The organism is Streptomyces sp. NPDC005195, from assembly GCF_040608315.1.
In the GTDB taxonomy this organism is placed as follows: domain Bacteria; phylum Actinomycetota; class Actinomycetes; order Streptomycetales; family Streptomycetaceae; genus Streptomyces; species Streptomyces kaempferi.
Map to the genome: position 1 here is coordinate 170,668 of NZ_JBEXHZ010000008.1, position 57,671 is coordinate 228,338.

46 protein-coding genes and 1 pseudogene (1 of these 47 running past the window's edge) are annotated in these 57,671 nt (G+C 70.5%); 31 read left to right on the forward strand and 16 right to left on the reverse strand.

The window, feature by feature from the left end; translation table 11 throughout:
- From ABZV34_RS12475 to ABZV34_RS12500, 6 genes are all read right to left on the reverse strand, one after another.
- Nucleotides 1-440, reverse strand: partial view of a PAC2 family protein gene (locus tag ABZV34_RS12475; protein WP_356274046.1) — the 5' end (the start) only. It extends 586 nt beyond the left edge of the window; only the first 440 of its 1,026 coding nucleotides appear in the window; it begins with the start codon at nucleotides 438-440; its stop codon lies beyond the left edge, outside the window.
- 399 nt (nucleotides 441-839) lie between these two features.
- Nucleotides 840-1,511: a FadR/GntR family transcriptional regulator gene (locus ABZV34_RS12480; protein ID WP_356274049.1), complete on the reverse strand. Its 672-nt coding sequence runs from the start codon at nucleotides 1,509-1,511 to the stop codon at nucleotides 840-842.
- 348 nt (nucleotides 1,512-1,859) lie between these two features.
- A complete protein-coding gene (locus ABZV34_RS12485) occupies nucleotides 1,860-3,476 on the reverse strand; it encodes a glycerol-3-phosphate dehydrogenase/oxidase (RefSeq protein ID WP_356274052.1) in 1,617 nt (538 codons plus the stop codon).
- A gap of 19 nt (nucleotides 3,477-3,495) precedes the next feature.
- Nucleotides 3,496-5,034: a glycerol kinase GlpK gene (glpK, locus tag ABZV34_RS12490; protein ID WP_356274055.1), complete on the reverse strand. Its 1,539-nt coding sequence runs from the start codon at nucleotides 5,032-5,034 to the stop codon at nucleotides 3,496-3,498.
- 160 nt (nucleotides 5,035-5,194) lie between these two features.
- A complete protein-coding gene (locus ABZV34_RS12495; RefSeq protein WP_356274058.1) occupies nucleotides 5,195-5,983 on the reverse strand; it encodes an MIP/aquaporin family protein in 789 nt (262 codons plus the stop codon).
- A 616-nt stretch (nucleotides 5,984-6,599) separates the two neighbouring features.
- Complete coding sequence (locus ABZV34_RS12500) at nucleotides 6,600-7,364, reverse strand: IclR family transcriptional regulator (protein ID WP_168527299.1); 765 nt, start codon at nucleotides 7,362-7,364, stop codon at nucleotides 6,600-6,602.
- A gap of 271 nt (nucleotides 7,365-7,635) precedes the next feature.
- Between ABZV34_RS12500 and metH the strand changes: the two genes are divergently transcribed.
- From metH to ABZV34_RS12520, 4 genes are all read left to right on the forward strand, one after another.
- Nucleotides 7,636-11,166: a methionine synthase gene (gene metH / locus ABZV34_RS12505; protein WP_356274061.1), complete on the forward strand. Its 3,531-nt coding sequence runs from the start codon at nucleotides 7,636-7,638 to the stop codon at nucleotides 11,164-11,166.
- Nucleotides 11,167-11,495: 329 nt separating this feature from the next.
- A complete protein-coding gene (locus ABZV34_RS12510) occupies nucleotides 11,496-12,197 on the forward strand; it encodes an HAD family phosphatase (protein WP_356274064.1) in 702 nt (233 codons plus the stop codon).
- A gap of 444 nt (nucleotides 12,198-12,641) precedes the next feature.
- A complete protein-coding gene (locus tag ABZV34_RS12515) occupies nucleotides 12,642-14,249 on the forward strand; it encodes an ABC transporter substrate-binding protein (protein ID WP_356274067.1) in 1,608 nt (535 codons plus the stop codon).
- Between the two features lie 83 nt (nucleotides 14,250-14,332).
- Nucleotides 14,333-15,916, forward strand: a complete 1,584-nt coding sequence (locus ABZV34_RS12520) for an ABC transporter substrate-binding protein (RefSeq protein WP_356274070.1) — start codon at nucleotides 14,333-14,335, stop codon at nucleotides 15,914-15,916.
- 96 nt (nucleotides 15,917-16,012) lie between these two features.
- Here the strand turns inward: ABZV34_RS12520 and ABZV34_RS12525 are convergent, their stop codons facing one another.
- Together ABZV34_RS12525 and ABZV34_RS12530 are read right to left on the reverse strand one after the other, a co-directional pair.
- Entirely contained in the window at nucleotides 16,013-16,684 is a 672-nt protein-coding gene (locus ABZV34_RS12525) for a response regulator transcription factor (RefSeq protein WP_010988071.1), read from the reverse strand.
- 14 nt (nucleotides 16,685-16,698) lie between these two features.
- Nucleotides 16,699-17,604, reverse strand: a complete 906-nt coding sequence (locus tag ABZV34_RS12530) for a PD-(D/E)XK nuclease family protein (protein WP_356274073.1) — start codon at nucleotides 17,602-17,604, stop codon at nucleotides 16,699-16,701.
- 175 nt (nucleotides 17,605-17,779) lie between these two features.
- On the opposite strand from ABZV34_RS12530, the gene ABZV34_RS12535 reads away from it, so the two are divergent.
- From ABZV34_RS12535 to ABZV34_RS12545, 3 genes are all read left to right on the forward strand, one after another.
- The gene (locus ABZV34_RS12535) at nucleotides 17,780-19,498 is read left to right on the forward strand and encodes a site-2 protease family protein (RefSeq protein WP_356274076.1); all 1,719 of its coding nucleotides are present in this window, start codon (nucleotides 17,780-17,782) and stop codon (nucleotides 19,496-19,498) included.
- A gap of 134 nt (nucleotides 19,499-19,632) precedes the next feature.
- Complete coding sequence (locus ABZV34_RS12540; protein WP_356274079.1) at nucleotides 19,633-20,535, forward strand: tRNA (adenine-N1)-methyltransferase; 903 nt, start codon at nucleotides 19,633-19,635, stop codon at nucleotides 20,533-20,535.
- A 230-nt stretch (nucleotides 20,536-20,765) separates the two neighbouring features.
- Nucleotides 20,766-21,341 (forward strand): hypothetical protein, encoded by a 576-nt coding sequence (locus ABZV34_RS12545; RefSeq protein ID WP_356274082.1) that lies wholly within the window; start codon nucleotides 20,766-20,768, stop codon nucleotides 21,339-21,341.
- Between the two features lie 48 nt (nucleotides 21,342-21,389).
- Here the strand turns inward: ABZV34_RS12545 and ABZV34_RS12550 are convergent, their stop codons facing one another.
- Entirely contained in the window at nucleotides 21,390-21,695 is a 306-nt protein-coding gene (locus ABZV34_RS12550) for a ferredoxin (RefSeq protein WP_356274085.1), read from the reverse strand.
- Between the two features lie 253 nt (nucleotides 21,696-21,948).
- Between ABZV34_RS12550 and arc the strand changes: the two genes are divergently transcribed.
- From arc to prcA, 6 genes and pseudogenes are all read left to right on the forward strand, one after another.
- Nucleotides 21,949-23,715 carry a proteasome ATPase gene (gene arc / locus ABZV34_RS12555; protein ID WP_356274088.1) on the forward strand — a complete coding sequence of 589 codons (1,767 nt, stop codon included), beginning with the start codon at nucleotides 21,949-21,951 and terminating at the stop codon, nucleotides 23,713-23,715.
- A 234-nt stretch (nucleotides 23,716-23,949) separates the two neighbouring features.
- A complete protein-coding gene (gene dop / locus ABZV34_RS12560; RefSeq protein WP_356274091.1) occupies nucleotides 23,950-25,461 on the forward strand; it encodes a depupylase/deamidase Dop in 1,512 nt (503 codons plus the stop codon).
- 166 nt (nucleotides 25,462-25,627) lie between these two features.
- Nucleotides 25,628-25,846, forward strand: coding sequence for a ubiquitin-like protein Pup (locus ABZV34_RS12565; RefSeq protein WP_127181041.1), 219 nt, complete (start codon nucleotides 25,628-25,630; stop codon nucleotides 25,844-25,846).
- 50 nt (nucleotides 25,847-25,896) lie between these two features.
- Nucleotides 25,897-26,367: pseudogene (locus ABZV34_RS12570) on the forward strand (endonuclease VII domain-containing protein).
- The gene (gene prcB, locus ABZV34_RS12575; protein WP_356274094.1) at nucleotides 26,319-27,164 is read left to right on the forward strand and encodes a proteasome subunit beta; all 846 of its coding nucleotides are present in this window, start codon (nucleotides 26,319-26,321) and stop codon (nucleotides 27,162-27,164) included. The pseudogene ABZV34_RS12570 and the gene prcB overlap by 49 nt, the downstream one beginning before the upstream one ends.
- Nucleotides 27,165-27,221: 57 nt before the next feature.
- Nucleotides 27,222-27,968, forward strand: coding sequence for a proteasome subunit alpha (prcA, locus tag ABZV34_RS12580; protein ID WP_148007692.1), 747 nt, complete (start codon nucleotides 27,222-27,224; stop codon nucleotides 27,966-27,968).
- Between the two features lie 224 nt (nucleotides 27,969-28,192).
- Here the strand turns inward: prcA and ABZV34_RS12585 are convergent, their stop codons facing one another.
- Entirely contained in the window at nucleotides 28,193-29,203 is a 1,011-nt protein-coding gene (locus ABZV34_RS12585; RefSeq protein ID WP_356274097.1) for a LacI family DNA-binding transcriptional regulator, read from the reverse strand.
- Between the two features lie 121 nt (nucleotides 29,204-29,324).
- On the opposite strand from ABZV34_RS12585, the gene ABZV34_RS12590 reads away from it, so the two are divergent.
- The 12 genes from ABZV34_RS12590 to ABZV34_RS12645 all read left to right on the forward strand — a co-directional run bounded on the left by ABZV34_RS12590 (nucleotide 29,325) and on the right by ABZV34_RS12645 (nucleotide 41,793).
- Entirely contained in the window at nucleotides 29,325-30,584 is a 1,260-nt protein-coding gene (locus tag ABZV34_RS12590) for an MFS transporter (RefSeq protein WP_356274100.1), read from the forward strand.
- Between the two features lie 9 nt (nucleotides 30,585-30,593).
- Nucleotides 30,594-31,955: a Pup--protein ligase gene (pafA, locus tag ABZV34_RS12595; protein ID WP_030606492.1), complete on the forward strand. Its 1,362-nt coding sequence runs from the start codon at nucleotides 30,594-30,596 to the stop codon at nucleotides 31,953-31,955.
- Nucleotides 31,956-32,083: 128 nt separating this feature from the next.
- Entirely contained in the window at nucleotides 32,084-33,085 is a 1,002-nt protein-coding gene (locus ABZV34_RS12600; RefSeq protein WP_356274102.1) for an FKBP-type peptidyl-prolyl cis-trans isomerase, read from the forward strand.
- Nucleotides 33,086-33,164: 79 nt separating this feature from the next.
- Complete coding sequence (locus ABZV34_RS12605; RefSeq protein ID WP_356274105.1) at nucleotides 33,165-33,536, forward strand: FKBP-type peptidyl-prolyl cis-trans isomerase; 372 nt, start codon at nucleotides 33,165-33,167, stop codon at nucleotides 33,534-33,536.
- 303 nt (nucleotides 33,537-33,839) lie between these two features.
- On the forward strand, nucleotides 33,840-34,817 hold the full coding sequence (locus tag ABZV34_RS12610; protein ID WP_356274108.1) for a WYL domain-containing protein: 978 nt from the start codon (nucleotides 33,840-33,842) through the stop codon (nucleotides 34,815-34,817).
- 16 nt (nucleotides 34,818-34,833) lie between these two features.
- Complete coding sequence (locus tag ABZV34_RS12615) at nucleotides 34,834-35,856, forward strand: WYL domain-containing protein (protein ID WP_356274111.1); 1,023 nt, start codon at nucleotides 34,834-34,836, stop codon at nucleotides 35,854-35,856.
- A 113-nt stretch (nucleotides 35,857-35,969) separates the two neighbouring features.
- Complete coding sequence (locus tag ABZV34_RS12620; RefSeq protein WP_356274195.1) at nucleotides 35,970-36,230, forward strand: hypothetical protein; 261 nt, start codon at nucleotides 35,970-35,972, stop codon at nucleotides 36,228-36,230.
- A gap of 9 nt (nucleotides 36,231-36,239) precedes the next feature.
- Nucleotides 36,240-36,434 carry a hypothetical protein gene (locus ABZV34_RS12625; RefSeq protein ID WP_356274114.1) on the forward strand — a complete coding sequence of 65 codons (195 nt, stop codon included), beginning with the start codon at nucleotides 36,240-36,242 and terminating at the stop codon, nucleotides 36,432-36,434.
- Between the two features lie 258 nt (nucleotides 36,435-36,692).
- A complete protein-coding gene (gene tatA, locus ABZV34_RS12630; protein WP_168527282.1) occupies nucleotides 36,693-36,977 on the forward strand; it encodes a Sec-independent protein translocase subunit TatA in 285 nt (94 codons plus the stop codon).
- A gap of 47 nt (nucleotides 36,978-37,024) precedes the next feature.
- Complete coding sequence (gene tatC, locus ABZV34_RS12635; RefSeq protein WP_356274117.1) at nucleotides 37,025-37,969, forward strand: twin-arginine translocase subunit TatC; 945 nt, start codon at nucleotides 37,025-37,027, stop codon at nucleotides 37,967-37,969.
- 31 nt (nucleotides 37,970-38,000) lie between these two features.
- Nucleotides 38,001-38,891: a diacylglycerol kinase gene (locus ABZV34_RS12640; protein ID WP_356274120.1), complete on the forward strand. Its 891-nt coding sequence runs from the start codon at nucleotides 38,001-38,003 to the stop codon at nucleotides 38,889-38,891.
- Nucleotides 38,892-38,931: 40 nt separating this feature from the next.
- A complete protein-coding gene (locus ABZV34_RS12645; protein WP_356274123.1) occupies nucleotides 38,932-41,793 on the forward strand; it encodes a DEAD/DEAH box helicase in 2,862 nt (953 codons plus the stop codon).
- A 185-nt stretch (nucleotides 41,794-41,978) separates the two neighbouring features.
- Here ABZV34_RS12645 and atzF read toward each other — a convergent pair whose 3' ends face one another.
- The 4 genes from atzF to ABZV34_RS12665 all read right to left on the reverse strand — a co-directional run bounded on the left by atzF (nucleotide 41,979) and on the right by ABZV34_RS12665 (nucleotide 48,714).
- Nucleotides 41,979-43,634, reverse strand: coding sequence for an allophanate hydrolase (atzF, locus tag ABZV34_RS12650; protein WP_356274126.1), 1,656 nt, complete (start codon nucleotides 43,632-43,634; stop codon nucleotides 41,979-41,981).
- A 129-nt stretch (nucleotides 43,635-43,763) separates the two neighbouring features.
- The gene (locus tag ABZV34_RS12655; RefSeq protein WP_356274129.1) at nucleotides 43,764-47,279 is read right to left on the reverse strand and encodes a 5-oxoprolinase/urea amidolyase family protein; all 3,516 of its coding nucleotides are present in this window, start codon (nucleotides 47,277-47,279) and stop codon (nucleotides 43,764-43,766) included.
- Nucleotides 47,276-47,893, reverse strand: a complete 618-nt coding sequence (locus ABZV34_RS12660; RefSeq protein WP_356274131.1) for an urea amidolyase associated protein UAAP2 — start codon at nucleotides 47,891-47,893, stop codon at nucleotides 47,276-47,278. Before ABZV34_RS12660 ends, ABZV34_RS12655 begins: the two co-directional genes overlap by 4 nt.
- A complete protein-coding gene (locus ABZV34_RS12665) occupies nucleotides 47,890-48,714 on the reverse strand; it encodes an urea amidolyase associated protein UAAP1 (protein ID WP_356274134.1) in 825 nt (274 codons plus the stop codon). Before ABZV34_RS12665 ends, ABZV34_RS12660 begins: the two co-directional genes overlap by 4 nt.
- A 215-nt stretch (nucleotides 48,715-48,929) precedes the next feature.
- Here ABZV34_RS12665 and ABZV34_RS12670 point away from each other — a divergent pair, with 215 nt between their 5' ends.
- The 6 genes from ABZV34_RS12670 to ABZV34_RS12695 all read left to right on the forward strand — a co-directional run bounded on the left by ABZV34_RS12670 (nucleotide 48,930) and on the right by ABZV34_RS12695 (nucleotide 54,485).
- Entirely contained in the window at nucleotides 48,930-49,556 is a 627-nt protein-coding gene (locus ABZV34_RS12670; protein WP_356274137.1) for a TetR/AcrR family transcriptional regulator, read from the forward strand.
- 294 nt (nucleotides 49,557-49,850) lie between these two features.
- On the forward strand, nucleotides 49,851-51,437 hold the full coding sequence (locus tag ABZV34_RS12675) for an ATP-binding protein (RefSeq protein WP_356274140.1): 1,587 nt from the start codon (nucleotides 49,851-49,853) through the stop codon (nucleotides 51,435-51,437).
- Entirely contained in the window at nucleotides 51,434-51,841 is a 408-nt protein-coding gene (locus ABZV34_RS12680) for a roadblock/LC7 domain-containing protein (protein WP_148007708.1), read from the forward strand. The genes ABZV34_RS12675 and ABZV34_RS12680 overlap by 4 nt, the downstream gene beginning before the upstream one ends.
- The gene (locus tag ABZV34_RS12685) at nucleotides 51,838-52,293 is read left to right on the forward strand and encodes a DUF742 domain-containing protein (RefSeq protein WP_356274143.1); all 456 of its coding nucleotides are present in this window, start codon (nucleotides 51,838-51,840) and stop codon (nucleotides 52,291-52,293) included. The genes ABZV34_RS12680 and ABZV34_RS12685 overlap by 4 nt, the downstream gene beginning before the upstream one ends.
- On the forward strand, nucleotides 52,274-52,894 hold the full coding sequence (locus tag ABZV34_RS12690) for an ATP/GTP-binding protein (protein ID WP_266697876.1): 621 nt from the start codon (nucleotides 52,274-52,276) through the stop codon (nucleotides 52,892-52,894). The genes ABZV34_RS12685 and ABZV34_RS12690 overlap by 20 nt, the downstream gene beginning before the upstream one ends.
- Nucleotides 52,895-52,982: 88 nt before the next feature.
- The gene (locus ABZV34_RS12695) at nucleotides 52,983-54,485 is read left to right on the forward strand and encodes a cytochrome P450 (protein ID WP_356274146.1); all 1,503 of its coding nucleotides are present in this window, start codon (nucleotides 52,983-52,985) and stop codon (nucleotides 54,483-54,485) included.
- A gap of 27 nt (nucleotides 54,486-54,512) precedes the next feature.
- Here ABZV34_RS12695 and ABZV34_RS12700 read toward each other — a convergent pair whose 3' ends face one another.
- Complete coding sequence (locus tag ABZV34_RS12700; protein WP_356274149.1) at nucleotides 54,513-55,454, reverse strand: RluA family pseudouridine synthase; 942 nt, start codon at nucleotides 55,452-55,454, stop codon at nucleotides 54,513-54,515.
- An 83-nt stretch (nucleotides 55,455-55,537) separates the two neighbouring features.
- Complete coding sequence (locus ABZV34_RS12705; RefSeq protein WP_356274152.1) at nucleotides 55,538-57,091, reverse strand: amino acid permease; 1,554 nt, start codon at nucleotides 57,089-57,091, stop codon at nucleotides 55,538-55,540.
- Nucleotides 57,092-57,671: the final 580 nt, after the last annotated feature.

Here is a 57,671-nt window from a genome sequence, read left to right on the forward strand (position 1 = left end):
TCCGAGGTGACCCCGCTGACCGGCACCGGACGGGTGTGCGGGGTGTCGCCGAGCAGCGCGCCCAGGATCACCACCAGCTCCACACCCAGCTCGTGCGCGAAGCCGAGCAGCTCGTTGCAGAACGAGCGCCACCGCATCGACGGCTCGATGCCCCTGACCAGCACGAGATCGCGCGGCTTCTCGCCGCCGACCCGGACCACCGACAGACGCGTGGTCGGCCAGGTGATCTTGCGTACGCCGCCGTCCAGCCACACGGTGGGGCGGTTCACCTGGAAGTCGTAGTAGTCCTCGGCGTCGAGTGCCGCGAAGACCTCGCCCTTCCACTCCCTGTCCAGGTGCGCGACCGCGGTGGAGGCGGCGTCGCCGGCATCGTTCCAGCCTTCGAACGCGGCCACCATGACTGGGTCGATCAGCTCGGGAACCCCCTCCAGCTCGATCACCCAGCGCCTCCTTCCGACGTGCTCTCGCGTACGTCCCAACCTTACGGCGTGCCGAGGGTGCCTCCGCAGCCCCCTTGCACAGGGGAGTGAACGGATCACTGCCCCGTTCCTCCCCCTGGAACACCCTCCAGTCATCCGAGCTGTCCTCGGCCAACTTCGCGGGCGACCTGGGGCGTCGCTCCGGGGACGGGTGATACGTCCGATGACCGGGGGAGAGGTGTGGACGACGCCCGGACGCTGCCCGCCGGCTGCCGGAACCGTACGCCCCGGACCTGCGGGAAGGGACGCCCGGGGCCTGCGGGAAGGCGGCGCCGGGGGCCCACGGCCTGCGGGAAGGGACCGGCGGGACTACGCCTGCACCGTCGGCCGGTCCGGCGGCGGACTCCGTGCGGCGGCCGGTCAGAGCGTGCTGCGCAGCCACTGCTCCACGCTCGCGATGTGCACCGTCGCCCAGGAGCGCGCCGCCTCCGCGTCACGGTCGCGCAGCGCGGTCAGGATGGCCCGGTGCTCGTGGAGGGTGCGGCTGACCGCGTCCTCCTGGGTCAGACCGCGCCAGACCCTCGCCCGGGTGGTGGGCCCGGAGAGGCCGTCCAGCAGGGAACACAGGACCGAGTTCCCGGAGGACTGCACGATTCCCCGGTGGAACTCCAGGTCGCAGGCGACGAGTTCCTCCACCGAGGGCGCGGTGCCGAGCGCGTCCAGCTGGGAGGTCAGCGCGTCCAGCCGCTGCTCGCTGATCCTGGACGCGGCCATCGCGGTCGCCGCGGGCTCCAGGATGCGGCGCACCGCGAGGAATTCCAGCACCGTGTCGTCACGGTGGAAGTCGACGACGAAACTCAGCGCCTCCAGGAGGAGCTGGGGATCCAGACTGGTCACGTACGTGCCGTCGCCCTGGCGCACGTCCAGGATGCGGATCAGGGAGAGCGCGCGCACCGCCTCCCGCAGGGAGTTGCGGGAGAGCCCGAGATCCGCGGCGAGCTCGCTCTCCTTGGGAAGCCGGTCGCCGGGGCGCAGCGTGCCGGAGACGATCATGCCCTTGATCTTCTCGATCGCCTCATCGGTGACTGCCATGACGGACCCCCCTGTCGTTCCGGATGTCTCTCAGACCTCCGATGTCTCAGGCCATTATGTGGGGTCAGCGGGTTGTCCGGACACGGAATCCCTGGCCGGATCGGGCGCGCGCCCCCGGATCGTCGGCCCCGAGGGCATCGGCGTGACCCCCTGTGCCGGTGAACGAGGCGGGGGCGCACGAGGGCTGACGGAGGTTCACCCGTGACGAGGCGCACAGAGGCGTGGCGTGGGCACGCCGTGCCTGTGGCGTGCGGAAGGGGCGGCTCCCCCCGTGGGAGCCGCCCCTTCCGTACGGGTCGAACCATTTCTCGAGCCGCTGCCGCGGTGTGCGGGACCGCCGCGTCCGGTCTACTTCTTGTCGAGCAGGTCCTGCACCTTGGCGCGGACCTCGTCCGTGGCGAGACCGCGGATCGTCAGCGTCGTACGGCGGCGCAGCACGTCGTCCGCCGTCTCGGCCCACTCGTGGTCCCGGGCCCACACGACCTGCGCCCAGATCTCGGGGGCGTCCGGGTGGACGCGCTCGCCGAGCGCCGCGTCCTCGTTCGCCAGGCGCGCGATGTCGAAGGCCAGCGAGCCGTAGTGCGTCGCGAGGTGCCTGGCGGTGTCGGCGCCCATGCGCGGGCCGGGTGCCGGGCCGTCGACGAGCAGCCGGTGGGCGACCGCGCGCGGGTTGGCGACACCGGGCAGCGGCAGCTTCTTCGGCAGTGCGGAGACCGGCTCGAAGTCCTCGCCCAGCGGGTGACCAGGCAGAGACTCCAGCTTCTTCATCACCGTACGGCCGATGTGCCGGAACGTGGTCCACTTGCCGCCCGCGACCGAGAGCATGCCGCCACGGCCCTCGGTGACGACCGTCTCGCGCTTCGCCTTCGAGGTGTCGCCGGGACCGCCGGGCAGCACCCGCAGACCGGCGAACGAGTACGTGATCAGATCGCGGGAGAGCTGCTGGTCGCGGATGGAGAACGCGGCCTCGTCGAGGATCTGGGCTATGTCCTTCTCGTTGACCGCGACCTCGCCCGGGTCCCCCTCGTACTCCTCGTCGGTGGTACCGAGCAGCAGCATGTCCTCCCAGGGGAGGGCGAAGGTGATGCGGTACTTGTCGATCGGGGTCGCGAGCGCGGCCTTCCAGGGGGAGGTGCGCTTGAGGACCAGGTGCGCGCCCTTGGACAGACGGATGGACGGCGCGGCGTTCGCGTCCTCCATCCGGCGCAGGTGGTCGACCCAGGGGCCGGTGGCGTTGAGGACGAGGCGCGCGTCGACACCGAACTCGGCACCGTCCGTGCGGTCCTTCAGCTCCGCTCCCGTGACCCGGCCCCGGGTGAAGCGCAGACCGGTCACCTCGGCGTGGTTGAGGACGACCGCGCCCGACTCGACGGCCGCGCGGACGGTCATCAGGGCCATCCGCGAGTCGTTCATCTGGTCGTCGCCGTACACCGCGACGGCCTTCAGGTTGTCGATGCGCAGCTCCGGCACGTCCTGTGCCGCCTTCGAGGGGCTCAGCAGATGCCCCACGCCGTCGCCGAACCCGGAGAGCGCCGAGTACGCGAACACACCGGCTCCGAGCTTCGCCGCGCCGTGCGGCCCGCCCTTGTACACGGGGAGGTAGAACGTGAGCGGGTTCGCCAGGTGGGGGGCCACCTGGCGGGAGACCGCACGGCGCTCGAAGTGGTTCTCCGCCACCAGCTTCACCGCGCCGGTCTGCAGGTAGCGCAGACCGCCGTGGAGAAGCTTGGAGGAGGCGGAGGAGGTGGCGCCGGCGAAGTCGCCGGCGTCGACCAGAGCCACCCGCAGACCGGACTGCGCGGCGTGCCAGGCGGTGGAGATGCCCAGGATGCCGCCGCCGATCACGAGAAGGTCGTACGTCGCCTTGGAGAGTTGCTCCCGGGTCTCGGCGCGGCTCGGGTGGGAGCCGGACGCCGGGTGCGTACCGAGGGCAGGCACGGACTGCAGGGTGGACTGGCTGGTCATTGCGGGTTCTTACTCCTCGTCAGTTCTCGTCTTCGATCCAGCCCATGGTCCGCTCGACGGCCTTGAGCCAGCTCTTGTACTCACGGTCGCGGATGTCCGCGTCCATGTTGGGGGTCCACTCCGCGGCCCGGCGCCAGTTGGCGCGCAGGTCCTCGGTGTTGGTCCAGAAGCCGACGGCGAGGCCGGCGGCGTAGGCGGCGCCGAGGCAGGTGGTCTCGGCGACCATCGGGCGCACCACGGGGGCGTCCAGGAAGTTGGCGAGGGTCTGCATCAGCAGGTTGTTGGACGTCATGCCGCCGTCGACCTTGAGCGCCGTGAGCTCGACGCCGGAGTCCTTCGTCATGGCGTCGGTGATCTCGCGGGTCTGCCAGGCGGTGGCCTCCAGGACGGCGCGCGCGATGTGCGCCTTGGTGACGTACCGGGTCAGGCCGGCGATCACACCGCGGGCGTCGGAACGCCAGTACGGGGCGAACAGGCCGGAGAAGGCCGGTACGAAGTAGGCGCCGCCGTTGTCCTCGACCGACGACGCGAGCGTCTCGATCTCGGCGGCGGACTTGATCAGGCCCATCTGGTCGCGCATCCACTGCACCAGCGAACCGGTGACGGCGATGGAGCCCTCGAGGGCGTATACCGGAGCCTGGTCGCCGATGCGGTAGCCGACGGTGGTCAGCAGCCCCGAGTACGAGTTGATGATCTTGTCGCCGGTGTTCATCAGCATGAACGTGCCGGTGCCGTACGTGGACTTGGCCTCGCCCTCGGAGAAGCAGGTCTGGCCGAACAGGGCCGCCTGCTGGTCGCCGAGCGCGGAGGCGACCGGGATGCCGCCGAGCAGCTCGCCGAGCGGGCCTCCGGTGACCTCGCCGTAGACCTCGGCGGAGGAGCGGATCTCGGGGAGCATCGCCAGCGGGACGCCGATGGACTCGGCGATCTTCTCGTCCCACTCCAGGGTGTGCAGGTTCATCAGCATGGTGCGGGAGGCGTTGGTGACGTCGGTCACGTGGCGGCCGCCGTCGACACCACCCGTCAGGTTCCAGATGACCCAGGTGTCCATCGTGCCGAAGAGGATGTCTCCGGCCTCGGCGCGCTCGCGCAGGCCCTCGACGTTGTCGAGCAGCCAGCGGGCCTTGGGGCCGGCGAAGTACGACGCCAGCGGCAGGCCGGTCTCGCGGCGGAAGCGGTCCTGGCCGACGTTGCGGCCGAGCTCGCGGCAGAGCGCGTCGGTGCGGGTGTCCTGCCAGACGATGGCGTTGTGGACGGGCTCGCCGGTGTTCTTGTCCCACAGCAGCGTGGTCTCACGCTGGTTGGTGATGCCGATCGCCTTGATGTCGTCGCGGGTGATGCCGGCCTTCTCGATGGCCCCGGCGACGACTTCCTGGACGTTGGTCCAGATCTCGGTGGCGTCGTGCTCGACCCAGCCCGGCTTCGGGAAGATCTGCTCGTGCTCCTTCTGGTCGACGGAGACGATGCGGCCGTCGCGGTCGAAGACGATGCAGCGGGACGAGGTGGTGCCCTGGTCGATCGCGGCGATGAAGGGGCCGGCGGTGTGTGCGTCGGTCACGGTGTGCTCCTGAAGGTTCCGAATGAAAGGGCTGTGTCTACGTGTTTACGTCGCGCTGCTCTGGAGGTGCGGTAAGCGGTGCTTCGGGCGTGCCTCGAGGTGTTCGGCTCTTCGGCGGTGCTCCTGGGCGGTGTTCCCGAGCGGTGCTTCGGCGATGCTCCTAAGCGAAGGCGACGTTGTAGAGGCCTGCGGCGATCGCGCCGCCGATCAGCGGACCGACGACCGGGACCCAGGCGTAGCTCCAGTCGGAGCCACCCTTGTTCGGGAGGGGGAGCAGGGCGTGCACGATGCGGGGACCGAGGTCACGGGCCGGGTTGATCGCGTAGCCGGTGGGGCCACCGAGGGAGAGACCGATCGACACGACCACGAGGGCGGTGATCAGGGCGCCGAGGGGGCCGAGGCCGTTGCCCTTGTCGTTCAGACCCTGGGTGAGGACCGCGAGCACCAGCACCACGGTGCCGATGATCTCCGTGGCGAGGTTCTGTACCGCGTTGCGGATCTCGGGGCCGGTGGAGAAGATGCCGAGCACCGGGCCGGCCGCCGACTCCTCGGCCTCGACCGACTTGGTCGCCCGCTCGTCGGCCGTGCCGACGATCTCGGGGTCGGTCAGATGCACGCGGAACTGCCCGTAGTACACGACCCAGACCAGCGTGGCACCGATCATGGCGCCCAGCAACTGGCCGCCCCAGTACACCGGCAGGTTGTTCCAGCCGCCGTCCTTGATGGTGAGCGCCAGCGTCACGGCCGGGTTCAGGTGCGCGCCCGACAGCGGCGCGGAGGTGTAGACGGCCGTGAGGACCGCGAAACCCCACCCGAAGGCGATGGCGAGCCAGCCGGCGTTACGGGCCTTGGAGGCCTTCAGCGTGACGGCGGCGCAGACGCCACCACCGAGCAGGATGAGTATGGCGGTACCTATGGTCTCGCCGATGAAGATGTCGGAGCTGGACACCCGCGACTCCTTTGTCCTTCGTCCAGGAAGCCGAACCCCGGGTCCCTCCGGTGGTTCGCGCCCTCGGGGGTGAGGGCGATGACGGCCGCTGGCACTGCCACACCCTAACGCTTTTGTCGTCAGGTGTTCGACAATGTCGACCGATGGACGGGAGTCTTGCTCCGCTGTTAGCAGCTCGTCAAGGGTTCCGTTATCGAAAACTCGATCGTTATTGATTGCTGTGAGCTATCGATCTTCCGGCGGGAGCGCATCGCACGCGAGCGGGTACGTCGTGTGTGCGACGGGCAGGTCGCGAGGGGGTACGGGAACGTTCCGCGGGGGTGCGGGGGCCTGTCGCGCGGGGGTGCCGGGCGCGGCGCGCGGAGACGCCGAGACGCCGAGACGCGGAGACGCCGAGACGCCGAGACGCGGAGACGCCGAGACGCGGAGACGCCGAGACGCGGAGACGCGCGCGATCATGCGAAAGGCCGGTACGTCGGTGACGTACCGGCCCCGATGGCTGGTGGATCGCGCGGGAGGCCGCGCAAGGCCGCGGACCGCCGCGCGCGGGAGCCGCACCGGGACACGAACCGCGACCGCCCGCGCGCAACCGCCCGCGCGCGGCCGCCGGCGGGCGTCAGAACCGCCCGGCCCCCAGGTCCCGTGACACCGCGCGGGCGCAGTCGCGCACCGCCGCGATCAGCTCGGGGCGCAGCTCCCCGTCCTTGCAGACCCGCTCCACGGCCCCGGTGATGCCCACCGCGCCGACCGGCATGCGCCGCCGGTTGTGGATCGGGGCCGCGACCGAGGCGACGCCCGTCCAGGTCTCCTCGACGTCGTCCGCGTACCCCCGCGCCCGGGTCAGGTCGAGGACCCCCTCGAACTGCTCCAGCGCGCTGACCGTCCGGGCGGTGAACTCGTTGCGCTCGGCCTCCAGGACCTCGCTGTGCGCCACCGGGTCGTACGCCGACAGGACCTTGCCCAGCGCGGTGGAGTGCAGCGGCTGCATGGCCCCGACCTCCAGCACCTGGCGGCTGTCGTCGGGCCGGAACACGTGGTGCACGATCAGCACCCCCTGTTGGTGCAGGACCCCCAGGTAGACACTCTCGCCGCTGGAACGGGCCAGGTCGTCGGTCCACACCAGCGCCCGCGCCCGCAGTTCGTGCACGTCCAGATAAGTGGTCCCGAGACGCAGCAGTTCGGCGCCGAGCTGGTAGCGCCCGGAGACGGTGTCCTGCTCGACGAAGCCCTCCTGCTGAAGGGTGCGCAGTATGCCGTGGGCCGTGCCTTTGGCCAGGCCCAGCGACGAGGCGATGTCGGACAGGCCGAGCTGTCGCTCGCCGCCCGCGAGCAGGCGCAGCATCGCCGCCGCCCGTTCGAGCGACTGGATGTTCCGTGCCATCGCCGTGCTGCCTCCGTTCCCCTTGGGCCGTTGGCGGGCCCCTGCGCTGCCGCCGTTCGGCAATGTCGAACACTACCGTTCGTTGACGAGCTCTCGCTAATACGTGGTCGCAAGATGTCTCGTCTGTCTTAACACCCCGGTCGCCTTCGCCACGCGCGTCCGTCCTCTGGACGCCGCCGACCCTCCGGTGGTGCTCCGGGCTACCCTGACGGCGTGCGCCTTCCATGGGAAGCGCAAAGCCGACAGCCGTCGCACTCCAGGGAGCACCTTCATGGCTTCGTTGCCTAACCCGTCCCCTTCGTCCGAGCTCGCCGAGAACCGGACCCGTATCGCCGCACTGCGCGAGGCCCTCGCCGGCCGTGTCGTGGTGGCCGACGGCGCGATGGGCACGATGCTGCAGGCGCAGGATCCGACGCTGGAGGACTTCGAGAACCTCGAAGGCTGCAACGAGATCCTGAACCTCACCCGGCCCGACATCGTCCGTTCGGTCCACGAGGCCTATTTCGATGTGGGCGTCGACTGCGTCGAGACGAACACCTTCGGGGCGAACCACTCGGCCATGGCCGAGTACGACATCGCCGACCGTGTCCTCGAACTGTCCGAGGCGGGAGCCCGGCTGGCCCGCGAGGTCGCGGACGACTTCACCTCCCGCGACGGCCGCCGGCGCTGGGTCCTCGGCTCCATCGGCCCCGGCACCAAGCTGCCGACCCTCGGCCACGTCGCCTACGGCACACTGCGCGACGGCTTCCAGGCCAACGCCGAGGGACTGATCGCCGGCGGCGCCGACGCCCTGATCGTCGAGACCACCCAGGACCTGCTGCAGACCAAGGCCTCCCTGCTGGGCGCCCGCCGCGCCATGGAGGCACTCGGACTCGACCTCCCGCTGCTGTGCTCGATGGCGTTCGAGACGACCGGCACCATGCTGCTGGGCTCCGAGATCGGCGCCGCGCTCACCGCGCTGGAGCCGCTCGGCATCGACATGATCGGCCTGAACTGCTCGACCGGCCCCGCCGAGATGAGCGAACACCTGCGTTACCTCACCCGGCACTCCCGCATCCCGCTGCTCTGTATGCCGAACGCCGGCCTGCCGGTCCTGACCAAGGACGGCGCGCACTTCCCGCTCGGCCCCGAGGGCCTGGCCGACGCCCAGGAGAACTTCGTCCGCGACTACGGGCTCTCCCTGGTCGGCGGCTGCTGCGGTACGACGCCCGAGCACCTGCGGCAGCTCGTCGAGCGGGTTCGGGGGGTCGAACCCACCGAACGCCACCCGCGCCCCGAACCCGGCGCCGCGTCGCTGTACCAGACCGTGCCGTTCCGCCAGGACACCGCGTACATGGCGATCGGCGAGCGCACCAACGCCAACGGTTCGAAGAAGTTCCGCGAGGCGATGCTGGCGGCCCGCTGGGACGACTGCGTGGAGATGGTCCGCGACCAGATCCGCGAGGGCGCCCACATGCTCGACCTCTGCGTCGACTACGTCGGCCGGGACGGCGTCGCGGACATGGAGGAACTCGCCGGACGTTTCGCCACCGCCTCGACGCTGCCCATCGTCCTCGACTCGACCGAGGTCGAGGTCATCCGCGCGGGCCTGGAGAAGCTCGGCGGCCGGGCCGTCATCAACTCCGTCAACTACGAGGACGGCGACGGCCCCGAGTCGCGTTTCGCGAAGGTGACCCAGCTCGCCCGGGAGCACGGCGCCGCGCTGATCGCGCTGACCATCGACGAGGAGGGCCAGGCCCGCACCGTCGAGACCAAGGTCGCCATCGCCGAACGGCTGATCGAGGACCTGACGGCGAACTGGGGCATCCACGAGTCGGACATCCTCATCGACACCCTGACCTTCACCATCTGCACCGGTCAGGAGGAGTCCCGGAAGGACGGGATCGCGACGATCGAGGCGATCCGCGAGCTGAAGCGGCGCCGCCCCGACGTCCAGACCACGCTGGGCCTGTCGAACATCTCCTTCGGCCTCAATCCGGCGGCCCGCGTCCTGCTCAACTCGGTCTTCCTCGACGAGTGCGTCAAGGCGGGCCTCGACTCCGCGATCGTGCACGCGAGCAAGATCCTGCCCATCGCGCGCTTCGACGACGAGCAGGTCACCACCGCCCTCGACCTCATCCACGACCGGCGCGCCGAGGGATACGACCCGCTGCAGAAGCTGATGGCGCTGTTCGAGGGCGCCACCACCAAGTCGCTGAAGGCGGGCAGGGCCGAGGAACTCGCCGCGCTGCCCCTGGACGAACGGCTCAAGCGGCGCATCATCGACGGCGAGAAGAACGGCCTGGAGGACGACCTCGCCGAGGCCCTCGAGGACCGCCCCGCCCTCGACATCGTCAACGAGACGCTGCTCGACGGCATGAAAGTGGTCGGTGAACTGTTCGGCTCCGGCCAGATGCAGCTGCCGTTCGTGCTCCAGTCCGCCGAGGTCATGAAGACCGCGGTGGCCTTCCTCGAACCGCACATGGAGAAGTCGGACGCCGAGGGCAAGGGCACCATCGTCCTGGCCACCGTGCGCGGAGACGTCCACGACATCGGCAAGAACCTCGTCGACATCATCCTGTCCAACAACGGCTACAACGTCGTCAACCTCGGCATCAAGCAGCCGGTCTCCGCGATCCTGGACGCCGCCGAGGAGCACCGCGCCGACGTGATCGGCATGTCCGGCCTGCTGGTCAAGTCCACGGTGATCATGAAGGAGAACCTGGAGGAGCTCAACCAGCGCGGGCTGTCCGCCGACTACCCGGTCATCCTCGGCGGCGCGGCCCTGACCAGGGCCTACGTCGAACAGGACCTGTACGAGATCTACGAGGGCGAGGTCCGCTACGCCCGCGACGCGTTCGAGGGCCTGCGCCTGATGGACGCGCTGATCGGGGTCAAGCGAGGCGTGCCCGGGGCCGTGCTGCCCGAACTGAAGCAGCGCCGGGTGCGGGCAGCCGCCGCGCCGACCGTGGTCGAGGAGCGCCCTGAGGAGGGACACGTCCGCTCCGACGTCTCCGTCGACAACCCCGTGCCCACTCCGCCGTTCTGGGGCACCCGGGTCATCAAGGGCATCCAGCTCAAGGAGTACGCGTCCTGGCTGGACGAGGGCGCGCTGTTCAAGGGCCAGTGGGGTCTCAAGCAGGCCCGTACGGGCGAGGGACCGACGTACGAGGAGCTCGTCGAGACGGAGGGCCGGCCACGGCTGCGCGGGCTGCTGGACAAGCTGCAGACCGACAACCTGCTCGAAGCGGCCGTCGTCCACGGGTACTTCCCGTGCGTGTCCAAGGACGACGACCTGATCCTGCTGGACGAGCAGGGCAACGAGCGCACCCGGTTCACCTTCCCGCGCCAGCGCCGCGGACGGCGGCTGTGTCTGGCCGACTTCTTCCGGCCCGAGGAGTCCGGCGAGACGGATGTCGTCGGCCTCCAGGTCGTCACCGTCGGCTCCCGGATCGGCGAGGAGACCGCCAAGCTCTTCGAGTCCAACTCCTACCGCGACTACCTCGAACTGCACGGCCTGTCCGTGCAGTTGGCGGAGGCGCTCGCCGAGTACTGGCACGCCCGCGTCCGTTCGGAGCTCGGCTTCGCGGGAGAGGACCCGGCGGCCGTCGAGGACATGTTCGCCCTCAAGTACCGGGGCGCCCGCTTCTCCCTCGGCTACGGCGCCTGCCCCGACCTGGAGGACCGCGCGAAGATCGCCGAACTTCTCGAGCCCGAGCGCATCGGCGTCCACCTCTCCGAGGAGTTCCAACTGCACCCCGAGCAGTCCACGGACGCCATCGTGATCCACCACCCGGAGGCGAAGTACTTCAACGCGCGCTAGGTGTTCTGTCCACGGAGGTCGGTGAGAGTGATCGCGGCTGGCGGCCTTGAACGAGTGAGGGCCTTCCGGGTCCGGTGTGGATGACGACGTCTGCACACGACCGATCAGAAGGCCCTCACGCCCCACCGTCGTGCACCCCTGACGGTCCCCTCGCGCCCTCCGTCCGGCGGCGACCGCGGGACCGGCCCCGGGCCGCGCCACGCGTCGCGCGGGTGTCGAGAGGCACTCTGGCCACGGGAGACGTACACTGGTCGGTCCACCGCAGGCCGGTCGCCCCTTGCTCTCCGAAGGGTGACCGGCCTGATCGTCCCCCAAGGAGGTGCGCCAGGATGACCAGCACGGTCCCCGCGCTCGGTACCCGTACGGCCGAAGGCTCCGCACTGCAAGCCGTACTCCTCGACATGGACGGCACCCTGGTGGACACCGAGGGTTTCTGGTGGGACGTCGAGGTCGAGATCTTCAGGACCCTCGGGCACGCCCTCGACGACTCCTGGCGCCAGGTGGTCGTAGGCGGCCCCATGACCCGCAGCGCCAACTTCCTGATCGAGGCCACCGGAGCCGACATCACCTTCGACGAGCTCTCGGTGCTGCTGAACGACGGCTTCGAGCGCCGAATCGGCGTGACCCTGCCGCTGATGCCGGGCGCGACCCGGCTCCTCGCGGAGCTCGCCGCGCACGAGATTCCCACCGCGCTGGTATCCGCCTCGCACCGGCGCATCATCGACCGGATCCTGGCCTCGCTCGGATCCCATTACTTCACGCTGACCGTCGCGGGCGACGAGGTGGAGCGGACGAAGCCGTTCCCCGACCCGTATCTGCTGGCCGCCGCCGGTCTCGGCGTGGATCCGGCCAGATGCGCGGTCATCGAGGACACCGCCACCGGCGTCGCGGCGGCCGAGGCGGCGGGTTGCCAGGTGATTGCCGTGCCCTCGATCGCGCCCATCGCGCCCGCGGTCCGGCGCACGGTCGTGACCTCGCTGGAAGAGGTCGACCTGGCTTTTCTGCGCGGCCTGATGACGGAAATGCGCTAGGCGTTCACCGAGCGTGCGTATCCGGGAGATCGGATTGCCGTGGCGTATCCGGGGTAAGCGCAACGGAGCCGTCGCGGGTAATTCGATCTGTGGGCGGATGGCCGAATTCCGGTTCGCCCGGGCCAAGTTGACCATGTGACGTTCGTCACGTGACAGAGGGTCGACAGGGGGCTCGCCGTGTGCCGTTGTCCCCTTTTCGGGGGTGATCGGGACGTCCTTGTGTCCCGATTGGTGGAACGCTGCACGAATCCTTCCGCTGTCGGGTTATCGGTGCGTCCGCGCCCGGTTTCGTAGCGTGATGAGAACCCAACTCCGGTCTCTGCGGGCTGCCCTGGCGGTGCGGACTAATGTCATCGCGAGAACCTCGCCATAACCCCCGTGACTCGCCCGCACCACCCCTGTATGGCGTGTACATGGACACGACAGCTCTGGAGAAACTCGAGCATGAACCGCAAGACTTTGGTGCTGCCGGCCGTTGTGGGTCTGCTCGCCCCGGTGCTCGCCGCGTGTGGCGGTTCCGACAGCGGGGGCAACAGCGGCGATGCGATCGTCGTCGGCACCACGGACCGGTTCACCGTGTCGAAGGATGCCCCGGCTCCTCTCGACCCGGCGTACGCGTACGACGTCGGTACCTGGAACATCCTGCGTCAGACGGTGCAGACGCTGATGGTCCAGCCCCGCGGTGACGGCGATCCCCAGCCCGAGGCCGCCGAGAGCTGCGGTTTCACGGACTCCGGCAACGAGCGCTACGCCTGCAAGCTGCGCGAGGGCCTGAAGTTCGCGAGCGGTGACCCGATCACCGCCAAGGACGTGAAGTTCTCGATCGACCGCGCGATGAAGATCAAGGCCGACAGCGGTGTGTTCGCGCTGCTGTCGACCGTCGATACCGTCGAGGCGCAGGGCGACCGCGAGGTGATCTTCCACCTCAAGAGCGCGGACGCGACCTTCCCGTTCAAGCTGTCGACCCCGGTGGCCGGCATCGTGAACCCCAAGGACTACGCCAAGGACAAGCTGCGCGACGGTTTCCAGGTCGACGGCTCCGGCCCGTACACCCTTGAGGCCGACGTCAAGAACGACGCGGCGGTCAAGGTCGTCTTCTCCAAGAACCCGAACTACAAGGGTCTGTTGAAGCCGAAGAACAGCAAGGTCGAGATGCGGTCCTTCGACAGCGCCGACGCCATGGGCGCCGCGCTGAACAAGGGCGACATCGACCTGATGACCCGCTCGATGACGCCGGCCCAGATCCAGAAGCTCGGCAACGCCGGCACGGGCGGCAACATCGACCTCGTCGAGATGCCCGGCCTCGAGATCCGCTACCTCGGCTTCAACACCGACGACCCGTCGGTGAAGAGCAGTGCCGTCCGCCAGGCGATAGCCGAGGTCATCAACCGCGGCGAGCTCGTCTCCAAGGTGTACGGCTCCCAGGCCGAGCCGCTGTACTCGCTCGTCCCGGCCACCATCACCGGCCACTCGAACTCGTTCTTCAACAAGTACGGCGACCCGAGTGTGGCCAAGGCCACCACGACGCTGTCCAAGGCCGGCATCAGCACGCCGGTGAAGTTCACCCTGCACTACACGACCGACCACTACGGTACGGCCACCAAGCAGGAGTTCGAGGTGCTGAAGGCGCAGCTCAACGCCACCGGCCTGTTCCAGGTCGACATCAAGGGCACGCCCTGGGAGACGTTCCGCCCGGCCGAGCAGAAGGGCACCTACCAGGTCTACGGCATGGGCTGGTTCCCCGACTTCCCGGACGCCGACAACTACCTGGCGCCCTTCCTCGACAAGGACAACACCCTCGGCTCCCCGTACGTGAACTCCAGGATCCGCGGCACGCTGATCCCGGACTCGCGTCGCGAGGCCGACCGCCTCACCGCGTCGAAGAGCCTGACGGAAATCCAGAACATAGTGGCCAATGAGGTGCCGATCCTGCCGCTGTGGCAGGGTAAGCAGTACATCGCCGCGCGGGACGACATCACGGGTGCCGAATGGGCCCTCAACTCCTCCTCGACGCTCCAGCTGTGGGAGCTCGGTCGCGGCGTGGGCGGCTGACCGGTCCTCCAGGGGCGTCGGCCGCCCCGGACCGGCGTCCGCCGGACCGGCGCTCCAGAGAACCAATGACAAGGCACCTCCTCGTGAACATGCGTAACCAATGGCCAGTCCTGTCCGTCGCGACGGGGCTGGCCATCGGCCTGCTCTCAGGCTGCGGCTCGGAAACGGGCGGCACCGGGAGCACCGGCTCCTCCGTCGTGATCGGGATGTCCGACGACGTCGCGGCCACCGACCCGGCCTCCGGGTACGACTCCGGCTCCTGGCTGTTGTTCAACAACGTCTTCCAGTCCCTGCTGGGCTTCTCCAACGGCGCCACGGAGCCGTCGCCCGAAGCCGCAAAGGAGTGCTCCTTCTCGGGCACCGGGACCACGGTCTACACCTGCACCCTCAGGGACGGCCTGAAGTTCAGCAACGGTGACCCGCTCACCTCGAAGGACGTCAAGTTCTCCTTCGACCGCATGCTGAACATCGCGGACCCCGCCGGTCCCGCGGTCATGTTCCCCATGCTCGACACCGTGCGGGCCCCGGACGCCAGGACGGTCGTCTTCAAGCTCAAGTACGCCGACGCCACCTTCCCGAGCAAGATAGCCTCCGGCGCCGGCTCGATCGTGGACCACCGGCAGTACGCCGGGAACGGGGTGCGCCGGGACCAGCGGGCGGTCGGCTCGGGCCCGTACAAGCTGGACTCCTTCGGCAAGGACCAGGCCGTCTTCTCGGTCAACGACAGCTACCGGGGCACCGCCAGGGTGAAGAACTCCGGTGTCACGCTGAGGTTCTTCCACGGCGACCAGGACGCCCTGCGGACGGCGGTGCTCGACCACCGGGTCGACGTCGCCTACCGGGGTCTGGCCGCCGACGGTATCGCGGGCATCACCAACGACACCTCCACCGGCCAGGGCGTCAACGTCGTCGAGGGCAGCAGCGCCGAGGTACAGCATCTGGTCTTCAACATGGACGACCCGGTGGCCGGCAAGCTCGGCGTGCGCAAGGCCATCGCCTATCTGCTCGACCGCGAAGCCCTCGTCAACGAGGTCTACCAGGGCACGGCGACGCCGCTCTACTCCATCATCCCGACCGGGATCACGGGCCACCACGCCGCGTTCTCCGACACCTACGGTGGCCGCCCGTCGAAGGTCAAGGCCGCCGCGGCGCTCAAGGACGAGGGCATCACCGGCAAGGTCGCCCTGACGCTCTGGTCGACCCCGTCGCGCTACGGCCCCGCCACCGACCAGGAGTTCAGGGCGATCGCCCAGCAGCTCAACGCCAGCGGGCTGTTCCACGCGACCGTGAGGTCTGTCGCCTACGACCGGTACGAGAAGGACGTCGCCCGCGGCAAGTACGGCGTCTACGTGAAGGGCTGGGTGCCCGACTACCCGGACCCCGACAACTTCACGGCCCCCTTCTTCGGCAAGGGCAACGTGCTGCAGAACAACTACCTCAACAGCACCCTCACCGGTCGTCTCATCCCGAAGACAGCCGCCCAGAGCAACCGCTCCTCCACCGATGCCGAGTACGGCAAGATCGAGGACATCGTGGCCGAGCAGCTCCCGGTCATTCCCCTCTGGCAGGCCAAGCAGTACGCGGTCGTGCGGGACAACGTCTACGGCCTGGAGAACTGCCTCGACTCCTCGACCGTGTTCCGGTTCTGGGAGATCAGCAAGGACTGAGCACGCCCGTACGCGCGCGCCCGGACACGACCGTGGGCGCCTTCCCCCAGGACGTACTGGGGGAAGGCGCCCACGGTCGCACCGCCGGTGGTGAGGTCACTGCGCGCCGGGGCGCACCAACCCGCTCTCGTACGCGTACACCGCGGCCTGCACCCGGTCGCGCAGACCCAGCTTGGTGAGGACGTGGCCCACATGCGTCTTGACGGTCGTCTCGCTGACGAACAGGTCGGCGGCGATCTCCGCGTTCGACAGGCCGCGCGCCACCAGCTTCAGCACCTCCACCTCGCGCTCGGTGAGGGTGTGCAGGGTGTCGGGCACGGGCTCGTCGCCGGACGGCAGATGACCCGCGTACTTGTCCAGGAGCCGGCGTGTGATGCTCGGGGCGAGCATCGCCTCGCCCGCGGCGACCACCCGGATCGCCTGCACCAGCTCGTTGGCCGGAGCGTCCTTCAGCAGGAAACCACTGGCACCGGCCCGCAGCGCCTCCACGACGTACTCGTCGAGGTCGAAGGTCGTCAGGACGAGCACCTTGGCCGGGCCGTCGCGCCCCGGGCCGGTGATCTGCCGGGTCGCCTCCACCCCGTCCATCCGCGGCATGCGGATGTCCATCAGAACCACATCGGGCTGCAGGGCACGCACCTGATCCAGTGCCTGGAGACCGTCACCGGCCTCGCCGACGACCGCCAGGTCCTGCTCGGCCTCCAGAATCATCCGGAAGCCGGTGCGCAGCAGCGGCTGGTCGTCGACCAGTAGGACGCGGATGGCCACGTAAGTCTCCTTCGCTAGGCCGGGCCCATTCTGCCCTGCTCGGTACCGCCCGACTCGGGCGCCCTGACCGGGAGTGGATACGGCGGGGGAGTACCGCCGAATTCCGGACACACCGCCTGGTGGTCGCACCAGCCGCAGAGTTTGGTGGGGCGCGGCCGCCAGTCACCCGTCTCGGTGGCCTCCCGGATCGCCTCCCACAGCGCGAGCAGCTTGCGCTCGACCCGCTCCAGGTCCGCGATCGCCGGGTCGTACGTCACAACGTCGCCGCTGCCGAGATAGACGAGCTGGAGACGGCGCGGGACCACCTGCTTCAGCCGCCACACCACCAGGGCGTAGAACTTCATCTGGAACAGCGCGCCCTCGGCGTACTCGGGCCGGGGGGCCTTGCCCGTCTTGTAGTCGACGATCCTGACGTCGCCCGTCGGCGCCACGTCGACGCGGTCGATGATGCCGCGCAGCTTCAGCCCGGAGTCGAGCCGGGCCTCGATGAACAGCTCACGCTCGGCGGGTTCGAGCCGGGTCGGGTCCTCCAGGCTGAACCAGCGCTCCACCAGCCGCTCCGCCTCGCCGAGCCAACGCGCCAGCCGCTCGCCCTCGGGGTCGTCGGCGAACAGCTCCACGACCTCGGGCCGTGTCTCGCGCAGCCGGTCCCACTGGCCGGGGATGAGGGACTTGGCACGCGGGGCCGTCCGCTCCGTCGCCGGGGAGTCGAAGAGCCGCTCCAGCACCGCGTGCACCAGCGTGCCGCGGGTGGCCGCCTCGCTCGGCTTCTCGGGGAGCTTGTCGATCACCCGGAACCGGTAGAGCAGCGGGCACTGCATGAAGTCGCTGGCGCGCGAGGGCGACAGCGACGCCGGCGGCACGGCCGTGACGGCCGCGGTCGGCTCGGGCGGGACGGCGCCCTCGGTGCTGGTCTCCATGTCCCAAGACCTTACGGCCCGCCACTGACAGTGAGTGCACGCGAGAGACTGGTGCGACGGCACGGAAAACAGAGGGGGTGCCGGGGCGGAACGTGTCGCGACCGACGCATACCATCGACCACAGACCCTGCTTCGCACGATCGGGAGCGGGAGACGCTTCGAACGAGGGGACATCGTGGACGAGAGCGGCGGGAGCGGGCAGCCGCGATCCGGCACCGACGAAGCGACCGGGCGCCACGAAGGGTCCCAGGCCCCCGCCGGGCCGGCCGCGGACGCCACGCGCCCCGGACCGGACCGGCACGAGCGCCCCACGGGGCAGCCGCCCGCCGACCCGAACACCCCCGCCCCCGACCCGACCCGCGCGCACCCGCAAGCCACGAACGGACCCGTGCCGGGCACCCCCGACCACGAGCCCGGGACGCAGGACGCCTCCACCCGCCGGCCCGAGCCGCACGACACCTCCGCGAACCGACCCGGGACGGACGGCGACACGTCGGACGGTGACACGTCGGACGGGACCACGCCGCCCACCGGCCCCGCACCCGGCCCCGGAACGGGCGACGGCGCCGCCGGCGAGGCGGGCCCCGCGGCCGTGTCCCCGCCCCAGGCGTCCCACGAACCCGACGGGCCCACCGGCACGGACACCACCGCACACCACCGCACCCTCGCCCAGTCCGGTACCGGGATCGGTACGGACGGCGCCGGCGGTGGACGCGGGCGGAAGCCCCCGCGACGCGGCCGGGAGCCCGGCGGCGGACTGCTGATGGGGCGTCCGTTCGGCGTGCCTGTCTACGTGGCGCCCAGCTGGTTCCTCGTCGCCGCGCTGATCACCTGGGTGTTCGGCGGCCAGCTCGACCGCGTGCTGCCCGAACTCGGCGCCCTGCGCTACCTCGTCTCTCTCTTCTTCGCGGTCGCCTTCTACGCCTCCGTGCTGGTCCACGAGCTGGCCCACACGGTCGCCGCCCTGCGCTTCAAGCTGCCGGTGCGCCGGATCCAGCTGCAGTTCTTCGGCGGGGTGTCCGAGATCGAGAAGGAGGCCGAGACCCCGGGCCGCGAGTTCGTGCTGTCCTTCGTCGGACCGCTGCTCTCGCTGGTCCTCTCCGGCCTCTTCTACCTCGCCCTGTTCGCCGTCGAGCCCGGCACGGTCCCCGGTGTCCTGCTGGCGGGCCTGATGATCTCCAACCTGATCGTGGCCGCCTTCAACCTGCTCCCCGGTCTTCCCCTGGACGGCGGGCGGATGCTTCGCGCAGTCGTCTGGAAGATCACCGGCAGGCCGATGAGCGGCACCATCGCGGCGGCCTGGGTCGGCCGCGCGCTCGCCGTCTCCGTCCTGATCGGCCTGCCCCTGCTCACCCAGTCCGGAGCGCTCGGCGAAACCCAGGACAACATCGGCGGCATGGACACGGTCACCGACGCCCTGCTGGCCGCGATCCTCGCCGCCATCATCTGGACCGGCGCCGGCAACAGCCTCCGCATGGCCCGTCTGCGCGAACACCTGCCCGAACTGCGGGCCCGCTCGCTCACCCGGCGAGCGGTCCCGGTCGAGACCAGCACCCCTCTCTCCGAGGCCCTGCGCCGGGCCAACGACGCGGGCGCCCGCGCCCTGGTCGTCGTCGACGCCCACGGCGAGCCCCTCTCCCTGGTGCGCGAGGCCGCCATCGTCGGCGTACCGGAACACCGCCGCCCCTGGGTGGCCGTCAGCGGCCTCGCCCAGGACATCACCGACGGCATGCGCGTCTCCGCCGAACTCGCGGGAGAGCCACTCCTCGACGTCCTGCGCGCGACCCCCGCGACCGAGTACCTGGTGGTGGAGGACTCGGGTGAGATCTACGGAGTCCTCTCGGCGGCGGACGTCGAGCGCGCCTTCGTCAAGGCGATGGCCAGGCCCTCCTGAACCATCCGTGGGGGGCGCGGGGCCGTGACGGGCACGGCTTCGCCGCGGGGGCGCCGTCGGCCGCGCACCACCCACGGCGGCGGCCCGCATCGGCCATGGTCGGCGCCCCGCGCGGGGACCGGTAGGCTGTTCACATGTCCGAACCGACCGGTGCCGCCCGCAGGCGCGGGCCCTTCAAGGTCGGGGACCAGGTTCAGCTGACCGACCCCAAGGGCCGCCACTACACGTTCACGCTCGAGGCCGGGAAGAACTTCCACACCCACAAGGGTTCCTTCCCGCACGACGAGCTGATCGGTGCTCCCGAGGGCAGCGTTGTCCGCACCACGGGGAACGTCGCCTATCTCGCGCTGCGCCCCCTGCTCCCCGACTACGTCCTGTCCATGCCCCGCGGCGCCGCCGTGGTCTACCCCAAGGACGCGGGGCAGATCCTGGCCTTCGCGGACATCTTCCCCGGCGCACGCGTCGTGGAGGCGGGCGTCGGCTCCGGCTCGCTCAGCAGCTTCCTGCTGCGCGCCATCGGCGACCAGGGCATGCTGCACTCCTACGAGCGCCGCGAGGACTTCGCGGAGATCGCCCAGCAGAACGTGGAGCGCTACTTCGGCGGCCCGCACCCCGCCTGGCAGCTCACCGTGGGCGACCTCCAGGACAACCTGAGCGACACCGAGGTCGACCGCGTCATCCTCGACATGCTCGCCCCCTGGGAGTGTCTGGAGGCCGTCTCCAAGGCGCTCGTCCCCGGCGGCATCCTGTGCTGCTACGTGGCGACGACCACTCAGCTCGCGCGGACCGTCGAGTCCATCCGCGAGATCGGCTCCTTCAACGAGCCGACCGCCTGGGAGTCGATGATCCGCAACTGGCACGTCGAGGGCCTCGCCGTCCGTCCGGACCACCGGATGATCGGTCACACCGGCTTCCTGCTCACCGCCCGCCGCCTCGCGGACGGAGTCGAGCCGCCCATGCGCCGGCGCCGCCCCTCCAAGGGCGCCTACGGCGAGGACTACACCGGTCCCAACGCCGACGGTGGCACCCCCCGCTGACCCGGCCGGCGTCCCCGCCGCGCGCGTACCCAACGTTCCACCCCTGTGGCCGAGTTCCCGGAGACACCCGGGGACCCGGCCACAGGCCGTTCCGCAACTGGGGCGGGGCGTGTTTGCGTTGACGCGCCGCCAGAAGTCCGGACCCCGCCGTTCCGCCCGACTGTGACGTGTGGCACCATGCTGGCCACCCCACCCCCACACCGGCACAGCCCTCCCAGGAGACGCTCCCAGTGCAGCAATCCGTCGTCCCGGAACTGGCACACACGCACACCCGTCCCATCCACTGGCTGGCGACGGCCACAGCCCTGGCCGGAGTCGTCGCCCTCTCCTCGGTCGTCCAGCCCGGATCGGCCACGGCGGCCCAGCCCGGCCCAGGGGCGAAGGCCGCTCCGGCCGCGATCGCGCCCCCGGACCCCGCGGCCGTCACCTTCCCGGTCGATTGCGGGCCCGCCGAGGTCGTCGTGCAGAAGAAGGCTTCGGGAGACCTCGACGGCGACGGCAGCCCGGAGACGGTCGCCGTGGTCCGCTGCGACGCGGGCTCCGGCACCCCGCCCAACGGTGTCTACGTCCTCACCCAGGGCGGGGCGGCGAAGAAGCCCCGGATCGTCGCCACCCTGGTCGACCCCAAGGACCGGCTGAGCGTCACGGGCTTCGCCGTACGTGACGGCGCCGTCACCGCGACCCTGCTCGGCTACTCGTCGGCCGACGTGCCGAGTTGCTGCCCGGATGTGAAGGACCGGGCCAAGTGGCAGTGGAAGAACGGAGCGTTCATCCGCTCGACGCCTTCCGAGGCGTCGAGCATATGAGAAAAATGTGATGAAAGAGACAATCCGTCACGTGGAGTGGCTTCCGGATCACTCCACGTCGGGTCCGTAGACCTCGACCCTGTCCGAAACCCGACGTACGTGGATGCAGTCGCCCGGGCACTCCTTGGCCGAGTCGGTCACGTCACGCAGAAGCGTCAGCGGTACGGGCGTTGTGGCGCCCGGGGCCTGCAGGAGCTCGTCGTCGGCTCCCTTGACGTAGGCCAGGCCGTCGATGTCCAGCTCGAAGACCTCTGGCGCGTACTGGACGCAGATCCCGTCTCCGGTACAGAGATCCTGGTCGATCCATACCTCGAGCGCCTCGCCGGCTGCTCCGGCCTCCTGCTGCACGGTCATTTCTCCTGCCGTTTCCTGCGTCGAGCGATCCGGAGACTGGGGAATCGGGCCAGCTCTGACGGGTGTTGAACACTTTGAGCCTACCTCCGTCGGCTTCCCAATCATGTTGGGTGGGTATTCCCCTGGCGTGAGGGAGAGCGCAAGGGTGAAGATCGGACACACCTCGACAGTCTTTGTGATCTAGGGGTTTCAATCGACACCCACCCAGGTAGGGTCTGGAAGCGTCCAGCTCCCCTTGGAGGAGGTGAGGACCGTGGCAGCCCACGACGACGACATGAACCGCGGCATCCGCCCGGGAAGAGGGTCCGATGACCCCGCCGGGCAGATTGCCTACCTTGAGCAGGAGATCGCCGTCCTGCGACGCAAGCTCGCCGACTCTCCGCGGCACACGAGGATCCTCGAAGAGCGGATCGTCGAGCTGCAGACCAACCTGGCCGGCGTGTCCGCGCAGAACGAGCGGCTGGCGAACACGCTCCGTGAGGCCCGCGACCAGATCGTGGCCCTCAAGGAAGAGGTCGACCGGCTGGCGCAGCCTCCGGCGGGCTTCGGTGTCTTCCTCGTGGCGAACGAGGACGGCACGGCGGACATCTTCACCGGGGGCCGCAAGCTCCGGGTGAACGTCAGCCCGAGCGTGGAGCTCGAAGAGCTCAGGCGCGGCCAGGAAGTGATGCTCAACGAAGCCCTCAACGTGGTCGAGGCCATGGAGTACGAGAGCGTCGGCGACATCGTCACCCTCAAGGAGATCCTGGAGGACGGCGATCGCGCCCTCGTGGTGGGGCACACCGACGAGGAACGGGTGGTACGGCTCGCGGAGCCGCTGCTGGACGTCACCATCCGTCCCGGCGACGCCCTGCTTCTCGAACCCCGTTCCGGCTATGTCTACGAGGTCGTTCCCAAGAGCGAGGTCGAGGAACTCGTCCTCGAAGAGGTCCCGGACATCGGCTACGAGCAGATCGGCGGCCTGGGAAACCAGATCGAAATGATCCGCGACGCGGTCGAGCTCCCGTACCTCTACCCCGACCTCTTCAAGGAGCACGAACTGCGGCCGCCCAAGGGTGTGCTGCTCTACGGGCCCCCCGGATGCGGCAAGACGCTCATCGCCAAGGCGGTCGCCAACTCGCTGGCCAAGAAGGTCGCCGAGGTCACCGGCCAGGCCACCGGCAAGAGCTTCTTCCTCAACATCAAGGGCCCCGAGCTCCTGAACAAGTACGTCGGCGAGACCGAGCGGCAGATCCGCCTCATCTTCCAGCGTGCTCGTGAGAAGGCCAGCGAGGGCACCCCCGTCATCGTCTTCTTCGACGAGATGGAGTCCCTCTTCCGTACCCGTGGATCGGGCGTCAGCTCGGACGTGGAGAACACCATCGTCCCCCAGCTGCTCGCCGAGATCGACGGCGTGGAGGGCCTGGAGAACGTGGTCGTGATCGGTGCCTCGAACCGTGAGGACATGATCGACCCCGCGATCCTGCGCCCCGGACGACTCGATGTGAAGATCAAGATCGAGCGCCCGGACGCCGAGGCCGCCAAGGACATCTTCGCGAAGTACCTCACCCAGCGCCTCCCGCTGCACTCCGACGACCTCGGAGAGCACAGCGGGGACCGGGCGGCCACCGTCCACGGCATGATCCAGACCGCCGTGGAGCAGATGTACGCCGAATCCGAGGAGAACCGCTTCCTCGAGGTCACCTACGCAAACGGCGACAAGGAAGTCCTGTATTTCAAGGACTTCAATTCCGGCGCCATGATCGAGAACATCGTGGGCCGCGCCAAGAAGGCGGCCATCAAGGCCTTCCTCGAACAGAACCAGAAGGGCCTCCGGGTCTCCCATCTCCTCCAGGCGTGCGTGGACGAGTTCAAGGAGAACGAGGACCTGCCGAACACCACCAACCCGGACGACTGGGCCCGGATCTCCGGAAAGAAGGGTGAACGGATCGTCTACATCCGTACGCTCGTCACCGGAAAGCAGGGCGCGGACACCGGACGCTCCATCGACACGGTGGCCAATACGGGTCAGTACCTGTAAAAGCCGGGGCGGCTGCGGGTGCCCACCACGGGTACCCGCAGCCGACTGCTTTCCGGGGCACGGCCGGACCACAGCAATGACGCAAATGATCTCCCCACCAGCGCAGAGGCGTTCTAGGCTCTTTCGTACCGCCGAGTCGCGCGTTGCGGGGACGGGCACCGCACACGCACCGGAGCACCAGCGGTACTTGAGCAGCGCCCCCGACCGAGGGCGCCGCCGGGCAAGGAGGGCCGCATGACCGTACGGCGAGTAATGGGCATCGAGACGGAGTACGGGATCTCCGTCGCCGGCCACCCGAACGCCAATGCCATGCTCACCTCGTCCCAGATCGTCAACGCGTACGCGGCGGCGATGCACCGGGCGCGCCGCGCCCGCTGGGACTTCGAGGAGGAGAACCCGCTGCGGGACGCGCGAGGCTTCGACCTCGCCCGCGAGGTCGCCGATTCCAGCCAGCTCACCGACGAGGACATCGGCCTGGCCAATGTCATCCTCACCAACGGCGCACGGCTGTACGTGGACCACGCGCACCCGGAGTACAGCTCCCCCGAGGTCACCAACCCGTGGGACGCGGTCCTGTGGGACAAGGCCGGCGAGCGCATCATGGCGGAGGCCGCGGAACGGGCGGCCCAGCTCCCCGGCGCCCAGCCGATCCACCTCTACAAGAACAACACCGACAACAAGGGTGCCTCGTACGGCACGCACGAGAACTACCTGATGAAGCGGGAGACCCCCTTCTCGGACATCGTGCGCCATCTCACGCCGTTCTTCGTGTCCCGTCAGGTCGTCACCGGAGCGGGCCGCGTCGGTATCGGCCAGGACGGACACGAGCACGGCTTCCAGCTCAGTCAGCGGGCCGACTACTTCGAGGTCGAGGTGGGCCTGGAGACCACACTGAAGCGCCCCATCATCAACACCCGCGACGAGCCGCACGCGGACGCCGAGAAGTACCGCAGGCTGCACGTGATCATCGGCGACGCGAACCTGTCGGAGATCTCGACCTATCTGAAGCTGGGCACGACCGCCCTGGTCCTGTCCATGATCGAGGACGGTTTCATCGCCGTCGACCTGGCGGTCGACCAGCCGGTGCGCACGCTGCACCAGGTCTCGCACGACCCGACGCTGAAGCGGCTCGTCACGCTGCGCAGCGGACGCACGCTGACCGCGGTGCAGCTCCAGATGGAGTACTTCGAGCTGTCGCGCAAATACGTGGAGGAGCGGTTCGGGGCGGACGCCGACGACCAGACCAAGGACGTACTGGTCCGCTGGGAGGACACCCTCAACCGTCTCGAGAACGACCCGATGAGCCTGTCCGGCGAGCTCGACTGGGTGGCCAAGCGGGAGCTCATGGAGGGCTACCGGCGCCGTGACGACCTCGACTGGGACGCGGCCCGGCTGCACCTGGTCGACCTCCAGTACGCCGACGTACGCGCCGAGAAGGGCCTGTACAACCGTCTGGCCGCCCGCGGCAAGATGAAGCGCCTGCTGGACGAGTCGGACGTCGAGCGGGCCCGGACGAAGCCGCCGGAGGACACGCGCGCGTACTTCCGCGGCCGGTGTCTCGAACAGTACGCGGACGACGTGGCGGCGGCCTCCTGGGACTCGGTGATCTTCGATCTGCCCGGCAGGGACTCGCTCCAGCGCGTTCCAACCCTGGAGCCGCTTCGCGGAACGCGTAATCACGTCAAGGAACTCCTCGATCGCTGCCGCACGGCGGAAGACCTGGTCAAGGTCCTCTCGGGCGGCTGAGCCGGCCGTACGGGGTCCTGAGGCCCCTGTCGGCGCATCGGGGTGGAAAAGGCGGCGTCCGGGAATCATCGAGGTGATCCCCGGACGTTGTAGCAACTGCGGGGCCGATGTCGGACCCTGCTTGTAGGGTCTGATCAAGAACGTCGAACCGAGCGGGGTGAGGGTTATGGCGACCAAGGACACCGGCGGCGGACAGCAGAAGGCGACGCGTTCCACCGAGGAGGTCGAGGAGCAGGCGCAGGACGCGCAGGCGACGGACGACCTCAAGGAACGCCAGGAGAAGCTGAGCGACGATGTCGACTCGGTCCTGGACGAGATCGACGACGTCCTGGAGGAGAACGCCGAGGACTTCGTTCGAAGTTTCGTTCAGAAGGGCGGCGAGTAGCCCTCGGACCGACGGCCGCGGGGACTTTCGGCTCGGCGAACGAAGAGGACGTGAAGTGCCGCGTGCGGTGCGGCGAGCACAAGCCGTACGCGGCCTTCGTTCGCGAGTGGTCCCACCCGGACGGTCCGCGGTGGCACTCCCGGGATGATCGCGCATCGGACCGTCACCGGACGTGTCGGCAGGCCCTCGGGCGGGCTGTCCACGCGCCTCGGGACATATCGAGCCGCTGAGTGGGCGCAGGCCGCCTGGAGCGCCGGTGCGGCATGACCGAGGCCGAGCGTGACGAGGTCGTGGCCTCTCAAAAGGGGCTCCGTGGGATCTGTTTGAAAGCTCCCGCAGTTCACGTGGATCACTGCCATGAGACGGGTAGGGTCCCTGGCGTACTGTGCTTCAACTGCAATTCGGCCATCGGCAAGTTGGGAGATGATCCCGACGCTGTTCGTCGGGCTGCCGCCTACTTGGAAGGATCCCCGTGGAAGCCAACACTCGTAGCACCGGGCGTCTACCGGCTGCCTTCCTGACGCCCGGGTCGTCGTCCTTCATGGACTTCCTGTCCGAGCACCAGCCGGAGATGCTCCCGGGCAGGCGGCAGCTGCCGCCCGTGCAGGGCGTGATCGAGGCACCGCACGGCACGACCATCGTGGCGGTCACCTTTCCCGGCGGGGTCGTCCTCGCCGGCGACCGGCGGGCCACCATGGGCAACATGATCGCCCAGCGCGACATCGAGAAGGTCTTCCCGGCCGACGAGTACTCGGCGGTGGGCATCGCCGGCACGGCAGGCCTGGCCGTCGAGATGGTCAAGCTGTTCCAGCTGGAGCTGGAGCACTTCGAGAAGGTCGAGGGCACCACGCTCTCCCTGGAGGGCAAGGCCAACCGTCTCTCCACCATGATCCGTTCCAACCTCGGCATGGCCATGCAGGGCCTCGCCGTGGTCCCCCTCTTCGCGGGCTACGACGTGGACCGCGAGAAGGGCCGCATCTTCTCCTACGACGTCACCGGCGGCCGCTCCGAGGAGAACGGATATGCCGCCACCGGCTCCGGCTCGATCTTCGCGCGCGGTGCCATGAAGAAGCTCTACAGCAACGACCTGACCGAACAGCAGGCCACCACCCTGGTCATCCAGGCGCTGTACGACGCGGCCGACGACGACTCGGCGACGGGCGGTCCCGATGTCGCCCGCCGGATCTATCCGATCGTCACCGTGATCACCGAAGAGGGATTCCGCCGTCTCACCGAGGAGGAGTCCTCGGAGATCGCCCGAGCGATCCTGGAGCGGCGCCTGGAGCAGCCGGACGGCCCCCGGGCCGCGCTGCTCTGAGTCCCGCCTCCTTGCCCAGGTGACCCTGTGACTTCGACAGAAAGGGACGGATAACCGGTGTCGACGCCGTTCTATGTCTCACCCCAGCAGGCCATGGCCGACCGTGCGGAGTACGCCCGCAAGGGCATCGCCCGCGGTCGCAGCCTCGTCGTGCTGCAGTACGCCGACGGCATCGTGTTCGTCGGCGAGAACCCGTCCCGCGCGCTGCACAAGTTCAGCGAGATCTACGACCGGATCGGCTTCGCGGCCGCCGGCAAGTACAACGAGTACGAGAACCTGCGGATCGGCGGTGTGCGCTACGCCGATCTGCGCGGTTACACGTACGACCGTGACGACGTGACCGCGCGTGGTCTGGCCAACGTGTACGCCCAGACGCTGGGCACGATCTTCTCCAGCGCGGCCGAGAAGCCGTACGAGGTGGAGCTCGTGGTCGCCGAGGTGGGGGAGACCCCCGACGGGGACCAGATCTACCGCCTGCCGCACGACGGATCGATCGTGGACGAGCACGGGTCGGTCGCGGTCGGCGGCAACGCCGAGCAGATCAGCAGCTATCTGGACCAGCGCCACCAGGACGGCATGTCGCTGGCCGAGGCGCTGAAGCTGGCCGTGCAGTCGCTGTCGCGGGAGCCGAACGGCGGCGAGCGGGAGATCCCCGCCGAGCGCCTGGAGGTGGCGATCCTGGACCGCACGCGCCCGCAGCAGCGCAAGTTCAAGCGGATCGTCGGCCGCCAGCTGGCCCGCTTGCTGGAGGAGGGCGGCGCGTCCACCGCCACCGAGGCCGAGGACCCCGAAGACGACGAGTGACCCCGCTCGCGCCCCGCGCACCGGCCGTCCGGTGAGCGGGGCGCAGCCATGTCCGGGCGGCCTCGGGCCATTGAGGGGCGCGCTCCACGGGCGCCACGCGTCGTCGCCGGATCACCCGGGTCGCCCGGTACCCGGATCGCCCCCGTGAACGAGCGATCCGCGGCCCGGTGGCGCATCCCGCCGGAGGCCACCCACCGGCCCTGCGCGAAGGAGGCGGGGACGACCTAGCGGGGCGGCGCCGTGGAGCCCCGTACGACCAGTTCGACGGGGATGTCTCCTTCGGGCGGTGTGCGGCCGTCCAGGACGGCCAGGAGGGTCTCCATGCCCCGTTCACCGAACAGCTCGGCGTCCAGTCGGACCGTGGTCAGCTCGGGGTCGATGGCACGGGCGAGGGCCAGGTCGTCGAGGCCCGTGATCGAGAGGTCGTCCGGGACCCGCAGGCCCAGACGGCGGGCCGCCTTGTAGGCGCCGGCCGCGAGGTTGTCGTCGTCGCAGACCAGGGCCGTGGGCCGGGGTCCCGGCGCGGACAGGGCCGTCTCCGCGGCGGCACGGGAGTCCTCGATGGAGATCGGGGCGCGTGCCGTGCGCAGCCGCGTACCCGGGACCCCGGCCAGCCGGGCGGCCAGTTCGCGGGCGCGGACCTCGAAGGTCCAGGACGCGATGTCCGCTCCCAGGTGCAGGAAACCACGGTGCCCGAGGGCCAGCAGGTGGTCGGCCACCTGGCGTACGCCGTCCCTGATGTCGAGGTTGACGGTGGCCGCGCCCAGGCTGCCCGCCGGGTCGCTGTCCAGCATCACGAGAGGCAGTTGGTCGCCCCGGATCGCCGTGAGGGCGTCCGCCGCCATGGAGGAGGCGATGACGCCGTCCAGGGCCGCCCGCGCGGAGCCGAACGGGTCACGGGCGGGGCCGATGCCCTCGGGCGAGGGGTAGAGGACCACACCGAAGCCGTGGGCGGAGGCCACCCGCGCCGCGCCGGTGTAGACGCCCGCGAAGAACTCCGTGGTGAGCGCCGGGACCACCAGGAGGACCGTGCGGGTGCGGCCGAGGCGGAGGTTGCGGGCGGCCAGGTTCGGGCGGTAGCCGAGCTCCCGGGCGGCCTCCCGGACACGGTCCGCCGTCGCCTCGGAGACCCGGCCGCGCCACTTCTCGCCCAGCACGAGGGAGACCGCGGCCTGGGAGACCCCCGCGGCCTGGGCGACGTCCCGGCTCGTGGGACGCGTGCTGGCTCGTGCCACCGGCGACCTGCTCCTTCGTCTGGACTCGCGGACTGGGCACATGGTACGTATGACGGGGGACGTTATACGTAACACTGGCAGCTTCGGGTCGCCTCGGGCGCCCGGCGGAGAAGGCGGGAACATGGCCGCGGGATACCTGGAGATCCTCAGGGCGAGGCATGCCGCCCGGCTGCTCGCCGGCACGCTCACCGGGCGGTTGCCGAACGCGACCGCCGCCATCGCCGTCGTCCTCTTCATCCGGGCCGAGGGCGGCACGTACGGCCTGGCCGGGGCGCTCGCCGCCGTGTACGGGGTGGCCAACGCCGTGGGACAGCCGCTGCTCGGGCGGCTCGTGGACCTCTACGGGCAGCCGCGCGTCCAGCTGCCCGCCGCGCTGGTCTCGGCCCTCGGCATGGCCGTCTTCGCCCTCTCGGGCACCGACCCGCTGCCCGTCGCCTACGCGGCCATGGTGGTCGCCGGACTCTTCACGCCGCCGCTGGAGGGCGGTCTGCGTGCCCTGTGGCCCTCCGTGCTGCGCCGCGAGGACCAGGTGCACACCGCGTACGCGATGGACGCCGTGGCCCAGGAGGTCATGTTCACCGTCGGACCCCTGCTGGTGACACTGTTCGTGTCGCTCTGGTCCGCGCAGGCCGCGCTGCTGATCCTGAACGGCATCGGGGTGCTGGGCGCCCTCTGGGTGGTCGTCTCGCCGCCCTCGCGCGCGTGGCGCTCGGCGCCGCGCGAGGCGCACTGGCTCGGCGCGCTGCGCTCGCCCGGGCTGGTGGCCCTGCTCGGCGCGTTCCTGTTCGTGGGGAACGCGCTCGGTTCGATCACGGTCGCGGCCATGTCGTACGCCGACGACCACGGCGGGGACGCGGTGTACGGCTGGCTGATGGCGGCCCTCGGCCTCGGCGCGCTCGTCGGCGGCACGGTGTACGGGACGCGGCAGTGGAGTGGCGCGCCCGAGCGGCGACTGCGCGTGCTGGTGGCGTTTCTGGCGGTGTGTTACCTGCCGCTCCTCCTGATGCCGGGAGCGGTCGCCATGACGGCCCTCACGGCCCTCGCCGGAGTCTTCCTGGCACCCTGCATCGCCTGCGCGTTCATCATCGTGGACCGGCATGCCCCGAAGGGCACCGTCACCGAGGCGTTCTCCTGGCTTGTGACCACGTTCACCGTGGGCGCGTCGGTCGGAACGGGCCTCGCGGGCCCGGTCGTGGAGTGGGGCGGAGCCGTGTGGGGCTTCGCCGTTCCGGGCGCCGCGGGAGCCGCCGCGCTGGTGGTTCTGCTGGCCACGGGGCGGGTCCTCGCAGCTACCGGGGACGGTGCGGTAGTTGCGGTCTCATCGGAAAATGATCCAAACCGTGCCGTCGAACCCCGTTTCAGCTCGGGGGATCGGGCGTAATGTTCAGTCATGGACCGCCGCATTTTCGGGCTGGAGAACGAGTACGGCGTCACGTGTACGTTCAGGGGACAGCGGCGCCTGTCTCCCGACGAGGTGGCGCGGTACCTCTTCCGCCGTGTCGTGTCATGGGGCCGCAGCAGCAATGTCTTTCTGCGGAACGGTGCCCGCCTCTATCTCGACGTGGGATCACATCCGGAATACGCGACACCCGAATGTGACAACGTGACGGAACTCGTCACCCACGACAAAGCCGGCGAGCGCATTCTCGAAGGACTCCTGGTGGACGCAGAACGACGCCTGCACGAGGAAGGAATCGCGGGCGACGTCTACCTGTTCAAGAACAACACCGACTCGGCCGGCAACTCGTACGGATGCCATGAGAACTACCTGGTGGCTCGCCACGGGGAGTTCTCCCGACTCGCGGACATCCTCATTCCGTTCCTGGTCACGCGGCAGCTGCTGTGCGGCGCCGGCAAGGTGCTGCAGACCCCGCGCGGCGCCGTGTACTGCGTCAGCCAGCGTGCCGAGCACATCTGGGAGGGCGTCAGTTCCGCGACGACCCGCTCCCGGCCCATCATCAACACCCGCGACGAGCCGCACGCCGACGCCGAGCGCTACCGCCGGCTGCACGTCATCGTCGGCGACTCGAACATGTCCGAGACGACCATGCTCCTGAAGGTCGGCGCCACCGACCTGGTTCTGCGCATGATCGAGGCCGGCACGGTGATGCGCGACCTCACTCTGGAGAACCCGATCCGGGCGATCCGAGAGGTGAGCCACGACATCACGGGCCGCCGCAAGGTGCGGCTGGCCAGTGGCCGGGAGGCCTCCGCCCTCGAGGTGCAGCGTGAGTACTACGAGAAGGCCGTGGACTTCTGCGAGCGCCGCGGCATCCGCACCGGGACCGTCGAACAGGTCCTCGAACTATGGGGCCGTGTGCTCGACTCGATCGAGGCCGAGGACCTCGACCGGATCGGTACCGAGATCGACTGGGTCATGAAGTACAAGCTCATCGAGCGGTACCGGGCCAAGCACAACATGACGATGTCGCACCCGAGGGTCGCGCAGATAGACCTCGCCTACCACGACATCCACCGTCGTCGTGGCCTGTACTACCTGCTGGAGAGGAAGGGACAAGCCGCTCGGATCTGCAATGACTTGAAGATCTTCGAGGGCAAGTCCGTGCCGCCCCAGACCACTCGGGCGCGGCTGCGGGGTGACTTCATCCGGCGTGCTCAGGAACAGCGCCGCGATTTCACCGTCGACTGGGTCCACCTCAAGCTCAACGACCAGGCACAGCGCACCGTGTTGTGCAAGGACCCGTTCCGTTCGGTCGACGACCGGGTGGAGAAGCTGATCGCCGGAATGTGAGCCGGGCGTTCCGCGAGTGACGCGGAGCGCAACGCGGGGCGCCGTACGTTTTCCGTACGGCGCCCTTCTCACGTCGTAGAGTTGCGCGCACGCCATCAACCAAGATCGATCGATACGAGGCCCCCACCGTGCGCCGACGCTCACTTCTCCTCGCCGTACCCGCAGGACTGGTCACTCTCGCCGGATGCGGTGACGACGACAAGTCGGAGAAGGCCAAGTCCAGCAGCAGTCCGTCGCCTTCGGCGTCCGCCTCGTCGGCACCGCCGCCGAAGATCGTCGACGGTCCGCTGCCCGCCATCACGGCCGGGACGAAGTTCGGTGAGAAGCCGACCGTGGCCAAGGGGAGCGGCGCCCCGTCGAAGGACCTGGCGGTCAGGACGGTCATCGCGGGCAACGGCGGGACGGTCGCGGAGAACGACTACATCCAGGCCAACTACCTCGGCCAGGTCTGGGACACCGCGAAGGTCTTCGACAACTCCTACGACCGCAAGACGTCGCTGGTCATCCAGCTCGCGCAGGGCGGCATCATCGACGGCTGGCGCTACGGCCTCGTGGGCAAGAAGGCCGGCAGCCGCGTCGAGATGGCCGTCCCGCCGACCTGGGGCTACGGCAAGCAGGGCAACACACAGGCGGGCATCAAGGGCACCGACACGCTGGTGTTCGTCGTCGACATCGAGAACACCTTCAACGCGAAGAGCTCCGCCAAGGGCAAGGACGTCGCGCAGAACGACGCGGCCCTCCCGAAGGTCGGCACCAACACCGACGGCAAGGCCCCCTCCATCGCCGTGCCCAAGGCGAAGGCCCCCACGAAGCTCGTGGCGGACTACGTCATCGAGGGCGACGGCGAGGAGGTCAAGGCGGACAGCAGCGTCCTGGTGCAGTACAAGGGTGTCCTGTGGGACGGCGGCAAGGAGTTCGACTCCACGTACAGCCGCGGTCAGCTGACGTCGTTCTCGCTCCAGCAGGTGGTCAAGGGCTGGGGGCAGGGCCTGACGGGCAAGAAGGTCGGCAGCCGCGTTCTCATCGTCGTCCCGCCGGCCCTGGGCTACGGCGACAACCCGCCGAGCGGCAGCGGCATCGCGAAGGACTCCACGCTGGTCTTCACGGTCGACATCCTGGCGAAGATGTGAGCCCGTCAGGGATGTGAGACTGTCGGTGGTGCCTCAAGGGCACCACGCGAACCCACGCGAACAAGCAGGAGCGAGAGACGTGAGCATCGAGAAGCCCGAGATCGACTTCCCGGGCGGCGAGCCCCCGGCGGACCTCGAGATCAAGGAAATCTGGGAGGGCGACGGCCAGGTCGCCAAGGCCGGAGACTTCGTCAAGGTCCACTACGTGGGCGTGGCCTTCTCCACGGGCGAGGAGTTCGACGCCTCCTGGAACCGCGGCAACCCGCTGGAGTTCCAGCTCGGCGTCGGCCAGGTCATCAGCGGCTGGGACCAGGGCGTGCAGGGCATGAAGGTCGGCGGCCGCCGCCAGCTGACCATTCCGGCGCACCTCGCCTACGGGGACCGCGGCGCCGGCGGCCGGATCGGCCCCGGCGAGACGCTGATCTTCGTCTGCGACCTGGTCGCGGTCTGACCCCGGTCCGGGGAGCCACGGCTCCCCGGCACCCGGGACCGGTCGGCCGGTCCCGGGGGAGCGTCAAGGCACCGGTCGACCGCGGAGCGCTGTTTCCGGTGCGGAGACCGGGAAGTCGGCGACTCCGGTCCGATCATCGTGAAGGTCGCACCCTGGTCCGATCTTCGTACACCGTGTGATCGGGATTCGACCGGATTCGATCATCTGGGGCCTATGCCTGTCCGGGCATGGGCCCTCGGCTTTTGCCACGACACTCCGGAGCGGTACGGTCATCGGTCGGAAGCACCATAGGGAAGGGCGTCGATGGCCATTGCCAAGGCCGAGCGGCTGATGAACCTGGCGCTGTGTCTGCTCGGGACACGGCGGCCGCTCAGCAAGCGCGAACTGCGCGATTCCATCGAGGCCTATGTGGAGGCGTTCAGGCCGGGCAGGGGAGCGGCCTCGTCCGACGACTCCTTCAACCGGATGTTCGAACGCGACAAGGACGACCTGCGCGAGCTCGGCCTGGTCATCGAGACCGTGGAGAACCTCGACGGCGAGGTCGGCTACCTCGCCCGCCGTGACAGCAACCGTCTGCCGCCCATCACCCTCGACGCCGAGGAGGCCGCCGCCCTCGGCCTCGCCGCCAAGGTCTGGCAGCAGGCGCGGCTGGCCGGCGCGGCGAGCGGCGCCCTGCAGAAACTGCGTGCCGCGGGCCTGCCCGAGGACGTGGACCCGTACGAGGCCCACGGCGCCCTGGAACCGTACATCCCGGTGCACGAGGCGGCCTTCGAGCCGCTGATGCTGGCCTGCCGCGACCGCCGCCCGGTCGTCTTCGACTACCGCAAGGCGACGGCCGCGCACCCCGAGACCCGGCAGGTCGAGCCCTGGGCCCTGGAGTGCTGGCGGGGCCACTGGTACCTGGCGGGCTGGGACCGCGACCGCGGGGCCGAGCGCGTCTTCCGGCTCTCGCGGATCACCGGCAAGGTCCGCGCCCGGGCCGGCCGGTACACGGCCGAGGTGCCCGACGTCGTCACCGTGCGGGAGACGGTCGCGGGCTGGGCGGGCGAGATCGCCGACCGGTCGGCGCGGATCCGGCTGCGCAGCGGCTCCGGCTACCCGCTGCGGGCCAAGGCCGTCTCGGTCCGGGAGCGGGGAGACGGCTGGGACGAGTTGGAGATTCCGTACGGGCACGGCCTGGAGGCGTGGCTCGTCGAGTTCGGGCCCGACGTCGTGGTCCTGGAACCCGCCGAGCTGCGGGCCGACGTGGTGGACCGGCTGCGCGCCGTGGCCAAGGGCTGAGGGGGAACGTAGGAAAGTGGCAGGAAAACCGGCCAGGCCCACGAACGCGATCGACCAGACCCGGCGGATGCTCTCCCTGGTGACCTATCTGCGGGAGCGCCCCGGCGCGCGCGTCGGTGACGTCGCGCGGGCCTTCGGGATCACCGAGGACGAGCTGATCTCCGACCTCGACGTGCTGCCGCTGTGCGGGACGAGTTTCCGTGGCGGCGACCTGCTCGACATCGACACCGACGGCGACCGCATCTGGTGGCACAACCCGGACGACGTCGCGGCGCCGCTCCGTATCGCCGCCGACGAGGCGACCGCGCTCCTTGTGGCCGCCCGCGCGGTCTCCACGCTGCCCGGACTGCGTGAGGGCGACCGGCAGGCGCTGCTGCGCGCCACCGCGAAGGTGGAGGCCGCCTCGGGAGAGGCGGCGGGGGCCAGCTCCCGGCTCTCGGTGACCTTCGAGTCCGAGGGCGGGGTCTTCGCGGACGTCGACCGGGCGATTTCCGAGCGCCGCCGGCTGTGGATCCGCTACTACTCGCCCTCGCGCGACGAGCTCACCGAGCGCGAGATCGACCCGATCCGCCTGGTCAGCGTCGGGCACACCTATGTGGAGGCCTGGTGCCGCCGCTCCGAGGCGCGCCGCACCTTCCGGCTCGACCGGGTCGCCGAGATCCGCATTCTCGACGAGCCGTCCGCGCCGCCGGAGGTCCAGCTGAGGGACCTGTCCGAGGGGCTGGTGCAGCCCGCCGCCGAGGATCCCGAGGTGGTGGTCGAGGTCGGACCGGGCGGGCGCTGGGTCGCGGAGTACTACCCGCACGACAGCGCGGATGAACTGCCGGACGGCGGGCTGCGTATCACTCTGCGGACACCCGACCCCACGTCGCTGCGGCGGCTGGCGCTGCGCCTGGGCGGTGACGGCCGGATCGTGTCGCCGCCGGAGCTGGCGGACAGCGCGCGACAGGCGGCCCGTGAGGCGCTGGCGGCCTACGACGGGCTCGACGGCGACGGAGTCCAGGACCGAGCGTTCGACAGGCGGGAGCAGGAGCTTTGACCACGTCGGCGATGTCTGGTGGGTCGCGGAAGGCCGGTGCCACGGAGCGGGCCGGGAGGCCGGAGAGAGCCGGGGGAGCGGTGAGGGCCGGTGCGTCCCCCAGCGCCGCCGAGATGACGGTGGCCGGCGCTTTCGCCGGGATGCGCAGAGTGGCCGACGTGCTGTTCCGGGCCGGCTGCCCCGACTGCCGGGCCCGGCTGGAGCTCCGGGCGAACGCTCTGATGCTGGCGATCGGCGCCTCGAGCCGGACCACCTTCTACTCCTTCACCTGCACCGAGTGCGGCGCCGCCGTCCGCAAGCCCGCGGGCGAGCGGATCGTCGAGCTCCTCACCGGAGGCGGGGTGCGGACGCTGCGCCTGCACTCGACGCTCTAGGCTCGCCCCATGTTCTGGCCGATGTGTGCGATCGCTGTGGGTTTCCTGGGAATGGCCGTTCTCGGCGTGCTCGCCGTCCGGGTCTTCCTGGAGGCGGAACGCCTGGGACGGCAGGTGACGGAGTCCGCACGCCGTATCGACAGAGCCGCCGACGATCTGGAGCGGGCGACGGTCGGGGCGGCGCGCTCGGCGGAGGGCCTGTGACCTCGCGGGAGTCTCGGTAAGAGTCGTTCCAGGGTTGCGCAATGCGTTACTCCGGCCTGTCACCTTGCCAGTGAGGGCAGGTACGCTGCTGATCGTGGCCCGAAGAACGAGGCGCGGGTCGCGACCGGGAGTACGCACAGGGATTGCCTCGCGTTCACCCCTGAGCGTTACGATCGCTGTCAACACGACGATCGGACGTATGTCCGAGCGATCGGGCAGTACCCCGCCCCTGCAGCCTCGGTGAGAAGGTAAAGACTTATGTTCGGAAGGCTCGGAGCTCCCGAGATCATTCTCATCCTCGTCGTCATCATCCTGCTGTTCGGCGCGAAGAAGCTTCCGGACATGGCGCGCTCCCTCGGCAAGTCCGCACGCATTCTGAAGAGCGAGGCCAAGGCCATGAAGGACGAGGGCAGCAACCCCGCCCCGGCCGGCCCGCCCAGCACCGACGAGCAGACCCCGGCCCAGCGCACCATCCAGGCCGCGCCCGGCGACGTGACCAGCGCCCGTCCGGTCAGTGAGCCCACGGACACGACCAAGCGCTGACGCAGGGCCGGAGGTCTCCGGCCCGCCGCACGAGATGAGGACGTGGGTTGCTCAACTCTGCCCGCAAGAAGGAGAAGGACCCCGAGGGACGGATGCCCCTCGCGGAGCACCTTCGTGAGCTCCGCAACCGGCTCGCGAAGGCCGTTCTGGCCATCGTCGTCGTCACCGTCGTGGCCGCCTTCTACTACAAGAACATCATCGAGTTCTTCACGAACCCGATTCTGGACGCGGTGGGCTGCCAGTCCACCCTGTCCGAGCTCGCGCACCAGCGCAGCGGCACCTGCGCCCGCATCGTGCTGAACGGCCTGCTGACGCCGTTCACGCTCGCGCTCAAGGTCTCGCTGATGGCCGGTGTGATCTTCGCGTCGCCGATCTGGCTCTACCAGCTCTGGGCCTTCATCGTCCCCGGTCTGCACCGGCACGAGAAGAAGTACGCGCTGGCGTTCGTGGGCACGGGCGTCCCGCTGTTCCTGGGCGGCGCCTTCTTCGCGTACAAGACGCTGCCGACGATGGCGACCGTCCTCCTCGGCTTCTCGCCCGCGGACCTCGACAACCAGCTGCCACTGGACGACCTGCTGGACCTCATCGTCCGCATGGTGCTCGTCTTCGGGCTCTCCTTCGAGCTGCCCCTGCTGCTGGTCATGCTGAACCTGACCGGAGTGCTCACCGGCAAGCGCATGCTCGGCTGGTGGCGCGGAATGATCATGGGCATCACGGTCTTCGCGGCCGTCGCCACGCCCAGCACCGACCCGCTGACCATGCTGGCGCTGGCCGGGCCGATCTGGGTGCTGTACTTCATCGCGACCGCCTTCTCGCTGCTGAACGACCGGCGCAAGCGCCGCCGCGAGGCCGAGGGCCCCGACGACGACGAAGCCTCCGAGCTGGACCTCACGCCCGAGGACATCGGGGAGGTCGAGACGGTGTCGGCCGGCGGGGCGCTGCCCGGACAGGCGACCCCGGACCGGGTCAACGGTTATGACGACGTGACCTGACAGGGAGCGAAGATCTCGTAGGGTCAGGGCTGTGACCAGCGAGATCACCCTCTTCGTCAACCCCACCGCAGGACGCGGCCGGGGCGCCCGCGCGGCGCAGCCGGCCGCTTCCGCTCTGCGGGCGGCGGGATTCTCCGTGCGGACGGTTCTCGGCGAGAACGCCGCCGACGCCCTGACCCGCGCGCGCGACGCTGTCGAGAGCGGAACGGGCGCCCTGATAGCCGTCGGCGGCGACGGCATGGCGCATCTGGCCCTGCAGGCCGTCGCCGGGACCCGTACCCCGCTCGGCCTGGTCGCCGCCGGCACCGGGAACGACTTCGCGCGCGCCCTGGGCCTGCCCCTGGGTGATCCCGCCGCCGCGGGACGGCAGATCGCCGAGTCACTCAAGGGCGCCCTGCTCCGGGACGTCGACCTGGGCCGCGTGAACGGCACCTGGTTCGGCACCGTCCTCGCCTCCGGCTTCGACTCCCGGGTCAACGACCGCGGCAACCGCATGCGCCGGCCCTCCGGACGCGTCAAGTACGACCTGGCGATGATCGCCGAGCTGGCGGCCTTCCGGCCGGTCCGGTACCGGATGACCCTGGACGACGGCGAGACCCGCGAGATCGAGGCGACTCTCATCGCGGTCGGCAACGGTACGTCGTACGGCGGCGGCATGAAGATCTGCGCGGGCGCGGACCTCGGCGACGGACTGTTCGACATCACGGTCGTCGGGCCGTGCACCCGCAGGACGCTGCTCAAGGTGTTCCCGAAGGTCTACCGGGGCACCCATCTCTCCCATCCCGTGGTGAGCGTGCACCGGGCGGCCAGCGTCGAGCTCGTCGCCGAGGGGCTCACCGGGTACGCGGACGGCGAGCCGCTGGGGCCGCTGCCGCTCACGGCGCGGTGCGTGCCGGGCGCGGTGCGGGTGGCGATTCCCTGAGCTGCGGGGATCCAGGGCTTCACCGGCACGGATCCGGATATTGATCGTCCTGTTGTCAGTGGCTGCCGGTAGTCTCGAAGGCACGATGACAGAGGACCTCTCACCGGCCGAGCGGTACGCGGCAGCACGGAAGCGCGCTGTCGAGCAGGCCACCGCGCTCGCCTCCTTCCGCGAGATGTACGACTTCGGCCTCGACCCCTTCCAGATCGAGGCCTGCAAGGCGCTCGAGTCGGGCAAGGGTGTGCTGGTCGCCGCGCCCACCGGCTCGGGCAAGACGATCGTCGGCGAGTTCGCCGTCCACCTGGCCCTCCAGCAGGGCAAGAAGTGCTTCTACACCACGCCGATCAAGGCGCTGTCGAACCAGAAGTACGCCGACCTCTCCCGCCGTTACGGCGCGGACAAGGTCGGTCTCCTCACCGGGGACAACAGCGTCAACTCCGATGCCCCGGTGGTCGTCATGACCACCGAGGTGCTGCGCAACATGCTGTACGCGGGTTCGCGGACCCTCCTCGGCCTCGGCCATGTGGTCATGGACGAGGTGCACTACCTCTCCGACCGCTTCCGCGGCGCCGTGTGGGAGGAAGTGATCATCCACCTTCCCCCGTCGGTCACCCTGGTCTCGCTCTCGGCGACCGTGTCGAACGCGGAGGAGTTCGGGGACTGGCTGGACACCGTGCGCGGCGACACCGAGGTGATCGTCTCCGAGCACCGTCCGGTGCCGCTCTTCCAGCACGTGCTCGCCGGACGCCGGATGTACGACCTCTTCGAGGAGGGCGAGGGCCAGAAGAAGGCGGTCAACCCCGACCTCACACGGCTGGCCCGGATGGAGGCCAGCCGTCCGTCGTACCAGGACCGCCGGCGCGGGCGGGCCATGCGCGAGGCCGACCGGGAGCGCGAGCGCAGGCAGCGATCGCGGATCTGGACGCCGGGCCGCCCCGAGGTCATCGAACGGCTCGACGCCGAGGGCCTGCTGCCCGCCATCACCTTCATCTTCAGCCGCGCCGCCTGCGAGGCCGCCGTCCAGCAGTGCATGTACGCGGGACTGCGGCTCAACGACGAGGAGGCGCGGGTGAAGGTGCGCGAGATCGTCGAGAGGCGCACCGACTCCATCCCGCCGGAGGACCTGCACGTCCTCGGGTACTACGAATGGCTGGAAGGCCTGGAGCGCGGCATCGCGGCCCACCACGCCGGCATGCTGCCGACGTTCAAGGAGGTCGTCGAGGAGCTCTTCGTACGCGGCCTGGTGAAGGCCGTGTTCGCCACCGAGACCCTCGCGCTCGGTATCAACATGCCCGCCCGCTCGGTGGTGCTGGAGAAGCTCGTCAAGTGGAACGGCGAACAGCACGCCGACATCACTCCCGGTGAGTACACCCAGCTGACCGGCCGGGCGGGGCGCCGCGGCATCGACGTCGAGGGCCATGCCGTCGTGCTGTGGCAGCGCGGCTTCAGCCCCGACCACCTGGCCGGACTCGCGGGCACCCGCACCTACCCGCTGCGTTCCAGCTTCAAGCCGTCGTACAACATGGCGGTGAACCTGGTCGAGCAGTTCGGGCGGCACCGCTCGCGCGAACTGCTGGAGACCTCCTTCGCGCAGTTCCAGGCCGACAAGTCGGTCGTCGGGATCTCCCGGCAGGTACAGCGCAACGAGGAGGGACTCGAGGGTTACAAGGAGTCCATGACCTGCCACCTCGGGGACTTCGAGGAGTACGCGCGGCTGCGGCGCGAGCTCAAGGACCGCGAGACCGAACTCGCCAAGCAGGGCGTGGCGCAGCGTCGCGCGGAGGCGGCCGTCGCACTGGAGAAGCTCAAGCCGGGGGACATCATCCACGTCCCGACCGGCAAGTTCGCCGGACTGGCACTGGTGCTGGACCCCGGTCTGCCCGCGGGCCGGTCCAACGGCCACCGCGGTTTCGAGCAGCACGACGGCCCGCGCCCGCTGGTGCTCACCGCCGAGCGCCAGGTCAAGCGGCTGGCCTCGATGGACTTCCCGGTGCCGGTGGAGGCGCTGGAGCGGATGCGCATCCCGAAGTCCTTCAACCCGCGTTCCCCGCAGTCCCGTCGCGACCTCGCGTCCGCCCTGCGCACCAAGGCCGGGCACATCGTCCCCGACCGGCTGCGCAAGAAGCGCTCCGAGGCCGCCGACGACCGCGAGATCGCCCGGCTGCGCACGGCGATCCGCGCCCACCCCTGCCAGGGGTGCAACGACCGCGAGGACCACGCCCGTTGGGCCGAGCGCTACCACCGGCTGCTGCGCGACACCTCGCAGCTGGAGCTCCGCATCGAGGGCCGGACGAACACCATCGCCCGCACCTTCGACCGTATCGTCGCCCTGCTCACCGAGCTGGACTACCTGCGCGGCGACGAGGCCACCGAACACGGCAGGCGCCTGGCCCGGCTGTACGGCGAACTCGACCTGCTGGCCAGCGAATGCCTTCGGGCCGGCGTCTGGGAGGGACTGAACCCGGCCGAACTCGCCGCGTGCGTCTCGGCGTTGGTCTACGAGTCGCGGGTCGGCGACGACGCGATGGCGCCGAAGCTGCCCTCCGGCACTGCCAAGGCCGCGCTGGGTGAGATGGTCCGCATCTGGGGGCGTCTGGACGCCCTGGAGGAGGACTTCCGGATCACCCAGTCCGAGGGCGTGGGCCAGCGCGAGCCGGATCTAGGCTTCGCCTGGGCGGCCCACGAGTGGGCTTCGGGCAAGGGCCTCGACGAGGTGTTGCGCGAGGCGGAGATGCCGGCCGGTGACTTCGTCCGCTGGTGCAAGCAGGTCATCGACGTGCTGGGCCAGATCTCGGCCGCCGCGCCCGTCTCCGGGGGAGAGGGCTCGACGGTCGCGAAGAACGCGCGCAAGGCGGTCGACGGGCTGCTGCGCGGGGTGGTCGCCTACTCGTCCGTGGGCTGAGCCGAGCCCGTCCGCTCGTGGTGCGCCGTCCCGACGCGGGGGCGGCGCACTTCCGTACCCCGGCTCCGGTGCGTCGTCGGTACTCCGTCTTGTCGGTACGTCGGCAGGTGAATTCATCGATACGTCGCTCCGTGAATACACCGGTACGCGGGTGCTTCGGTCACCTCGACCGTGACGTCGGCGGCTCAGTCGCGCGCCCGCAGGTAGCCGCGCCAGCCGCCGTACTCCGTGATGTCCTCGGCGCCCTCGAGCGCGCGGGGCTCGCACAGGAAGCCGGGTACGTGGGTGCCGTCGGCCAGTTCGACCCGGCCGAGTGCCATCGGACGGGGCAGTTCGGCGAGCAGGCGCCCGAGGCCCTCGGCGGGCAGCCGCCACACCTCCGCCTCGACGGCGGCCCCGCCCGCGCCGGTGCGGACCAGGCCCGGCTTGGGAGGCGTCGTGGCCAGGGCGTACAGCCGGTAGGCGGTCGCCGTCGCCGTCGTACGCTCCCACTCGGCGCCCAGGGCGAGGAGTTGCGGGTTCAGGGGCTGACCCGACAGATGCGCGCCGACCACGGCGACGCGTGTCCGTGGCCGGAGCAGGGCGGCGATCCGGGCCAGGCGCTCGTCGGTGAACGCGGGGCCGATCAGCATGACGCCGAAGGGCAGTCCGTCCACGGTGCCCGCCGGAACGGCGACCGCGGCCTGGTCGAAGAGGTTCGTGGAATGGGTGAAACGCCCCAGGCGGGCGTTGGCGCCCAGCGGGTCGGCGGCGACCTCCGCGAGCGTGGGGTGCCCCGGCGCGGTCGGCAGCAGCAGGGCGTCCGCGTCGCCGAGCCCGGCGAGGGCCCGCAGACGCAGTGCGGCCAGCCGGTCCCGGTCGGCGAAGAGACGGTGGGCCGGGATGTCCCGGGCGCGGGTGATGATCCCCGTGACGGTCGGGTCGAGACCCGCACCGCCCTCACTGGCCAACTTGTCGACAAAGCTGCCCACCGCGGTGTAGCGCTCGGCGACGAACGCGCCCTCGTAGAGCAGCGCCGCCGCCTCGGTGAACGGGGTGAGATCGAGGGGGCGCAGCTCGGCCCCCGCCGCGACGAGCTGCGCCACGGCGGCCTCGTACGCCCGCGCCCAGCCCGCGTCCAGCTCACCGAGCTGTGCCGTCGGAGGGACGGCGACGCGCCAGGGGCCCGGGGCGCGCTGAGGGAGGGCCTGCAGCACGCGTCCGGACGGGCGGGCCAGGTGCGCGAGGGCCTGTTCGGCCTCCGGGAGCGTACGGGCGAACACGGTCACGCAGTCCAGGGAGGCGCAGGCCGGGACGACGCCGGTGGCCGGTACCAGGCCGCGGGTCGGCTTCAGGCCCACGATGCCGTTGAAGGCGGCCGGCACACGGCCGGAACCGGCCGTGTCGGTGCCGAGGGCGAGGTCGACCAGGCCCAGAGCCACCGCCACGGCCGATCCGGAGCTGGAGCCACCACTGACGCGGGCCGGATCGAGGGCCCCGCGCACCGCGCCGTACGGGGAACGGGTACCGACCAGGCCGGTCGCGAACTGGTCCAGGTTCGTGGTGCCCAGGACGAGCGCGCCGGCCGCGCGCAGGCGGGCGACCGCGGGGGCGTCCTCCCGCGGGAAGTACGCGTACGCCGGGCAGCCCGCGGTGGTCGGCAGGCCCGCCACGTCGATGTTGCCCTTCGCGGCGAGGAGCCGGCCGGCGAGGGGGAGATGTTCGCCCGCGGCGACGCGGGCGTCGAGAGCCTCGGCTTCCTTCTCGGCCTCCGCCCGGGGGCGCAGGTCGATCCAGATCTCGGGGCGGTCGACCGCGTCGACGCGGTCGTAGGCCGACTGCACTCGGGCGAGGGCGGACATGAGGTGCTCCTTGTTCGTCGGAGTCGGCCGAATCTCAGCGGATCGGGTGGAAGCGCACCGGGTTTCGCAGGGCGCGACCCGACGGGTGACGGGTGCCCCCCGCCTCGCCCATGGAGCACGCCCGTAGGGTCAGGTGGCGGGTGCCAGGACGACCAGTGCCGTGCCCGCTTCCACCTGGGCGCCCGGCCTGGTGAGGACCTGCCGTACGACTCCGTCCGTCGGGGCGGCCACCCTGGACTCCATCTTCATCGCCTCCAGCGCCAGCAGGGGCTGGCCGGCAATGACATGGTCGCCCGGCTCTACGTTCACCTGCCACACGGACGCGGCGAACTCGGCCTCGACGAGCCGGCCGCCCGCCGGGACGGTCACCTCGGCGGCCGCCGCCACGGGCGCGGTCGGAGCGTCCGCGCGGGCGAACTCGCCCGCCGCCTCCCAGGCATCCCGCTCCGCGCCGAACGCGGCGCCCTGCCGGGCCCGGAACCGCGCGATCGACTCGGCGTGGGCGGCGAGGAAGTCCTCGTAGCACGCCAGTGAGAACTCGCCCTCCTCGATCCGTGGCACGAACCGCCCCGAGACGATGTCGGCGCGCAGACCGAGGAGTTCGTCCGGCTCCACGGCGTACCACTTGATGCGGTCGAAGAAGCGCAGCAGCCAGGGAGAGCCCGGCTCGAAGGCACCGCGTTGCTGCCACCCCGACCACACCTGGGTGGTCCGGCCCACGAACTGGTAGCCGCCGGGACCCTCCATGCCGTAGACGCAGAGATAGGCGCCGCCGATGCCGACGGAGTTCTCGGCGGTCCAGGTGCGGGCCGGGTTGTACTTGGTGGTGACCAGACGGTGCCGCGGGTCCAGCGGGGTCGCGACCGGCGCGCCCAGGTACACGTCGCCCAGGCCCAGTACGAGGTATTCGGCGTCGAAGACGGTGCGGTACACGTCGTCCACCGAGTCCAGGCCGTTCACCCGGCGGATGAACTCGATGTTCCACGGGCACCAGGGCGCGTCGTCGCGGACCCCCGCCATGTAGCGGTCGACGGCCTCGCGGGTCGCCGGGTCGTCCCAGGACAGCGGGAGGTGCACGGTACGGGAGGGGACCACGAGCCGGTCGGTGGGCGGGAGCGTGCGGACGGTCTCCCGCACGGCGGCGAGCAGTGCGCGCTGCGGAAGTCTGCGCGGATCCGTCTGGATCTGCAGGGAGCGGATGCCGGGGGTCAGGTCGGTGACGCCGTCGAGGTCCGTCACGGCCACCGCCTCCATCAGCGCGTGGACCCGCATGCGCAGCGCCAGGTCCAGCCGCATGGGCCCGAACTCGACCAGCAGGTTGTCGTCGCCGCTGCGGCGGAACGTCACGTCGCCGTCCCGGGCCAGCACCCCGCCGTCCACGACGGCGGCCCGCGCCGAGCCGTCGTCGGCGAGCGGTGCGAAGCGCACGGTGTCGCCGGGGCGGAGCTGGCCGAGCTTCCAGCGCTCCGTGCTGACGACCGTCGCGGGGCAGACGAAGCCGCCGAGCGAGGGGCCGTCCGGGCCGAGCAGCACCGGCATGTCGCCGGTGTAGTCGACGGCACCGACCGAGTACGGCGTGTCGTGGATGTTGGAGGGGTGCAGGCCCGCCTCGCCGCCGTCCGTACGCGCCCAGCGGGGCTTGGGGCCGACCAGTCGTACACCGGTGCGCGCCGAGTTGAAGTGGACCCTCCAGTCGGCCGCGTAGAAGTCGTGGATGTCGTCCTCGGTGAAGAACTCCGGTGCGGCGTGCGGGCCTTCGAGCGCGCCGACCCGCCACCCGGACGTGAACACGGGCCGGTCGGCGGGCGGTACGGGCGCCGCGGCGGCGGTGACCGATCCGCCGTGCAGCACGTCCCCCGTCCGCAGCGCCCGGCCACCGTGCCCGCCGAACCGGCCCAGGGTGAAGGTGGCCGCGCTGCCGAGGAACGCCGGGACGTCCAGGCCCCCGCCGGCGAAGAGGACGTAGGTGCGCAGGCCGTGTCCGCCGGGTGCGCCGACGTCCAGCACCGCTCCCGCGGGGACCGTCACCGGCTCCCACTGGGCGATCGCCGTACCGTCCACGGTCACCGGCGCCGGGGCGCCGGTGACACAGACCGTGACGGCGTGCGTGAAGCGCAGGGCCGGTCCCCGCAGGGTGCACTCCAGACCGGGTGCCCCCTCGTCGTTGCCGAGGGCGCGGTTGCCCAGCCGGAAGGACAGGTCGTCCATCGGTCCGCACGGCGGCACGCCCACCTGCCAGTAGCCGGTGCGGCCCGGCCAGTCCTGGACCGTGGTGAGCGTGCCGCCGGAGACCACCTCGACGCGGGCCGTGGGATCGGTGACCCCGGCCAGCGTCGCCGTCGAGTGCCCGGCCCGCCGGAAGGACGGCTCGGCGAGCGCGGCCCGCACCAGTCCCAGGTTCGTCTCGACGCCGTCGATCCGGGTCCTGGCCAGCGCCTCGTCCAGCCGTTCCAGGGCGTGTGCGCGGTCCGGGCCGTACGCGACGATCTTCGCGAGCAGGGGGTCGTACGCGGTGGTCACCTCGGTGCCCGTCTCCACCCAGCCGTCCACCCGGACGCCGCCGGGGAACTCGACCCGGGTCAGCAGCCCCGCGCTCGGCCGGTGCTCGCGCGAGGGGTCCTCGGCGTACAGCCGGGCCTCCACGGCGTGACCGCGCGGCGCCCCCGGGTCCCGCACGACCTCCGACTCACCGCGTGCGAGCCGCAGCATCCAGGCGACGAGGTCGACCCCGTAGATCTCCTCGGTGACCGGATGCTCCACCTGGAGACGGGTGTTGACCTCCAGGAAGTACGCCTCCTCGCGTGCGGCGTCGTACACGAACTCGACCGTGCCGGCCGACCGGTACCCGACACTCGCGCACAGGTCACGTGCGCAGGAGGCGAGACGGGACCGCACGTGAGCCGGGAGCCCGGGGGCCGGGGCCTCCTCCAGGACCTTCTGGTTGCGGCGCTGGAGCGAGCAGTCGCGGTCGCCGAAGGTGACGACGCGGCCCCGGCCGTCGCCGAAGACCTGCACCTCGACATGGCGGGCGTGCTCCACCAGGCGCTCCAGGAAGACCCCGGCGGAGGCGAAGGACGCGGCGGCGACGCGCTGCACGCGCTCCCAGGCCTCGGCCAGTTCACCCGCGGAGCCGCAGGCCGCCATCCCGATGCCGCCCCCGCCGCCGGTGGCCTTGAGCATCACGGGATAGCCGATGCCCTCGGCCGCCTCCAGGGCCTCCGGGAGGCCGGGCAGCAGCCCCGTGCCCGGGGCCAGCGGCACACCGGCCGTCCGGGCCGCCGCCCGCGCGGTGTGCTTCGCCCCGAACAGTTCCAGCTGCCGGGGCGTCGGTCCCACGAAGACGATCCCGGCGTCCTCGCAGCGCCGCGCGAAGGCCGCGTCCTCGGACAGGAAGCCGTAGCCGGGGTGGATCGCCCCGGCGCCGGTGTCCTTGGCCGCCTTCAGAACCAGGTCGGCGTCGAGATACGACTCCTTCGCGGGGGCCGGGCCCAGCCGGACGGCCTCGTCGGCGAGCCGGACGTGCGGTGCCGAGCGGTCGGGGTCGGAGTACACCGCGACCGTGCGGAGGCCGAGTTCGCGCGCGGTACGGATGATCCGGACCGCGATCTCGCCCCGGTTGGCGATCAACAGCGTGTCGAAGCTCATTCCGCCGTCCCCACGCTCATCCGCACGGCGGTCGGTTCGAAGCCGTTGCAGGGGTTGTTGATCTGGGGGCAGTTGGAGACCAGGACGAGGACATCGCGTTCGGCGCGCAGGGTCAGGGCGAGGCCCGGCGCCGAGAGGCCGTCGACGATGCCGAGGGTGCCGTCCTTCTCGACCGGTACGTTCATGTACCAGTTGATGTTCGAGACGAGATCGCGCTTGCCGAGGCCGTGCAGGGCGCCGCGCGCGAGGAAGTTGTCCACGCAGGCGTGCTGCGACCACGTGTGGTGGCCGTACCGCAGCGTGTTCGACTCCTTGGAGCAGGCGCCGCCGACCGTGTCGTGCCGGCCGACGTCGTCGGACACCACGGTCATCAGGGGCGTGTGCTCGTTGGACATCAGCACACTGCCGGCCGTCAGGAAGATGTTGCCCTGCGCCTGGATCGTGTCGGGCGCGCTGTAGCGCACGGACGGGTCGTGGGCGTCGTACGCGAGGAAGTCGACGGCCTGGTCGCCGTGCAGGTCGGTGATGGTGAGTGTGCCGCCCGCGCGGATGACGGACGACCAGGCGGCGCGTGCGGGAACCACGGTCGTGGCGGCGCTCGTGGCCGTGCTCACGCGAGCCCCCTCGCGGCCAGGAACCCGACGGTGTTGAGGAAGGCACGGCGGCCCTCGGGCGTCGCCTCCCACAACGGGTCGCCCGGCTTCGTCGCCGCCGACCGCCAGGCGAGCACCTCAAGAGCGGTGCAGATGTAGGCGGGGCGCGGGTCGACCGGGTGCGGCACGTTCACGATCAGCACGGTGACGTCCTGCTCGGCGCGCAACGTCACACTGCCGCCCGGCCCCGCCGAACCGGTGAAGTCCAGGGAGCCGTCCTCGCCTGTCGCCACGCCCTGGAAGAAGGAGAGCGAGGGCGGCAGATCGCGTGGTCCGAGTCCGTTCTTGGCGGCGGCCAGCTTGAACAGCTCGCGTCCCGCGGGGGAGGCGGACTGCGGCGCGCCGTCCCCGTAGCGCCGCGTGTTGCGTACGAGCGTGGAGGTGCCGCACAGCGCGTCGTGCCGCCCGGAGGTGTCGGCGGTGAGCGAGGCGAGCACACGGCCCTGGTCGGAGAGGAGCAACTGCCCCTCGCCCAGGTACGCGTTCCACTGGACCTTGACCGTGTCCGCCACGTTCAGGCGCTCCCAGGGACGGTCGGCGGCGTACAGGAGGAGGTGTGCGCAGGCGTCGCCGCTCAGGTCGGTCAGCCTGAGTTCCGTGCCGCGGGCCAGCACCCGGTGCGTGTAGTTGCCGCCGGCCACCGTCTCCGCCCACACCAGGTGGCCCGCCTCGCAGGGGGGCGCGGGCCAGGAGCTCGCCGGGACGACGGGCATGGCCTCGGCGGGGGTGCCCTCCTGGGCGCGGGCGTGATCGCGTGCTCCGTACGTGGTCGCTGTCGCCATCGCGGTTCCTCCGGCTCCGGGTGATTTCTGTCGCCCGACAGAAATTAGGAGCGCCGGGGTTCGGCGCCGTGTCTCGCGCGTTGCCGTCCGGTTACCGATCCCTCACCCGTGCCCGCGGCGCGGCGGCGGCCGGGGCCGACACGGCTGGTCACGAGAGTCCGAGGTCTCCTCCGGGGTGCGATCGGCCACCGGCGTCCTGTGCGAGGATCGAACGCATGGGAGCCGGTGGCGGACGACGGGTGGGCCGGCCGCGTGCGACGCAGCGGCCGGACAGCGGCCTGTCCCCGCGCGACGAACTGCTGTCCGCTGCCGCCGAGTTGTTCACCACACACGGGTACGCGGCGACGACCACCCGGGCCGTCGCCGAGCGGGCGGGCATGCGCCAGGCGTCCATGTACCACTACGTCTCCGGCAAGGAGGAGCTGCTCGCCGAGCTCCTGGAGTCCACGGTCACGCCCTCGCTGGCCTTCGCCCGGCAGCTCCTGGCGGACGACACGGCCGCGCCCGAGGGCCGGTTGTGGGAGCTGTGCCGCACCGACGTGGAACTGCTCCGCGGCGGCCCGCACAACCTCGGCGGGCTGTACCTGCTGCCCGAGGTGCGCGCCGAGCGCTTTGCCGGCTTCCACGCCGTACGGGCCGAACTCAAGGACACCTACCGGCAGTTGCTGGCAGCGACGGTCGCGGGCGGCGTACTCGCCAAGGGTGAACTCGATCTGCGGACGGATCTGTTGTTCGGCCTCATCGAAGGGGTGATTCTCGTGCACCGCTCCGACCCGGACCGGCCCGTGTCCGCGTTCGCCGAGGCCACCGCCGACGCGGCGCTGAGGATCGCCGGCATCTGACATACCGCCCGGTGGGGCAGGGGATTTCGGTTACCCGCACGTCGTTACCGAGGGTGCGCGAGTGAAGCCTGAGCGTATAAAAGGGCTGAGGGTACTCCTGTCTCCCGGGCGATTTCAGGCGCTTGTCGAATATGACACGGCGATGATCCGGTCGGACTAAGCTCGCCCGCAGCGCGCCGAGTTGAGATGTAATCGTGCGCTTGTTCTCAAAAGTTCCGAAGATTCAGTTTGACCATGCGTTTTCCCCCACGAACTCCCCCCCGACCCCCCGCCGATCTGTCTCAGAGGGCATACATGGTGAGTGTTCAATCGCCTCCCGGTGGCCGTGAACTTCCCTACGCGCGCGTCCTGTTGCTGCCGGCCACACTGATGGCCGCGGTGACCGGGACCGCCGTCGCCGTGGTGACGGGCCCGGCCAGGACCGCCGTCGGCTGGTGCGGCGCCATCGCGACGCTGCTGGTCGTCGCCGTCGCGGCGGAAGCCGTGCGCCGCGGCCGCGACGCCCGTGACCTGCGCGCCGAACTCGCCCGCAGCACCGCGTACTTCGAACAGCGCATCGCCGCCCACGACCAGGAGTTCGTGCGCCTGCGCACAGAGGTCCTGCCGATCGCGCTCCGCCGCATGCGGGGCGGTGTCAACCCCGAGAATGTGGCCCGTACCTTCGGCCAGGGCGCGAGCGACCCGTGCGAACTCACCGCCGTGCAGCGGGATCTGCTCGGCGCCGTGCTCAAGGTCGTGGACGACGAGGACCTGCTGCGCGACTCCTCCCAGCGCTCCTTCGTCAACATCGCCCGGCGCGTCCAGGCGATCGTGCACCAGCAGAACAAGGAACTCCGCGAGATGGAGGAGGACCACGGGCGCAACCCCGAGGTCTTCGACGACCTGCTGCGCATCGACCACGGCACCGCGCTGATCGGCCGCCTCGCCGACTCCATCGCCGTGCTCGGCGGCGGCCGTCCGGGGCGCAACTGGCCCGAGCCCGTCCAGCTGTTCAGCGTGATGCGCGGCGCCATGTCCCGGATCCTGGAGTACCGCCGCATCGAGCTGCACTCGATCGCCGACGTCAACGTCAACGGCATCCACGTCGAACCGGTCATCCACGCCGTCGCCGAACTGCTCGACAACGCGACGCGCTACTCGCCGCCGACCACCAAGGTGCACCTCACCGCCCTCGTCGTGCAGACCGGTGTCGCCATCGAGATCGAGGACTCCGGCGTCAGCTTCAGCGACGAGGCCCGCGGAAAGATCGAGGAACTGCTCCGGCAGGCCGCGGCCGGCGTCGACCTCAACATCCTCGGCGAGGCCCCCCGGCTCGGCATGGCCGTCGTCGGGCGGCTCTCGAAGATGTACGACATGAAGATCTCGCTCCGCCAGTCCGCGTACGGCGGCGTCCGCGCCGTCATCGTCGTGCCGAGCAACATGCTCACCAAGGATCCCGCCCCCGGTCTCGCGCACGGCATCGGCGTGAACGCGGTGCCGACGATGGACACCGACGGAGTCGAGGGCCCCAAGCGCAAGCCGAAGAAACGCCGTCCGACCACCGGACCCCGTATCCCGTCGCCGCACGACGGGTCCCAGGACGACGACGCCCCGCTGGTCACCGAGTGGACGGCCAACGGGCTGCCGCAGCGGCGCAGCAGGGTCAAGGTCCCGCTCAGCCAGCGGATCGCGGAGGCCCGGGCCGCAGAGCTGGCCGCCGAGGCCGCGGCCGCCGCGGCGCCCTGGACGCCCGCGCCCGCCCCCAGGGAGGAGGAGCCCCCGCCGGGGCTGTGGGTCGAGGCGTTCATGGAAGGCCTCAAGGGCGACCCGGACCCGACCGCATTCACCCGTAGCCATCAGCCGGCCCCTGCCGAGGCCGACGACGAGGGGGACCTCAAGTGATCCAGCAGCGAGGCAACTTCGACTGGATGCTCAAAGATCTCGCCGACGGCGTCCCGGGCATCCAGCAGATCGTGGTGCTCTCCGCCGACGGGCTGCGCATCGCCCGCTACGGCGGCGACCCCGACGCCGCCGACCGCGTCGCCGCCGCCTGCGCGGGACTCCAGAGCCTGGCCGGAGCCGTCGCGGGCGAGATCCCCCGCAGCGACGGCACGATGCGGATGGTCATCATCGAGATCAACGGCGGCTACTTCTACCTCATGTCCGCCGGGGCCAACGCCTATCTCGCGGTCCTCGCCAACCAGACCGCGGAGCCCGGCCTGATGAGCAACCGCATGCGTGACCTCGTCGCACGGATCGGCGCGCATCTCACCAGCCCGCCGCGCCGCAACGGGCAGACCGTATGACTCCTCCGCAACGCCGTCGGCGCCACCCCACCCCAGAGCCCCGGGACGCCCCCCGGGGAGGCCCCCCGCACGAGGAGGCATCCCCGGAGGGAACCCCCCAGGAGGGCCAGGAACCGGACCCCAAGATCCCTGGGCGCCTGTATGTGCTCACCGGCGGCGGCGAGGACGGCGACCGGGCCGACCTCGACCTGGTCACCCTGATCGTGGCGCGCGCCGACCCTCCGGCGCCCACCACGCAGCCCGAGCAGTCGGTGCTCCTGCGGCTGTGCAGGGCCCCCTTGTCCGTGGCCGAACTCTCGGCCTATCTCAATCTCCCGTTCAGCGTGGTGACCGTCCTGCTCACCGAGCTGCTGACGGCCGAACTGGTACAGGCGCGCGCCCCGATCGTCCGCTCGGCGCTCCCCGACCGTTCCCTCCTCGAAGCGGTGATGCATGGACTTCAAAAGCTCTGACACGATCACCGGCCCGCGCGCCGAGGACCACCTGCCGCACACGGCGACCGCCGCGGTGAAGATCGTGATCGTGGGCGGTTTCGGGGTCGGCAAGACGACCATGGTGGGTGCCGTCAGCGAGATCAAGCCGCTGACCACCGAGGAGACCATGACGCAGGCCGGCATCGGCATCGACGACAACTACGGCTCCGAGACCAAGACGGCCACCACCGTGGCCATGGACTTCGGCCGCATCAGCATCACCGAACAGCTGGTGCTGTACCTCTTCGGCACCCCAGGCCAGGAACGCTTCTGGTTCCTGTGGAACGGCCTCTTCGAGGGCGCGCTCGGCGCGGTGGTGCTGATCGACACCCGCCGTCTGGAAGTCAGCTTCGACGTGATCGGCCGCCTGGAGGAACGCGGCGTGCCGTTCGTCGTCGCCATAAACGACTTCCCGGACGCGCCCAGCTATCCGATCGAGGACCTGCGCACCGCGCTCGACCTCGCGGAGGAGATCCCGATCGTGAAGTGCGACGCGCGCCGCCGGGCCTCCAGCCGTGACGTCCTGATGACGCTGATGCGATTCCTGCACTCGCTGGCGATGTCCTCCTCGCGGGCCTGACACCCGCCGCCTGCCGCGCGCCCCACCCCCCACTCCCACCCCCCACTCCCCAAGACACCGGACCCACTTCAGCTTCGGAGCGATCATCGTGACGCCTGAACCCCACGCACCGGCCGGTACGGACGACCTCGCCCTCGACCCGCCGCCGGGCTGCCCGGCCCACGGCCGAGGTCCCGGCGGGCTCCACCGGCTCTACGGCCCCGAGGCGGAGGACCTGGGAGCCCTGTACGAGGAACTCCGCGACGAGCACGGTGCGGTCGCCCCCGTGCTGCTCCACCACGACGTGCCGATCTGGGTGGTGCTCGGCCACGCGGAGAACCTGCACATGGTGAGCACGCCCACCCACTTCTCCCGGGACAGCCGGCTGTGGACCGCGGTCAAGGACGGCACGGCCGGCCCCGAACACCCGCTCGCGCCGCACATCGCCTGGCAGCCCATCTGCTCCCACGCCGAGGGCGACGAGCACCTGCGGCTGCGCGGCGCGGTCATGGGCGCCATGTCGACCATCAACCACCGCACCATCCGCCGGCACATCAACCGGGCGACCCAGATCCTCGTCAACCGCTTCTGCGAGAAGGGCCGGGCGGATCTGGTCGGCCAGTTCGCCGAGCACCTCCCGATGGCCGTGCTCTGCCAGATCCTCGGTATGCCCCACGAGTACGACGACCGTCTCGTGCAGGCCACCCGCGACCTGCTCAAGGGCACCGAGACCGCGATCGCCAGCAACGAGTACGTCATGAACATCCTGATCCGGCACACCGCCCGGCGCCGTGGCCAGCCCGGGGACGACTTCACCGGCCATCTCATCAACCACCCGGCCGGGCTCACCGACGACGAGGTCGCCCAGCATCTGCGTCTGGTGCTGCTGGCCGCGTACGAGGCCACGGCCAACCTGCTCGCCAACGTGTTGCGCGTGGTGCTCATCGACCCGCGCTTCCGCGCCCGGTTGAATGGCGGGCAGATGACGGTCCCCGAGGCCGTCGAGCAGTCGCTGTGGGACGAGCCCCCGTTCAGCGCCGTCCTCGGCTACTTCGCCAAGCAGGACACCGAGCTGGGCGGCCGGACCATCCGCCGGGGCGACGGTCTGATCCTCGGTATCGCGCCGGGCAACATCGACCCCCGGGTGCGGCCCGACCTCAAGGCCGACATGATGGGCAACCGGTCCCACCTGGCCTTCGGCGGCGGACCCCACGAGTGCCCGGGGCAGGACATCGGCCGTGCCATCGCCGACGTCGGTGTCGAGGCGCTGCTGATGCGTCTGCCCGACGTCGAACTCGAGGGCGACGAGGACGAGTTGCGCTGGCGTTCGGCGATGTCGTCGCGGCACCTGGTGGAGCTCCCCGTCTACTTCGAACCGCAGCCGCCGGAGGAGGTCGAGGACGTGCCGTCCGATGGGCCGGTCCCGCCGCAGCGGCAGCCCTGGCAGATCGGCACCGACCAGTCGGCGGCGTCCGCGCCGCGGCGTGAGCCGTCCCTGCCGATGTCGACGCCCGCCCCGATGGTGCCGCCGGCAGCACCGGCACACGCCCCCGTACCCGTTCGCCCGGCCGGGGCCTGGCAGCGCTTCCTGGCCTGGTGGCGCGGTTACTGAACCGCGCAGGCGGGCCGGGGCTCCGGGCTACCGCGCCCAGTCGTCGTGCGCGGTCCAGGCCTGGAGCTCCCGCCCGCTGACGAACCGGTGCGCGTGCCCCGTGACCGGATCGGTGAACTCCAGTTTCCGCGCGAGCAGTTGGAGCGGACGCCGGAAGTCGCCGGCCGGCACGGGGCCGGTCACCACCGGGTAGAGCGGATCCCCGAGGAGGGGGACGCCCAGCGTGTTCATGTGCACCCGGAGCTGATGGGTCTGCCCGGTGCGGGGCACCAGCCGGTAGCGTCCCAACCCGTCGCGGTGGTCGCGGAGTTCGATCCGGCTCACGGCGTTCGGTTCGCCGGCGACCTCCCGCGCGGCCATCACCCCGCGCTCCTTCACGATCCGGCTGCGGACCGTGCGCGGCAGTTCGAGCCCCCCGTCGTACGGGGCCACCGCCTCGTACTCCTTGGTGACGAGCCGGTCGCGGAACAGCGACTGGTAGGCGCCGCGCTCCTCGGGCCGCACGGTGAACAGCACGAGCCCGGCGGTGAGCCGGTCGAGGCGGTGCGCGGCGCCCAGCGCCGGGAGGTCAAGCTCCCGCCGCAGCCGCGCGAGCACGGTCTCGGCGACATGGCTGCCGCGCGGTGTGGTGGCGAGGAAGTGGGGTTTGTCGGCCACCACGACATGCGCGTCGCGGTACACGACGTCCACGGCGAACGGCACCCGCTCCTCGTCGGGCAGCTCCCGGTGGAACCACACGAACATCCCCGGCTCGTACGCCGTGCCGGGCTCGACCGGCCGCCCGTCCGCCCGCACGATCAGCCCGTCCGCGAGCATCGTGTCGATCACCCCGGCCCCCGCCGCGAGCCGCGCCACCAGATGCTCGCGCACCGTGGCCCACTCCCCTGCCTGCGGCAGTCGGACGCGCACGGGGTCGACACCGTCGCGCTGCGGCAGGGGGGAGGGCGGGATCCTGGGCTTGCGTCTCACCCGCTCAAGCCTACGGGCGGCGGCGGGGCAGGGTGCTCCCCGCTCGGACGCGCGGGGCGGCTGCCGGGTCGGTTGCTCCGGGCTCAGGTGTACGAGGCCGGGGCCGCCACCAGAGCCACCGCCGTCCGTGCCCGGTACGCCCCGTACGCCCGGTAGGCCGCACCCGCGATCAGCGTCGACGCCAGGAACAGCACGGTGAACCACTGGAAGTACCAGTGTCCGCCCCCCGGGTCGTACACCGCGGCGCGCGGCCAGGCGAGGTCGACGCTCATGAGCAGACCGTAGACGAGGGCGATCGCGTTGACCGGGACACCCCAGCGGCCCAGCGAGAAGAGCGGGGCGCCCGTCTCGTCGGTCCCGTCGGCGGTGAACTCGCCGCGCAGCCGGCGCACCAGCATCGGCCCGGTCACCATCGCGTACGCCAGGTACAGCATCACGATGCAGGTGGTGCCGATGGCCAGAAAGGCCTCCGGGGAGGCGAAGTCGAGCAGCAGCAGGGCGGCGGCGAGGACACCGACGGTGAGCGCGGGCACGCTCGGCACGCCGGTGCGCGGGTTGACCCTCGCGAGCCGGCGGGAGAAGGGGAGCCGGCCGTCCCGGGCCATCGAGAAGAGCATGCGGCAGGCGGCCGTCTGGATCGCCAGCGTCGCCACCGCGACGGCCACCACCACGTCGGCGAGCAGCGCCCGGCCCACCCCGTCCCCGAGGCTGCTGGTCAGCACGTAGCTCAGGCCGTCCACACCCAGGTGCCCGTCGGTGAGGCTGGGCGCGGCCAGCAGTCCGCCGAGCACGATCAGTCCGCCGAGCAGACCGGCCGCGCCGAGCGCGGTGAGGATCGTACGGGGCGCGGTACGCCGCGGATGGTGCGTCTCCTCGCTCATCTCGCCCGCGCTGTCGAAGCCGATCAACACGTAGGCCGCCGTGAAGGAGCCCACCATCAGCGCCCCGAACAGGCCTGATCCGCCCTCACCGGTGTGGAAGGTGATGCCCGGGGAGCGCTCGGAGTGGGTGAACAGCAGGACGATGATCAGAACGGCGCCGATGATCTCGGCGGTGACGCCGACGCGGTTGATCACCGACATCACCCGGTTGTCGACGACGTTCACCAGTGTGGTCAGCACGAGCAGGACGACACCGAGGACCGCCGCGTTGGCCGCGCCGTCGGGGCTGGTGGGCGCCGGATCGTCACCCACCAGCTGGAAGCCGGACCAGATCGCGGGCAGCACCGTCTGCAGTGCGAGGGCCGCCGCCGCGACCACCACGATCTGTCCGATCACCATGATCCAGCCGGCGAACCAGCCGAAGGAGAGGTTCGACAGACGCGAGGACCACTGGTAGATCGCGCCCGAGAGCGGGTAGCGCGCGGCCAGTTCGGCGAAGCAGGCGGCCACTGTCAGCTGGCCCACCAGGACGGCCGGCCAGGTCCAGAAGAAGACCGGGCCGCCGAACGCGTACCCGAAGGCGAAGAACTGGAAGACGGTCGTCAGCACCGAGATGAAGGAGAAACCGGCGGCGAACGAGGCGTAACGGCCGAGGCTGCGCCGCAGTTCCTGGCGGTAGCCGAACGGAGTGAGCGAGCCGTCGTCGGAGGACCGGGGTGGATCGGGGCGTACGTCGGAGGGAGCGGTGGTGGTCACGGTGGCACCTGCCTTCGGCGCGGAATTCTGTCGGGTGACAGAAATTAGGGAGACCCTGTTTCGCTCGCGTGACGCGGCAGTGTCCGGGTCGCGCCGAAGTGCTCACGCCCCTGTCCCGGGCCCGGGGCGCGCACCCGCGGCACGGAGCGAGAGCGCATGCCTCGCCGGTGAAGAGGGTCCGACCACACCGCTCATCACGCACTGCCGGGAGGAGGCCGACCAGTTCGCCCGGCGGGTCGCGACCGTCGGCCGGGGCCCTGCCGTCGTCGGTGGGGGAGGGAGCGGTCCGGGCGCCCTCAGGGGCGAACTCCCGCGCCAGACGGCGTACCTGACGTCGCGGGAGGCGCTCGGCGAGTCCGGACCCACGCTGCTGGACGGGCGTTCCCGCCGGGCCGCCGGACCGTGCGTGAGTCGCTGTCCGAGGTCCGCCGCCGTGCGGAGGCCGGGGCCGGGGTGGAAGGCGCCGACGGCGTGGTCCTCGCCGGGGCCGCGTGACGGGCGTGGCCGCTTCCCCGGCCTGGCGCATGACGTGGCGTCAGCGCGGGCTGCTCGTACGGCGGTCCGTGTCCGAGCCGATCAC

Excerpts from the sequence above, each read along its gene's own strand:
- tatA (WP_168527282.1), top strand. The coding sequence starts at position 36,693 with ATGTTCGGAAGGCTCGGAGCTCCCGAGATCATTCTCATCCTCGTCGTC.
- ABZV34_RS12685 (WP_356274143.1), top strand. The coding sequence starts at position 51,838 with ATGACTCCTCCGCAACGCCGTCGGCGCCACCCCACCCCAGAGCCCCGG.
- dop (WP_356274091.1), top strand. The coding sequence starts at position 23,950 with ATGACCGTACGGCGAGTAATGGGCATCGAGACGGAGTACGGGATCTCC.
- ABZV34_RS12610 (WP_356274108.1), top strand. The coding sequence starts at position 33,840 with ATGGCCATTGCCAAGGCCGAGCGGCTGATGAACCTGGCGCTGTGTCTG.
- ABZV34_RS12670 (WP_356274137.1), top strand. The coding sequence starts at position 48,930 with ATGGGAGCCGGTGGCGGACGACGGGTGGGCCGGCCGCGTGCGACGCAG.
- pafA (WP_030606492.1), top strand. The coding sequence starts at position 30,594 with ATGGACCGCCGCATTTTCGGGCTGGAGAACGAGTACGGCGTCACGTGT.
- ABZV34_RS12690 (WP_266697876.1), top strand. The coding sequence starts at position 52,274 with ATGGACTTCAAAAGCTCTGACACGATCACCGGCCCGCGCGCCGAGGAC.
- ABZV34_RS12500 (WP_168527299.1), bottom strand. The coding sequence starts at position 7,364 with ATGGCACGGAACATCCAGTCGCTCGAACGGGCGGCGGCGATGCTGCGC.
- ABZV34_RS12620 (WP_356274195.1), top strand. The coding sequence starts at position 35,970 with ATGACGGTGGCCGGCGCTTTCGCCGGGATGCGCAGAGTGGCCGACGTG.
- ABZV34_RS12510 (WP_356274064.1), top strand. The coding sequence starts at position 11,496 with ATGACCAGCACGGTCCCCGCGCTCGGTACCCGTACGGCCGAAGGCTCC.
- ABZV34_RS12675 (WP_356274140.1), top strand. The coding sequence starts at position 49,851 with ATGGTGAGTGTTCAATCGCCTCCCGGTGGCCGTGAACTTCCCTACGCG.
- ABZV34_RS12565 (WP_127181041.1), top strand. The coding sequence starts at position 25,628 with ATGGCGACCAAGGACACCGGCGGCGGACAGCAGAAGGCGACGCGTTCC.
- ABZV34_RS12665 (WP_356274134.1), bottom strand. The coding sequence starts at position 48,714 with ATGGCGACAGCGACCACGTACGGAGCACGCGATCACGCCCGCGCCCAG.
- ABZV34_RS12550 (WP_356274085.1), bottom strand. The coding sequence starts at position 21,695 with ATGACCGTGCAGCAGGAGGCCGGAGCAGCCGGCGAGGCGCTCGAGGTA.
- ABZV34_RS12625 (WP_356274114.1), top strand. The coding sequence starts at position 36,240 with ATGTTCTGGCCGATGTGTGCGATCGCTGTGGGTTTCCTGGGAATGGCC.
- ABZV34_RS12515 (WP_356274067.1), top strand. The coding sequence starts at position 12,642 with ATGAACCGCAAGACTTTGGTGCTGCCGGCCGTTGTGGGTCTGCTCGCC.
- atzF (WP_356274126.1), bottom strand. The coding sequence starts at position 43,634 with ATGTCCGCCCTCGCCCGAGTGCAGTCGGCCTACGACCGCGTCGACGCG.
- ABZV34_RS12530 (WP_356274073.1), bottom strand. The coding sequence starts at position 17,604 with ATGGAGACCAGCACCGAGGGCGCCGTCCCGCCCGAGCCGACCGCGGCC.
- ABZV34_RS12480 (WP_356274049.1), bottom strand. The coding sequence starts at position 1,511 with ATGGCAGTCACCGATGAGGCGATCGAGAAGATCAAGGGCATGATCGTC.
- ABZV34_RS12655 (WP_356274129.1), bottom strand. The coding sequence starts at position 47,279 with ATGAGCTTCGACACGCTGTTGATCGCCAACCGGGGCGAGATCGCGGTC.
- ABZV34_RS12485 (WP_356274052.1), bottom strand. The coding sequence starts at position 3,476 with ATGACCAGCCAGTCCACCCTGCAGTCCGTGCCTGCCCTCGGTACGCAC.
- metH (WP_356274061.1), top strand. The coding sequence starts at position 7,636 with ATGGCTTCGTTGCCTAACCCGTCCCCTTCGTCCGAGCTCGCCGAGAAC.
- ABZV34_RS12540 (WP_356274079.1), top strand. The coding sequence starts at position 19,633 with ATGTCCGAACCGACCGGTGCCGCCCGCAGGCGCGGGCCCTTCAAGGTC.
- ABZV34_RS12590 (WP_356274100.1), top strand. The coding sequence starts at position 29,325 with ATGGCCGCGGGATACCTGGAGATCCTCAGGGCGAGGCATGCCGCCCGG.